The 57,671-nt window shown below is 71.6% G+C and carries 40 protein-coding genes, 3 tRNA genes and 3 pseudogenes (2 of these 46 cut by a window edge); 21 read left to right on the top strand and 25 right to left on the bottom strand.

The window, feature by feature from the left end:
* Positions 1 to 133 carry the 3' portion of a type II toxin-antitoxin system VapB family antitoxin gene (locus AQJ64_RS34080; RefSeq protein WP_055636454.1) on the top strand. Its footprint begins 131 nt before the window's first position, so only the last 133 of its 264 coding nucleotides appear in the window; its start codon lies off the left edge, out of view; its stop codon occupies positions 131 to 133.
* A complete protein-coding gene (locus tag AQJ64_RS34075) occupies positions 130 to 543 on the top strand; it encodes a PIN domain nuclease (protein ID WP_055636453.1) in 414 nt (137 codons plus the stop codon). Before AQJ64_RS34080 ends, AQJ64_RS34075 begins: the two co-directional genes overlap by 4 nt.
* A gap of 348 nt (positions 544 to 891) precedes the next feature.
* Here AQJ64_RS34075 and AQJ64_RS34070 read toward each other — a convergent pair.
* From AQJ64_RS34070 to AQJ64_RS34060, 3 genes are all read right to left on the bottom strand, one after another.
* Positions 892 to 965: transfer RNA gene (locus tag AQJ64_RS34070), tRNA-Ile, on the bottom strand.
* A 189-nt stretch (positions 966 to 1,154) separates the two neighbouring features.
* A tRNA-Asn gene (locus AQJ64_RS34065) sits at positions 1,155 to 1,227 on the bottom strand.
* A gap of 5 nt (positions 1,228 to 1,232) precedes the next feature.
* Positions 1,233 to 1,305, bottom strand: a tRNA-Asn gene (locus AQJ64_RS34060).
* A gap of 158 nt (positions 1,306 to 1,463) precedes the next feature.
* Between AQJ64_RS34060 and AQJ64_RS34055 the strand changes: the two genes are divergently transcribed.
* The 4 genes from AQJ64_RS34055 (at position 1,464) to AQJ64_RS34040 (ending at position 7,370) form a co-directional block, all read left to right on the top strand.
* Positions 1,464 to 1,769 carry a hypothetical protein gene (locus tag AQJ64_RS34055; RefSeq protein WP_055636452.1) on the top strand — a complete coding sequence of 102 codons (306 nt, stop codon included), beginning with the start codon at positions 1,464 to 1,466 and terminating at the stop codon, positions 1,767 to 1,769.
* A 141-nt stretch (positions 1,770 to 1,910) separates the two neighbouring features.
* On the top strand, positions 1,911 to 3,365 hold the full coding sequence (locus AQJ64_RS34050; RefSeq protein ID WP_055636451.1) for an FGGY family carbohydrate kinase: 1,455 nt from the start codon (positions 1,911 to 1,913) through the stop codon (positions 3,363 to 3,365).
* A 343-nt stretch (positions 3,366 to 3,708) separates the two neighbouring features.
* Positions 3,709 to 5,442, top strand: coding sequence for an ABC transporter ATP-binding protein (locus tag AQJ64_RS34045; protein WP_055637938.1), 1,734 nt, complete (start codon positions 3,709 to 3,711; stop codon positions 5,440 to 5,442).
* Positions 5,442 to 7,370, top strand: coding sequence for an ABC transporter ATP-binding protein (locus tag AQJ64_RS34040; protein WP_055637937.1), 1,929 nt, complete (start codon positions 5,442 to 5,444; stop codon positions 7,368 to 7,370). Before AQJ64_RS34045 ends, AQJ64_RS34040 begins: the two co-directional genes overlap by 1 nt.
* Before the next feature lie 66 nt (positions 7,371 to 7,436).
* Here the strand turns inward: AQJ64_RS34040 and AQJ64_RS34035 are convergent, their stop codons facing one another.
* The 5 genes from AQJ64_RS34035 to AQJ64_RS34015 form a co-directional block, all read right to left on the bottom strand.
* Positions 7,437 to 8,600, bottom strand: a complete 1,164-nt coding sequence (locus tag AQJ64_RS34035) for an RNA polymerase sigma factor (RefSeq protein ID WP_055637936.1) — start codon at positions 8,598 to 8,600, stop codon at positions 7,437 to 7,439.
* Between the two features lie 115 nt (positions 8,601 to 8,715).
* Positions 8,716 to 10,620: a DNA primase gene (dnaG, locus tag AQJ64_RS34030; RefSeq protein ID WP_059203262.1), complete on the bottom strand. Its 1,905-nt coding sequence runs from the start codon at positions 10,618 to 10,620 to the stop codon at positions 8,716 to 8,718.
* 43 nt (positions 10,621 to 10,663) lie between these two features.
* Positions 10,664 to 11,929 carry an NAD(P)/FAD-dependent oxidoreductase gene (locus tag AQJ64_RS34025; RefSeq protein WP_055638651.1) on the bottom strand — a complete coding sequence of 422 codons (1,266 nt, stop codon included), beginning with the start codon at positions 11,927 to 11,929 and terminating at the stop codon, positions 10,664 to 10,666.
* Positions 11,930 to 12,072: 143 nt separating this feature from the next.
* Positions 12,073 to 13,326, bottom strand: a complete 1,254-nt coding sequence (locus AQJ64_RS34020) for a deoxyguanosinetriphosphate triphosphohydrolase (protein WP_055638652.1) — start codon at positions 13,324 to 13,326, stop codon at positions 12,073 to 12,075.
* A 397-nt stretch (positions 13,327 to 13,723) separates the two neighbouring features.
* On the bottom strand, positions 13,724 to 14,503 hold the full coding sequence (locus AQJ64_RS34015) for a sirohydrochlorin chelatase (protein WP_055638653.1): 780 nt from the start codon (positions 14,501 to 14,503) through the stop codon (positions 13,724 to 13,726).
* A gap of 237 nt (positions 14,504 to 14,740) precedes the next feature.
* Between AQJ64_RS34015 and AQJ64_RS34010 the strand changes: the two genes are divergently transcribed.
* Positions 14,741 to 15,418: a SanA/YdcF family protein gene (locus AQJ64_RS34010; protein ID WP_055638654.1), complete on the top strand. Its 678-nt coding sequence runs from the start codon at positions 14,741 to 14,743 to the stop codon at positions 15,416 to 15,418.
* Between the two features lie 41 nt (positions 15,419 to 15,459).
* On the opposite strand, the gene AQJ64_RS34005 is transcribed toward AQJ64_RS34010, so the two are convergent.
* Genes AQJ64_RS34005 through AQJ64_RS33995 form a run of 3 tightly spaced genes read right to left on the bottom strand, consistent with a single transcriptional unit; the run spans position 15,460 to position 19,021 of the window.
* Positions 15,460 to 16,227 (bottom strand): enoyl-CoA hydratase-related protein, encoded by a 768-nt coding sequence (locus AQJ64_RS34005; protein ID WP_055638655.1) that lies wholly within the window; start codon positions 16,225 to 16,227, stop codon positions 15,460 to 15,462.
* Between the two features lie 14 nt (positions 16,228 to 16,241).
* A complete protein-coding gene (locus AQJ64_RS34000) occupies positions 16,242 to 17,489 on the bottom strand; it encodes a ferredoxin reductase domain-containing protein (RefSeq protein WP_055638656.1) in 1,248 nt (415 codons plus the stop codon).
* Positions 17,486 to 19,021: an amino acid adenylation domain-containing protein gene (locus AQJ64_RS33995; RefSeq protein WP_059203261.1), complete on the bottom strand. Its 1,536-nt coding sequence runs from the start codon at positions 19,019 to 19,021 to the stop codon at positions 17,486 to 17,488. Before AQJ64_RS33995 ends, AQJ64_RS34000 begins: the two co-directional genes overlap by 4 nt.
* A gap of 318 nt (positions 19,022 to 19,339) precedes the next feature.
* Between AQJ64_RS33995 and AQJ64_RS33990 the strand changes: the two genes are divergently transcribed.
* Positions 19,340 to 21,508, top strand: coding sequence for a molybdopterin oxidoreductase family protein (locus tag AQJ64_RS33990; RefSeq protein ID WP_055638313.1), 2,169 nt, complete (start codon positions 19,340 to 19,342; stop codon positions 21,506 to 21,508).
* 6 nt (positions 21,509 to 21,514) lie between these two features.
* Here the strand turns inward: AQJ64_RS33990 and AQJ64_RS33985 are convergent, their stop codons facing one another.
* Positions 21,515 to 22,252, bottom strand: a complete 738-nt coding sequence (locus AQJ64_RS33985) for a TetR/AcrR family transcriptional regulator C-terminal domain-containing protein (RefSeq protein ID WP_055638312.1) — start codon at positions 22,250 to 22,252, stop codon at positions 21,515 to 21,517.
* Positions 22,253 to 22,401: 149 nt separating this feature from the next.
* On the opposite strand from AQJ64_RS33985, the gene AQJ64_RS33980 reads away from it, so the two are divergent.
* A complete protein-coding gene (locus tag AQJ64_RS33980) occupies positions 22,402 to 23,940 on the top strand; it encodes an MFS transporter (RefSeq protein WP_059203260.1) in 1,539 nt (512 codons plus the stop codon).
* A gap of 60 nt (positions 23,941 to 24,000) precedes the next feature.
* Here the strand turns inward: AQJ64_RS33980 and AQJ64_RS48475 are convergent, their stop codons facing one another.
* Both AQJ64_RS48475 and AQJ64_RS33970 read right to left on the bottom strand, forming a co-directional pair.
* Complete coding sequence (locus tag AQJ64_RS48475; RefSeq protein ID WP_055638417.1) at positions 24,001 to 24,741, bottom strand: DUF6215 domain-containing protein; 741 nt, start codon at positions 24,739 to 24,741, stop codon at positions 24,001 to 24,003.
* Positions 24,742 to 24,902: 161 nt separating this feature from the next.
* Complete coding sequence (locus tag AQJ64_RS33970) at positions 24,903 to 26,549, bottom strand: M4 family metallopeptidase (protein WP_055638416.1); 1,647 nt, start codon at positions 26,547 to 26,549, stop codon at positions 24,903 to 24,905.
* Positions 26,550 to 26,841: 292 nt separating this feature from the next.
* Here AQJ64_RS33970 and AQJ64_RS33965 point away from each other — a divergent pair, with 292 nt between their 5' ends.
* The 3 genes from AQJ64_RS33965 (at position 26,842) to AQJ64_RS33955 (ending at position 28,811) form a co-directional block, all read left to right on the top strand.
* The gene (locus tag AQJ64_RS33965) at positions 26,842 to 27,276 is read left to right on the top strand and encodes a gamma-glutamylcyclotransferase family protein (RefSeq protein ID WP_244902703.1); all 435 of its coding nucleotides are present in this window, start codon (positions 26,842 to 26,844) and stop codon (positions 27,274 to 27,276) included.
* 228 nt (positions 27,277 to 27,504) lie between these two features.
* Positions 27,505 to 28,032 (top strand): hypothetical protein, encoded by a 528-nt coding sequence (locus AQJ64_RS33960; protein ID WP_059203259.1) that lies wholly within the window; start codon positions 27,505 to 27,507, stop codon positions 28,030 to 28,032.
* A 131-nt stretch (positions 28,033 to 28,163) separates the two neighbouring features.
* The gene (locus tag AQJ64_RS33955; RefSeq protein WP_059203258.1) at positions 28,164 to 28,811 is read left to right on the top strand and encodes a class F sortase; all 648 of its coding nucleotides are present in this window, start codon (positions 28,164 to 28,166) and stop codon (positions 28,809 to 28,811) included.
* Here the strand turns inward: AQJ64_RS33955 and AQJ64_RS33950 are convergent.
* A pseudogene (locus tag AQJ64_RS33950) lies at positions 28,808 to 29,579 on the bottom strand (sulfite exporter TauE/SafE family protein). The gene AQJ64_RS33955 and the pseudogene AQJ64_RS33950 overlap by 4 nt on opposite strands.
* Before the next feature lie 149 nt (positions 29,580 to 29,728).
* Between AQJ64_RS33950 and AQJ64_RS33945 the strand changes: the two are divergent.
* Genes AQJ64_RS33945 through nirD form a run of 3 tightly spaced genes read left to right on the top strand, consistent with a single transcriptional unit; the run spans position 29,729 to position 33,887 of the window.
* Positions 29,729 to 30,943 carry an NAD(P)/FAD-dependent oxidoreductase gene (locus tag AQJ64_RS33945; RefSeq protein ID WP_055636630.1) on the top strand — a complete coding sequence of 405 codons (1,215 nt, stop codon included), beginning with the start codon at positions 29,729 to 29,731 and terminating at the stop codon, positions 30,941 to 30,943.
* Positions 30,943 to 33,537 carry a nitrite reductase large subunit NirB gene (gene nirB / locus AQJ64_RS33940; protein WP_055636629.1) on the top strand — a complete coding sequence of 865 codons (2,595 nt, stop codon included), beginning with the start codon at positions 30,943 to 30,945 and terminating at the stop codon, positions 33,535 to 33,537. The genes AQJ64_RS33945 and nirB overlap by 1 nt, the downstream gene beginning before the upstream one ends.
* Positions 33,534 to 33,887, top strand: coding sequence for a nitrite reductase small subunit NirD (gene nirD / locus AQJ64_RS33935; RefSeq protein WP_055636628.1), 354 nt, complete (start codon positions 33,534 to 33,536; stop codon positions 33,885 to 33,887). Before nirB ends, nirD begins: the two co-directional genes overlap by 4 nt.
* 81 nt (positions 33,888 to 33,968) lie before the next feature.
* Here nirD and AQJ64_RS33930 read toward each other — a convergent pair whose 3' ends face one another.
* Together AQJ64_RS33930 and AQJ64_RS51845 are read right to left on the bottom strand one after the other, a co-directional pair.
* Complete coding sequence (locus AQJ64_RS33930; protein ID WP_059203257.1) at positions 33,969 to 35,474, bottom strand: sensor histidine kinase; 1,506 nt, start codon at positions 35,472 to 35,474, stop codon at positions 33,969 to 33,971.
* Positions 35,475 to 35,689: 215 nt separating this feature from the next.
* Positions 35,690 to 36,616, bottom strand: a pseudogene (locus AQJ64_RS51845) (response regulator transcription factor); the annotation flags it as partial.
* A 278-nt stretch (positions 36,617 to 36,894) separates the two neighbouring features.
* Between AQJ64_RS51845 and AQJ64_RS33920 the strand changes: the two are divergent.
* Positions 36,895 to 37,500: a carbonic anhydrase gene (locus tag AQJ64_RS33920; protein ID WP_055639076.1), complete on the top strand. Its 606-nt coding sequence runs from the start codon at positions 36,895 to 36,897 to the stop codon at positions 37,498 to 37,500.
* Positions 37,497 to 39,353: a SulP family inorganic anion transporter gene (locus AQJ64_RS33915; protein ID WP_059203256.1), complete on the top strand. Its 1,857-nt coding sequence runs from the start codon at positions 37,497 to 37,499 to the stop codon at positions 39,351 to 39,353. The genes AQJ64_RS33920 and AQJ64_RS33915 overlap by 4 nt, the downstream gene beginning before the upstream one ends.
* Positions 39,354 to 39,403: 50 nt before the next feature.
* On the opposite strand, the gene AQJ64_RS52490 is transcribed toward AQJ64_RS33915, so the two are convergent.
* The 7 genes and pseudogenes from AQJ64_RS52490 to AQJ64_RS33885 all read right to left on the bottom strand — a co-directional run bounded on the left by AQJ64_RS52490 (position 39,404) and on the right by AQJ64_RS33885 (position 49,965).
* Positions 39,404 to 39,892: an O-methyltransferase gene (locus tag AQJ64_RS52490; RefSeq protein WP_425315621.1), complete on the bottom strand. Its 489-nt coding sequence runs from the start codon at positions 39,890 to 39,892 to the stop codon at positions 39,404 to 39,406.
* A 256-nt stretch (positions 39,893 to 40,148) separates the two neighbouring features.
* Positions 40,149 to 42,179, bottom strand: coding sequence for an FtsX-like permease family protein (locus AQJ64_RS33910; RefSeq protein WP_240513006.1), 2,031 nt, complete (start codon positions 42,177 to 42,179; stop codon positions 40,149 to 40,151).
* Between the two features lie 260 nt (positions 42,180 to 42,439).
* Entirely contained in the window at positions 42,440 to 43,126 is a 687-nt protein-coding gene (locus tag AQJ64_RS46820; RefSeq protein WP_079062105.1) for an ABC transporter ATP-binding protein, read from the bottom strand.
* 63 nt (positions 43,127 to 43,189) lie between these two features.
* On the bottom strand, positions 43,190 to 43,609 hold the full coding sequence (locus tag AQJ64_RS33900) for a hypothetical protein (RefSeq protein ID WP_059203255.1): 420 nt from the start codon (positions 43,607 to 43,609) through the stop codon (positions 43,190 to 43,192).
* 133 nt (positions 43,610 to 43,742) lie between these two features.
* Positions 43,743 to 45,414: pseudogene (locus AQJ64_RS33895) on the bottom strand (ABC transporter ATP-binding protein); the annotation flags it as partial.
* Between the two features lie 173 nt (positions 45,415 to 45,587).
* Complete coding sequence (gene ppdK / locus AQJ64_RS33890) at positions 45,588 to 48,335, bottom strand: pyruvate, phosphate dikinase (RefSeq protein ID WP_055638589.1); 2,748 nt, start codon at positions 48,333 to 48,335, stop codon at positions 45,588 to 45,590.
* A gap of 409 nt (positions 48,336 to 48,744) precedes the next feature.
* A complete protein-coding gene (locus tag AQJ64_RS33885) occupies positions 48,745 to 49,965 on the bottom strand; it encodes an ROK family protein (protein ID WP_211286519.1) in 1,221 nt (406 codons plus the stop codon).
* Between the two features lie 123 nt (positions 49,966 to 50,088).
* On the opposite strand from AQJ64_RS33885, the gene AQJ64_RS33880 reads away from it, so the two are divergent.
* The 3 genes from AQJ64_RS33880 (at position 50,089) to AQJ64_RS33870 (ending at position 56,390) form a co-directional block, all read left to right on the top strand.
* Complete coding sequence (locus AQJ64_RS33880) at positions 50,089 to 51,543, top strand: MGH1-like glycoside hydrolase domain-containing protein (protein ID WP_055638985.1); 1,455 nt, start codon at positions 50,089 to 50,091, stop codon at positions 51,541 to 51,543.
* Complete coding sequence (locus tag AQJ64_RS33875; protein ID WP_055638986.1) at positions 51,540 to 53,480, top strand: amylo-alpha-1,6-glucosidase; 1,941 nt, start codon at positions 51,540 to 51,542, stop codon at positions 53,478 to 53,480. The genes AQJ64_RS33880 and AQJ64_RS33875 overlap by 4 nt, the downstream gene beginning before the upstream one ends.
* Before the next feature lie 1,083 nt (positions 53,481 to 54,563).
* A complete protein-coding gene (locus tag AQJ64_RS33870) occupies positions 54,564 to 56,390 on the top strand; it encodes an LTA synthase family protein (RefSeq protein ID WP_425315620.1) in 1,827 nt (608 codons plus the stop codon).
* Positions 56,391 to 56,421: 31 nt separating this feature from the next.
* Here AQJ64_RS33870 and dusB read toward each other — a convergent pair whose 3' ends face one another.
* A complete protein-coding gene (dusB, locus tag AQJ64_RS33865; protein WP_055631385.1) occupies positions 56,422 to 57,573 on the bottom strand; it encodes a tRNA dihydrouridine synthase DusB in 1,152 nt (383 codons plus the stop codon).
* Between the two features lie 65 nt (positions 57,574 to 57,638).
* On the opposite strand from dusB, the gene AQJ64_RS33860 reads away from it, so the two are divergent.
* Positions 57,639 to 57,671: the start of an MFS transporter gene (locus AQJ64_RS33860; protein ID WP_055631386.1), read on the top strand. It continues 1,422 nt past the right edge of the window; 33 of the gene's 1,455 nt are visible here — the first part of the coding sequence; its start codon is at positions 57,639 to 57,641; its stop codon lies off the right edge, out of view.

Here is a 57,671-nt window from a genome sequence, read left to right as displayed (position 1 = left end):
AGCACTCGACGAGGCCCGCGAACTGGTGGCCGAAGGCGCTCTGGACATCGACCTACTGCTGGACAAGAGCGCATACCGCCCCACGAGCGCGGGCGTGGCGGACGATGACCGCGACACCGGAGCACACGAGTGACAGTCGCCGACTACCTCATCGACACCTCCGCCCTTGCCCGCGTCCTGCTCCGCCAGAACACGGCCGAATGGGACGACAGGATCGCCGCCGGCCTCGTCGCGATCTGCGACCTCACCGAACTGGAAGTCCTCTACTCGGCCCGTTCGGCCACGGACCGCGCCCGCTTGAAGTCGGCACTCGACGCCCACTACGCCTGGTGCCCCATGCCCGACGGTGTCTACCGCCGCTCCCGCGTCATCCAGGAACAGTTGACCACCAAGGGAGAACACCGCAGCGCGGGCCCCGTGGACCTCCTGGTGGCCGCAGCCGCGGAAGAGGCGGGACTCACTCTGCTCCACTACGACCGCGACTTCGAAACCATCGCCCGCACGACAGGGCAGCCGGTCCGCACGATCGACCTCAGGCAGTAAAGCTCGCGCGGTGCCGACGGCCACCGAGCTTCCGACCGACCCGGCCGCCTGGCGATCAGTCCGCTGTGGCCTGGGCCGTCTCCCGGCACCCAGGGGTCACCGGGCGACACCACTACCGGATCCTCGCGTCCAGCCAGCGTCCAGAATCCGACGTCCAGACGCTCGCACACCCCACCCACGACACCGTCCTCCAGCCGTGGGCTGATACGTCTGCGCAGGTCAGAGTGATCCCAACGCCCACTGACGGCCACAGAGTTGAACTCACGAGCAGCGGATTCAACCCCGCAGCCCAAAGTCCTGCATCCGCACCCCAGATGAGACGTTTCCGCAGGTCAAAGCCCTACACAGTGGGGCGGGTGGGACTCGAACCCACGGCCGACGGATTATGAGTCCGCTGCTCTAACCGGCTGAGCTACCGCCCCATAGCGGCGTGTCGCGTACATGTGTACGCGCCGTGTGCCGCAGCATAGCCGCTCATACGATCTCACGCTTCGGCTGGTCGATCTTCCATGACCATGGAGACCACGCTGCGGCCTGCGCGGTTCCCGTCGGCGTGGGGCCGAGGGGAACCGACATGAAAAAGGACCCCACCGGGGTCCTCGTTCACGATGCTCCCCCGACTGGACTCGAACCAGTAACCTGCCGGTTAACAGCCGGCTGCTCTGCCAATTGAGCTACGGAGGACCGAGCTCCCCCGACTGGACTCGAACCAGTAACCTGCCGGTTAACAGCCGACTGCTCTGCCAATTGAGCTACGGAGGAATGCCTCGTTGCATCGAACGTACCCACCTGGGTATTCGCCAGGGGGCGGGTGCTCGCTGCGACACATACATTAGCGCAAGCAGGGGGGTGCTCCGCCAATCGGTTCCCCCCGGCACCGACGCCGCACCAGGGACCTACGCAAGGAGAGGGTGTCCGCCATGCGCTACAAGCTGACGTTCGTCGTCGGGCTCGCGGTCGGTTACGTGCTGGGCACGCGTGCCGGACGTGAGCGCTACGAGCAGCTGAAGAAGTCCGCGCGGCAGGTCGCGCAGAACCCGGCCGTCCGCAACACCGCCGAGACGGCCGCCCAGCAGGGCCGCCAGTACGCGGGCAAGGCGTACCACGTGGTCAGCGCCAAGGTCGGCGACCGTATGCCGGAGTCGGTCGCCGGCCGGGTCCGCTCGCTGCGCGAACGCAGTGCCCACAACGGCGCCGAGGACGACTGGGGTACGAGCAACACGTAATCGCGCCGGGTGCTCAATCACACCTGAGGGGCGCGGGGAACTGCGCGACCAGCCACGACGCGGCCCCACCCGGACACTCCACACGCGCCCCCGCGGTCTACGCGGCTCAACCTCGGCGGAGCGTGCGGCAGAATTTTCGGTATGGGGATAGTCGCCGGGCTGGACAGTTCGCCCGATTTCACTCGTATCGTCGTCTGCGACGCGGACACCGGAGCCGTGCTCAGGCAGGGATATGCGCCGCACCCGGTGGAGAGTCCGGACAGCGGGGGTCGGCTCAGCGACGTCGATCCCCAGGCCTGGCTGCTCTCCCTCGGGGAAGCGGCCGGCGGTGGGCTGCTCGAGGGCGTGCAGGCCATCGGCGTGTCCTCGCAGCAGAACGCGCTGGTCCCGCTGGACGCGCAGGGCAACACCGTGCGGCCGGCGATGGTCGGCGGCGACAAGCGCGCCCAGGTCGCGGCGGCCGATCTGATCGACGCGCTCGGGGGACGCGAGGCCTGGGCGCAGGCCGTGGGGTGCGTACCGCAGGCCGCCCAGCCGGTGACCAAGCTGAGGTGGCTGGCCAAGACCGAGCCCGAGGCCGCGCTGCGCACCGCCGTGCTGATGCAGGCCCATGACTGGCTGGTGTGGCAGCTGCTGGGCCGGCCGGTGAGAAGGACCACGGACCGGGGCGGGGCCTCCGGGACCGGGTACTGGTCCGCCGCGATGGGCGGATACCGGCCGGATCTGGTCGAGCTGGCGCTCGGTCACCAGGCCATGCTGCCCGAGGTGATCGGGCCGTCCGACGCGGCCGGTACGACACCGGAGGGGCTGCTGATCTCCGCCGGGACCGGCGAGACCATGGCGGCGGCGCTGGGGCTCGGTCTTGGCATGGGGGATGTGGTGGTGTCCCTGGGCGCCTCCGGGTCCGTCATGGCCGTGCATCCCGAGGCGCTGGTCGACCAGTCCGGGATGATCACCTCCCTCGCGGACGCGACGGGCATGCATCTGCCGGTGGTGACCACCCTGAACGCCGTACGGACCCTGCGCGGCACCGCCGAACTGCTCGGCGCGCCCGATCTGGAGGGGCTGTCCGAGCTGGCGATGAAGTCGACGCCGGGCTCGCACGGGCTGGTGATGCTGCCCTATCTGGAGGGCGAGCGGACGCCGAACCTGCCGCACACCGCCGGGACGCTGGCGGGGCTGCGCCGGGAGTCCATGAAGCCCGAGCACTTCGCGCGGGCCGCGTTCGAGGGCATGCTGTGCGGGCTCGCGGACGCGCTCGACGTGCTGCGCGGGCGGGGCGTGAGTGTGCAGCGGATCTTCCTGCTGGGCGCGGCGGCCGAGCTGCCGGCCGTGCAGGCGGCGGCGCCGGCGCTCTTCGGCGCGCAGGTCGTCGTACCGCAGCCGGCCGACTACGCGGCGATCGGCGCGGCCCGGCAGGCGGCCTGGGCGCTCGGGGCGAAGCAGGGCACCCTCGATCCGCGGACCCCGCCGGTGTGGCAGGGCGCGGCGGCGGTCGTCCTGGATCCGGGCGAGGATCTGGCGGTGGGGCAGGCGGTGCGCCAGCAGTACGTGTCGGTGCGCGAACAGACGCACCCCGGGGCGTTCCGGGCCTAGCCAGGGCCTGTCGTTTGGATCATGCCGCAGACGCGGGGGCTGGTACGCACTCCCCCAGATGGGGCCCCAGCGGCGCCTCCTGCGACCTGATCCAGACGGCAGGCCCCAGGGCCGGGCGCGCCGCCCACCGGCCTGCCAAGCGGCCCGCCAAGCGGCCCGCCAAGCGGCCCGCCCACCGGCCCGCCCACCGGCCCGCCCACCCGCCCTCCTGCCCGCCTCCGTACGCGGAAGGCGTATATCACGCAGCCCTCGGCTTAATCAGTTGAGGTAACGCGGGTGGAGTGTCCGACGATAGGGGCCAGGGGCAACCAATGCCCCTACCGCCGACTCCGAGAGACGTAGCGTGCTCATACGACTTCTGCGGACCTATCTCAGGCCCTACAAGAAACCCATCGCCCTGCTGGTGCTGCTGCAGTTCCTGCAGACCTGCGCCACCCTGTACCTGCCCACACTGAACGCGCACATCATCGACAACGGCGTCGTCGAGGGGGACACCGGTTACATCCTGTCCTACGGCGGCGTGATGATCGGCATCTCGCTGGCGCAGGTCGTGTGCAACATCGGTGCCGTCTACTACGGTGCCCGGACCGCCTCCGCGCTCGGCCGGGACGTCCGGGCGGGCGTCTTCAACCGGGTGCAGTCCTTCTCCTCCCGGGAGCTCGGCCAGTTCGGCGCCCCCTCGCTGATCACCCGGACCACCAACGACGTCCAGCAGATCCAGATGCTGGCCCTGATGGCGTTCACGCTGATGGCGTCGGCGCCGATCATGTGCGTGGGCGGCATCGTCATGGCGCTCGGCCTGGACGTCCCGCTGTCCGGGGTGCTGGTCGCCGTCGTCCCCGTGCTGGGCATCTGTGTGACGCTGATCGTGCGGCGGCTGCGGCCGCTGTTCCGGTCGATGCAGGTGCGGCTGGACACCGTGAACCGGGTGCTGCGCGAGCAGATCACCGGCAACCGGGTGATCCGCGCCTTCGTCCGCGACGAGTACGAGCAGCAGCGGTTCCGTAAGGCCAACACGGACCTCACGGACATCTCGCTGAAGACCGGCAACATGCTGGCGCTGATGTTCCCGGTGGTCATGACCACGGTGAACCTGTCCTCGATCGCGGTGGTCTGGTTCGGCGCCCACCGGATCGACAGCGGCCAGATGCAGATCGGTGATCTGACCGCGTTCCTCGCCTACCTCATGCAGATCGTCATGTCCGTGATGATGGCCACCTTCATGTTCATGCAGGTGCCGCGTGCGGAGGTGTGCGCCGAGCGCATCCAGGAGGTGCTCCAGACCTCGTCCTCCGTGGTTCCGCCGGTGGCGCCCGTCACCGAGCTGCGGCGGCACGGGCATCTGGAGATCCGGGCGGCCGGCTTCCGCTACCCGGGTGCCGAGGAACCCGTCCTCAAGGCGATCGACCTGGTGGCGCGGCCCGGCGAGGTCACCGCCGTCATCGGCTCCACCGGCAGCGGCAAGTCCACGCTGCTCGGTCTGGTCCCCCGGCTGTTCGACGCGACCGACGGGGAGGTGCTGGTCGACGGGGTGCCGGTGGCCGACGTCGACCCGGTCCTCCTCGCCCGGACCGTCGGGCTCGTCCCGCAGAAGCCGTACCTCTTCGCCGGGACCGTCGCGAGCAATCTGCGCTACGGCAACCCGGACGCCACGGACGAGGAGCTGTGGCACGCGCTGGAGGTGGCCCAGGCCAAGGACTTCGTGAGCAAGCTGGAGAACGGGCTGGACTCCCCCGTCGCCCAGGGCGGCACCAATGTCTCCGGCGGTCAGCGGCAGCGGCTCGCGATCGCCCGGACGCTCGTGCAGCGGCCGGAGATCTATCTCTTCGACGACTCCTTCTCCGCGCTCGACTACGCCACCGACGCGGCCCTGCGTGCCGCGCTCGGCCGGGAGACGGCCGAGGCGACGGTGGTGATCGTCGCCCAGCGGGTGGCGACCATCCGGGACGCCGACCGGATCATCGTCCTCGACGAGGGCCGGGTCGTCGGCACCGGCACCCACCGTGAGCTGATGACGGACAACGAGACCTACCGGGAGATCGTGCTCTCCCAGCTGACGGAAGCGGAGGCTGCCTGATGGCCGGGCCCATGGGGCGCATGATGGCCGGCACCGGTCCCGACAGCCGCTCGCTGGACTTCAAGGTGTCCGGCAGGCGGCTGCTCGCCCAGTTCAAGCCGGAGCGGCTGACGCTCTACGTGATGCTCCTCTGCGTGGTGGTCAGCGTCGGGCTGAACGTGGTCGGCCCGAAGATCCTCGGCAAGGCGACGGACCTGGTGTTCTCGGGCATCATCGGCCGGCGGATGCCGGACGGCGCGAGCAAGGAACAGGTGCTCGACTCGATGCGCGAGCGCGGCGAGGGTCAGGTCGCCGACATGCTCAGGAGCACCGACTTCACGCCCGGCAAGGGCATCGACTTCGACCAGGTCGGTGAGGTCCTGCTGTTCGCGGTCGGGGTGTTCCTGGTCGCCGGTCTGCTGATGGCGGGGGCGACGCGCCTGGTCAACCGGGCCGTCAACCGCACGATGTTCCGGATGCGCGAGGACGTGCAGACGAAGCTGTCGCGGCTGCCGCTGTCGTACTTCGACAAGCGTCAGCGCGGCGAGGTGCTCTCCCGCGCCACGAACGACATCGACAACATCCAGCAGACCCTCCAGCAGTCGATGGGCCAGCTCATCAACTCGCTGCTGACCATCATCGGCGTGCTGGCGATGATGTTCTGGGTCTCCTGGCTGCTCGCGCTGGTCGCGCTGGTGACCGTGCCGCTGTCGGCGGTCGTCGCCGCGAAGATCGGCAAGCGGTCGCAGCCGCACTTCGTGCAGCAGTGGCGCTCCACCGGCAAGCTGAACGCGCACATCGAGGAGATGTACACCGGCCACACGCTGGTGAAGGTGTTCGGCCGCCAGGAGGAGTCGGCGCAGCAGTTCGCCGAGCAGAACGACGCGTTGTACGAGGCCGGGTTCAAGGCGCAGTTCAACAGCGGGATCATGCAGCCGCTGATGTTCTTCGTGTCGAACCTCAACTATGTGCTGGTGGCGGTGGTCGGCGGTCTGCGGGTCGCGTCGGGTGCCCTCTCCATCGGTGATGTGCAGGCCTTCATCCAGTACTCCCGCCAGTTCTCGATGCCGCTGACGCAGGTCGCGTCGATGGCGAACCTGGTGCAGTCGGGTGTGGCCTCCGCCGAGCGGATCTTCGAGCTGCTCGACGCGGAGGAGCAGCAGGCCGACCCGGCGGCGGGCGCCAAGCCGGAGGAGCTGCGCGGGCGGGTCGCGCTGGAGCACGTCTCGTTCCGCTACGACCCGGAGAAGCCGCTCATCGAGGACCTCTCGCTGGCGGTGGAACCGGGCCACACGGTCGCGATCGTCGGCCCGACGGGCGCCGGCAAGACGACCCTGGTCAACCTGCTGATGCGGTTCTACGACGTCTCCGGCGGCCGGATCACCCTGGACGGGGTGGACATCGCGCGGATGTCGCGGGACGAACTGCGCGCCGGGATCGGCATGGTGCTCCAGGACACCTGGCTGTTCGGGGGCACGATCGCGGAGAACATCGCGTACGGCGCCTCGCGCGAGGTCACCCGGGGCGAGATCGAGGAGGCGGCGCGGGCGGCCCACGCGGACCGGTTCGTGCGGACCCTGCCCGAGGGGTACGACACCGTGATCGACGACGAGGGCAGCGGGGTGAGCGCCGGTGAGAAGCAGCTGATCACCATCGCGCGGGCGTTCCTGTCCGACCCGGTGATCCTGGTGCTGGACGAGGCGACCTCCTCGGTCGACACCCGTACCGAGGTGCTGATCCAGAAGGCGATGGCGAAGCTGGCGCACGGGCGGACGTCGTTCGTCATCGCGCACCGGCTGTCGACCATCCGGGACGCGGACACGATCCTCGTGATGGAGAACGGGTCGATCGTGGAGCAGGGCGCCCATGCGGAACTGCTGGAGGCGGGCGGGGCGTACGCCCGCCTGTACAAGGCGCAGTTCGCGCAGGCGGTGGCGGAGCTCGACTAGTCCACGACCGGTCCGGGTCCAGGGGTCGCCCACCTCCGGGTGGGCGGCCCTCGGTCCCGCGGTCCCTCAGTCCAGGTAGCCCCTCAGCTGGTCCGCGAAGGCGTGGTCGCGGAGCTTGTTCAGGGTCTTGGACTCGATCTGGCGGATCCGCTCCCGCGTCACGCCGAAGATGCGGCCGATCTCCTCCAGGGTGCGGGGGCGGCCGTCGGCGAGGCCGTAACGGAGCTGGACGACCTTGCGTTCGCGTTCGCCGAGGGTGGAGAGGACCGCCTCCAGGTGCTCGCGCAGCAGCAGGAAGGCCGCCGACTCGACCGGGCTGGTGGCGTCGCCGTCCTCGATGAGGTCGCCGAGGGCCACGTCGTCCTCCTCGCCCACCGGGGCGTGCAGGGAGACCGGTTCCTGGGCCAGGCGCAGCACCTCGCCGACCCGTTCGGGGGCGAGGTCGAGCTGGCCGGCGACCTCGTCGGCGGTCGGCTCGTAGCCGCGTTCCTGGAGCATCCGCCGCTGTACGCGCACCACCCGGTTGATCAGCTCGACGACATGGACCGGGACGCGGATGGTGCGGGCCTGGTCGGCGAGGGCGCGGGACATGGCCTGGCGGATCCACCAGGTGGCGTACGTGGAGAACTTGTAGCCGCGGGCGTAGTCGAACTTCTCCACCGCGCGGATGAGCCCGAGGTTGCCCTCCTGGACGAGGTCGAGCATGGTCAGGCCGCGTCCGACGTACCGCTTGGCGACGGAGACGACGAGCCGCAGGTTGGCCTCGATGAGGCGGCGCTTGGCCATGCGGCCCATGACGACCAGCCGGTCGAGGTCGAGGGCGAGGTCGCTGTCCAGGTCGGGGGTGTTGCTCAGTTTCTCCTCGGCGAACAGCCCGGCCTCGACCCGGCGGGCGAGTTCGACCTCCTCGGCCGCGGTGAGCAGTGGGATGCGCCCGATCTCCCGCAGGTACTGGCGGAACAGGTCGGAGGAGGGCCCGCTGGTGTCGGCGGACGCCCGGGCGGGGGGCGCCTCGGCGGGCTCGGGGGCCTCTTCCAGGGCTTCCGGGGGCGGTTCCGGCGGTTCCGTCTCCGGGTGGTGCGCGGCACGGTTCTGCGGCGGGACCGCGACCAGCACGTCGGTCTCGGCGTCCGGTTCCGTGTCGTCCGTAGTGCTGTTCTGCGTCCGGGTCTGGGTCTGGGTCTGCACGGGGGCGACCTCCAGGATGATCGCTGCTGAGGTGAGCGGCAGCGGTACTGCGGAGGCCGCTCCGAGGACTCAGGCACCGGACCCAGTGTGGAGTACGACACATCCCCGCCACGAGGGGCGTGCGGTGACTTTTTGAGTCCGGCCCGTAACCAGCTGTTCAGAGAGCCGCGGCGCCGTGCTCCCGCAGCGCCTGGTCGTACTGCTGAAGGACCCACAGTTCGTTCTGTACGGCGGCCAGTTGGGCCTGGTCGCCGCCGGCGCCGAGGCGGGTCAGCTGGGACTGGACGTCACGGACCCGGCGTTCCACGGCGCGGCGGCGGACCTGGACGAGGACCGTGCCGGCGTAGACCTCGTCGACCGTGCGGCGCATGATCGGCTCGACGGCGAGTTCGGTGACCATGGCGCGGACGGTGTCGTCGGGGGCGGCCTCGCGGACGCGGATCAGGTACTCCTGGGCGTCCTGGAGTCCCCACTCGGCGCCGCCCGCGTCCATGACGGCCTGGCGTACGGCGGCGTAGGGGGCGGCGGTGAACTCGTCGACGCCGTACGCGTCGAAGGCCGGGGAGACCAGCTCGGGGCGCTGGAGGGCGAGTTTGAGCAGCTCGCGCTCGGTGGCGTAGACGGGGTTGCGCAGGGTGAGGGCGGGGCCGGAGGCGGCGGGGCGGGGGGCGGCCTCGTAGGGCTGCTGGGGGCCGCGGCCGGCCGGCGCGGGGCCCTTGCCGCCGCGGTCGCGGGCCCAGCGGGCCAGCTGGGCGACGCGTTTGACGACGAACTGGGTGTCGAGGATGCCGAGCATGCCGGCGAGCTGGACGGCGACCTCGTGCTGGGCGCCGCTGTTCTTGATGCGGGCGACGATGGGCGCGGCCTCGTCGAGGGCGGCGGCCCGGCCGCCGGGGGTGTCGAGGTCGTACCGCACGACGATCTGGCGCAGGGCGAACTCGAAGAGGGGGGTGCGGGGTTCGACCAGGTCGGCGACCGCCTCGTCGCCCTTGATCAGCCTGAGGTCGCAGGGGTCCATGCCGTCGGGGGCGATGGCGATGTAGGTCTCGGCGGCGAACTTCTGGTCGTCCTCGAAGGCGCGCAGGGCCGCCTTCTGGCCGGCGGCGTCGCCGTCGAAGGTGAAGATCACGCGGGCGCTGCCGTTGTCCATCAGCAGCCGGCGGAGGATCTTGATGTGCTCGCCGCCGAAGGCCGTGCCGCAGGTGGCGATGGCGGTGGTGACGCCGGCGAGGTGGCAGGCCATGACGTCGGTGTAGCCCTCGACGACGACCGCGCGGCTGGCCTTGGCGATGTCCTTCTTCGCCAGGTCGATGCCGTACAGCACCTGGGACTTCTTGTAGATCGCCGTCTCGGGCGTGTTGAGGTACTTGGGGCCGTTGTCCGCCTCGTAGAGCTTTCTGGCGCCGAAGCCGACGACCTCGCCGCCGATGTCGCGGATGGGCCACATCAGACGGCCGCGGAAGCGGTCGATGGGGCCGCGGCGGCCCTCCTGGGAGAGGCCGGAGAGCAGCAGCTCCTTGTCGGTGAAGCCCTTGCCGCGCAGGAAGCGGGTGAGGTGGTCCCAGCCCTGGGGGCTGTAGCCGACGGAGAAGTGCTGGGCGGCGGCCTGGTCGAAGCCGCGCTCGGCGAGGAACTGGCGGCCGGCGTCGGCCTCCGGGCTGGTGGCGAGCTGTTCGGTGTACCAGTCGGCGGCGATCTTGTGGGCCTCGACCAGGCGGATGCGTTCGCCGCGCTGGTGGGAGGGGTTGTAGCCGCCCTCCTCGTAGCGCAGGGTGATGCCGGCCTGGGCGGCGAGCCGCTCGACGGCCTCGGAGAAGGTCAGGTGGTCGACCTTCATCACGAAGGTGAGGGTGTCGCCGCCCTCCTGGCAGCCGAAGCAGTGGAAGAGCCCCTTGCTCGGGCTGACCTGGAAGGAGGGCGACTTCTCGTCGTGGAACGGGCACAGTCCCTTGAGGTTGCCGCCGCCCGCGTTGCGCAGCTGGAGGTACTCGGACACGACGGCGTCGATCGGGACCGCGTCCCGTACCGCCTTCACGTCCTCGTCGTTGATCCGTCCTGCCACGCGTGAATTCTACGGGGGCGCACGGACAGCTACGGGAGGAGAGCTACGGAAGGAGACCGTCGAGGGGGGTGTGGGGGTCCGCCAGCGCCTCCGTGTTCACCGGGGTTCCGGCGGCGATGAGCTTCTGAACGGCCTCTGTGACGTCCCACACGTTCACGTTCATCCCGGCGAGGACCCGGCCCTCCTTCACCCAGAACGCGATGAACTCCCGCTTCCCCGCGTCACCGCGGATCACGACCTCGTCGTACGACCCCGGCGGCGCCCATCCGCTGTACTCCATGCCCAGGTCGTACTGGTCGGTGAAGAAGTAGGGCACGCGGTCGTAGGTGACGTCCTTGCCGAGCATCGCGCGGGCGGCCGCCGGTCCGCCGTGCAGGGCGTTGGCCCAGTGCTCGACCCGCAGCCGGGTGTCGAACAGGCCGTGCGGGAAGGAGGCGACGTCCCCGGCGGCGTGGACGTCCGGGTCGGAGGTGCGCAGCCGGGCGTCCACGGCGATGCCGCCGCCGTGGGCGCGGTCGGCCAGCGTCAGTCCGGCCGCCTCCGCGAGCGCGGTGCGCGGGGCCGCGCCGATCGCGGCGAGGACGTCGTGCGCCGGGTGCTCCTCGCCGTCGTCGGTGCGCACGGCGAGGACCATGCCGTCCTGGCCGACGATCTCGGTCAGTCTGACGCCGAAGCGGAAGCGGACGCCGTGCTCGCGGTGCAGCTCGGCGAAGACATTGCCCAGCTCGGGGCCGAGGACGCCGTGCAGCGGGGTCGGGGCCGGCTCGATGACGGTGACCTCGGCTCCGTACTCGCGGGCCGCCGCCGCCACCTCCAGGCCGATCCAGCCGGCGCCCGCGACCACCAGATGCCCGTTGTCACGGCCGAGGGCGGTCAGGACGCCCTTGAGCCGCTCGGCGTGCGCGAGCCGGCGCAGATGGTGGACGCCCGCGAGGTCGGTGCCGGGGATGTCCAGGCGGCGCGGCTCGGCGCCGGTGGCCAGCAGCAGCTTGTCGTAGTGGACGAGGGTGCCGTCGTCGCCGAAGCGGACCGTCTTCGCCGTGCGGTCGATCGCGTCGACGCTCTGGCCGAGGTGCAGTTCGATGTCGTTCTGCGCGTACCAGGCGGGCTCGTGCACGAAGACGCTCTCGCGGCTGTCCTTGCCGAGCAGGAAGCCCTTGGACAGCGGCGGCCGCTCGTAGGGGTGGTCGCGTTCGTCGCAGATCAGTATCACGCGGCCGGTGAAGCCCTCCGCCCGCAGCGTCTCGGCCGCCTTCGCGCCGGCCAGGCCCCCTCCGACGATGACGAATGTCTGATCCGCGTCGACCACGTGATGCCTCCTCGTAAGAGAACCGCCACATGCGAGCGTCCCGCACGGAGCGTGATGGGGGAAGGGGACGTGGCCCGATCAGGCCACGCTGGGTCACGTTCGGGTCCGTTTGGGTGCACTTGCGTTCACTCGTGCCCCTGGTGTCACGGGTGCCCGGTCAGACGGGAGTGGAGCGAGCGGGCGGCGGCGTCGGTGAGGGAGGCGATCTGGTCGACGATCACGCGTTTGCGGGCGCGGTCGTCGGGGGCCTGTGCGAACAGGGCGCGGAACTGGGGGTCGAGTCCCTCGGGCGCGCGGGCGGTGAGCGCCTCGGCCAGCTCGGTGATCACGATGCGCTGGTCGGCGCGGAGCCGCTCCTGCTCGGCGCGCTGCATGACGTACCGGTCGGCGACGGCCTTGAGGACCGCGCACTCCAGGCGCGTCTCGTACGGTACGACGAGTGCGGCACCGTAGCGGGTGAGGGGCCCGGAGCCGTACCTCTCGCGGGTGGCGCCCTCCGCGGCGAGGCAGAAGCGGCCGATGAGCTGGCTGGTGGCGTCCTTGAGGCGGGCCTGGGCGACCGCCGAGCCGTCGTAGCCGTGCGGCCACCACTCCTGGCCCTGGAGGCGGTCGAGGGCGGCGGCCAGTTCGGCCGGGTCGGTGTCCGCGGGGACGTAACGGCCGACGGCGACCCGGAAGACCTCGGCGCGCTCCGGCTCGGCGCGCAGCCGGCCGGGGTCGATGTGGCCGGCGTGCAGACCGTCCTCCACGTCGTGCACCGAGTAGGCCACGTCGTCGGACCAGTCCATGATCTGCGCCTCGAAGCAGGTGCGGGTGCCGGGGGCCTCCTTGCGGGCCCAGTCGAAGACGGGTCGGTCGTCCTCGTAGACGCCGAACTTGGGGGACGCCGGGTCCGTGGGGTGGTCGCCCCTCGGCCAGGGGTACTTGGTGGCGGCGTCGAGGGTGGCGCGGGTGAGGTTGAGGCCGACGGAGCCCTCGGCGGTGAAGCGCTTGGGTTCGATGCGGGTGAGCAGGCGCAGCGACTGGGCGTTGCCCTCGAAGCCGCCGCAGTCCTGGGCGAAGTCGTTGAGTGCCTGTTCGCCGTTGTGGCCGAACGGGGGGTGGCCCAGGTCGTGCGCGAGGCAGGCCGCTTCGACGAGGTCGGGATCGCAGCCGAGGGCGGCGCCCAGCTCGCGGCCGACCTGGGCGCACTCCAGGGAGTGGGTGAGGCGGGTGCGGGGGGTGGCGTCCCACTCCTGGCTGTGCTCCCCCGGGGTGACGACCTGGGTCTTTCCCGCGAGCCTTCTCAGCGCCGAGGAGTGCAGGATGCGTGCGCGGTCGCGCTGGAAGGCGGTGCGACCGGGGCGCTTGTCCGGTTCGGGGGCAAAGCGTTCGGCTGACGGCAGGTCATAGGGCATGTTTCGACAGTAAGCGGCGGTAGTGACAATTGGGTGGCTACCGGGGTACCGGGTTCTGTGCGCCCACGGGGACGGCCCGGAAGACCGCGCCCTTCGACCGCCGTCAGCCGCCGAAGGACCAGGGGCCGAAGCGGCCCCACGCGATGAAGGCGGCGAGCACGAGGTGGACCGCGTTCACCAGGACCGGTCCGGACTGGCCGTCGCGCGGACCTTCCACGAGATCCTCTCGCTGGTCGCCTCCGGGCGCTGCGTCCACCCGCTGGGCGAGACCGCCGCGCGCTACGCCCCCCCCGGCGTCGTCTTCCCGCCCCTGAGCGACGCTTCCGCCCCGGAGTTCGCGCTCAGCCCGTCACCCGGTAGGACGGGGACGGCGGACAGCGGCCGGGGGCACGAGGCGTCAGGCGGCGTTGCTGCTGCCGCCCGTCTCCAGCGCCCGGTCGTAGCGGTGGAGCAGCAGGTCGGCCATCGCGGGGTGGGTGCCCAGGGGGGCCGAGGCGATCCAGGGAGCCTGCTCGGCGCACTCCCTGGCGAAGCGGCCCGGCGCGGTGAAGTACGAGGCCACCGCCACCCGGTCCCGGCCCCTCGCCGCCAGCGCGCGCAGGGCCGTCTCCACCGTGGGGGTCGCCGTCGACGCGTACGCCGGGACCACCGGGACGCCCAGGCGCTCGGCCAGCAGGTGGGCGGTACGGCGGGTGTCCGTCGCCGAGTCGGGGTCGCGGGAGCCCGCCGCCGCGAGGACCACGGCGCTGGTGCGGCGGTCCTCGGCCGTCATCGCCGGGGGCCAGCCCGCCTCCAGGAGGCGGGTGTGCAGGGTGTCGACCAGGAGGGGGTGCGGGCCGAGCGGGGTCGCCACGCGCGTGCGTACCCGGGCCGTCGCCGCCATCTCCGGGATGTCGCGCTTGACGTGGTAGCCGCGGGCGAGGAGGAGGGGGACCAGGACGGCGTCCGTGGTGCCGCGGGCGTCCAGGGCGGCCAGCGTGTCGGTGAGCAGGGGCTCGTTCAGCTCGATGTGGCCGAGGTGCACCGGGAGGCCGGGGCGCCGGTCGCGGACCCGGTCGAGCAGGGTGCGTACGGTGCTCAGGGCGCGCGGGTCCCGGCTGCCGTGGGCGACGACCACCAGCGCGGGCGGGGCCGGGCGCCGACGGGCGTCGAGCTGGACGAGGCTTGGCTGGCTCATGCCCCGATCGTCGCCGGGCGAGGTTGCACCCCCGTTGCCTGACCGTCACGAGTATTTTCCGGGCGTTCACGGCGGGCCCCGGGTCGCTGTGAGGTCCGGGCCCGACGGGTCCCCGGCGCGGTCCCCGAAAGCGGGCCCCGGCACCGGCCCCCGGTGAGCTGGCGAACCGGATCACCGTACGCTGCGTCTTTCCGGGTCGAACGGGATTTCGACCCAGATGCACGCAGGGGGCACCTCATGAAGATCCGTCGACCGCGGCTGCCGCGCACCCGTGCCGGGCGGCGCCGGCTGGTGCAGACGGTGATGGCCGGGTGTGTGCTCGCGCTGCTGCCGGCCACCTGGCTGTTCGTGTCCACGGGCGACCGGATCGGTACGACGGCGGGGGCGCCGCGCCGGGAGGTCGCCGTGGTCTTCGGGGCTGGGCTGTGGGACGGCGAGCCGTCGCCGTATCTGGCGCACCGGCTCGACGCGGCGGCGAAGCTGTACCGGGAGGGCCGGATCGAGGTCGTCCTCGTCACCGGCGACAACAGCCGCGAGGACTACGACGAGCCGGACGCCATGCGCGCCTATCTGACCGGGCACGGGGTGCCGGACGGGCGGATCGTCAGTGACTACGCCGGCTTCGACACCTGGGACTCCTGTGTGCGCGCCAGGAAGATCTTCGGCGTGGACCGGGCGGTGCTGATCAGCCAGGGCTTCCACATCCGGCGGGCGGTCGCCCTGTGCGAGGCGGCGGGCGTGGACTCCTACGGCGTCGGCGTCGACGCCAAGCACGACGTGACCTGGTACTACGGGGGCACCCGGGAGATCTTCGCGGCGGGCAAGGCGGCCCTGGACGCGGTGTTCGAGCCGGATCCGCGGTTCCTCGGCCCGAAGGAGAAGGGTGTGGCGCGGGCGCTGGCGGCACGGAAGTGACCGGGGGCGGGAGAGGAGGCCGCCGCTCCCGCCCCCGGTCGTCAGTGGCCCCGGAACACCGGCGGGCGCTTCTCCAGGAACGCCGTCATTCCCTCCTTCTGGTCCTGTGTCGCGAACAGGGCGTGGAAGACGCGCCGTTCGTGGCGGATGCCGTCACGCAGGCCGGTCTCCAGGGCCCGGTCCACGCACTCCCGGGCCGCGCGGACCGCGAGACGGCCGTACGAGGCGATCGTCGCCGCCGCCCGAAGGGCCTCGGGCAGGACCCGCCCGTCCGGGACGACGCGGGAGACCAGACCCGCGCGTTCGGCCTCGGCGGCGTCCATGGTGCGGCCGGTCAGGACCAGGTCCATCGCCTTGGCGCGGCCGACCAGGCGGGTCAGCCGCTGCGTGCCGCCGATGCCGGGGATCACCCCGAGCGTGATCTCCGGCTGGCCGAACACCGCGGACTCCCCCGCGATCACCAGGTCGCACATCATCGCCAGCTCGCAGCCGCCGCCCAGGGCGTAGCCGCCCACCGCCGCGATCTTCGGGACGCGCAGGTCGGCGAACTCCTCCCAGCCGCCGAACCAGTCCGCGTCCCTCATCTCGACGGCCGTCCGGTCCGCCATCTCCCTGATGTCGGCGCCCGCGGCGAACACCCGCTCGGAGCCGGTGAGGACCACACAGCCGACGGTGGGGTCCGCCTCCAACGGCCTCAGGGCGTCCATGAGTTCGGCCAGCAGTGCCGAGTCCAGGGCGTTGCGGACATGCGGGCGGTGCAGTGTCACGGTCACCACCGCGCCCTCGCGGTCCAGCTTCAGGTTCGTCATCCCCGCCGCTCCTCTCACGAGTCCCAGATCGCGCCGTAGGCCGGAATCCCGCGCCGTTCCAGCCCGTGCACGACCTGCCAGGTCAGCTTCTTGTTGGAGATGCAGATCACCGCCTCCGCCCCGAAGTCCCGGTAGGCGGCGTACGCGAGGGCCACCATGTCGGGCTTGCCGTCGCGGGAGGTGTCCCAGACGACGGCGTGCGGCTGGACGGCGAGGATCTCGTCGACGAGGGCGTCGCCGTAGGTCGTCCGGGGGTCGCGGGTCGCCCAGACCAGTCGGGAGGGGACCTCGGCGGCGAGCAGATGGGGCAGGCAGGGGCCGATGCCGCTGCCGGTCGCCACGTACACCACCTTGCGGAAGAGGACCTCGATGTTGGCGACGCCGGCCGTGGTGATGCCCTTCGTCCAGACCTTCGCGGGCAGGTCGTCGATGAAGGAGCCGGTCCAGTCGCCGGCCCGGGAGATGGTGAGCCGGAAGCCGGACTCGCCGGGGGCCGGGACGTTGGCGAAGGAGTGCCACTCCGTGAGCGGGCTGCGGCTGATCGCGGTGGAGGAGCCGGCGAACGGGGTCTCGCCGTAGTCGAAGCGGGCCAACGCCACGTGCGGGGAGGGGCGTTCGGTGTACACGTCGACCTTGCGCAGCCGCAGCCAGGGCAGCGCGACGCTGAAGGTGACGAGCGCCAGCACCGCCACCGGCACCGGGCCGGGGGCCGACATCAGGGTGTGCGTCCAGAACAGGGCGAGGGCGGTCCAGCCGCCGAAGCGGTGGATCTTCTCGAAGGTGTCGTGGTGACGCGAGCGGAAGGGCGGCAGGGCGGTCGTCACGATCAGCGCGAGGAGGGCCACCAGGGTCCAGCCGACCGCCAGCAGAGGTCCGTTGCGGGTCCGCAGGGTGAGCGCCAGGAACCAGGCGGCCCCCGCCAGCGCCCCGCCCACGTGCAGTCCGCCGAAGTGGTAGACCTTGCCGAGCGTCCAGCGCAGCCGCAGCGGCCAGTGGGTCGGGGCCGAGGTCGCCAGCCGGAAGAGGAGGTTGACGACGTACTGCTGGCGGACGAGGACGGCGAGGGCGAGGTTCGCGAGGGCCGCGTGGCCGAGGGAGCGGTCCGGCAGGGGCCAACGGAGCCAGACGTAGGCCGCGTTGACGGCGAGCACCAGTGCCGCGAGGCGGTTGTAGTGCATCAGGCGGGGGTGTTTGAGCAGACGGCGGGGCGCGGACAGGAGCGGGGGCGGTCCGACGGACGTGCGGTCCAGGGAGGTCGTCACCGGGTCACCGCCACCCGGTCCGGGGACACCGCCGTCCGCTCCCGCGCCAGCCGCAGCAGCGCCGGTTTGTCGATCTTGCCGCGGTCGGTCTCCGGCAATGATGTCAGGGGCATGACATCAACAGGGACGCAGTAGTAGGGCAGCGCGTCGGCGACGGCGCGGCGGGCCGCCTCCGGGTCGACGTCCGCCGGGCAGACGAAGGAGACCAGGCTGCGGGCGTCACGCCGGAGGGTCACCGCCCGGGTGCAGCCGGGGAGCCGCTCCAGGACCGAGGAGACCGAATCCAGCTCCACCCGGAAGCCGCGCACCTTGACCTGGTCGTCGGTGCGGCCGAGGTGTTCCAGCCGGCCGTCGGGGGTCCAGCGGCCCAGGTCGCGGGTGCGGAACATCGGGCGGCCGCCGCCGAGGAAGGGGTCGGGGGCGTACCGCTCGGCGTTCAGCGCCTCGTCGCCGAGGTACCCCGCCGAGACGCAGTCGCCGCCCGCCCACATCTCGCCGACCTCGCCGATGGGCAGCGGACGACGGTCGGCGTCGAGGACGTAGACCGTGTTGTTGGGCGTGGGGCGGCCGATGGTGAGGAGCGGGTCGGCCGGGTCGTGACGGCTCATCGTGTTGACGATGGTGGTCTCGGTGGGGCCGCAGCAGTTGAAGAAGGCCGCGCGGCGGGCCCAGCCGTCGGCGAGCGGGCGGGGGCACGGCTCCCCGGCGACGGCCACCGCGCGCACCCGGGGGCAGGCCGCCGGGTCGATGCCGGACAGCACGGTCGGGGTGGCGATCAGCACCGTGGCGGTGCGCGCGGCCGCCGCGATGTCCTTGCCGCGGATGACGAGGGTGGCGCCGTGCGCGAGACAGCCGAGGATCTCCCAGGCGGCCATGTCGAAGGCCACGTTGAGGAGTTGGGCGACCCGGTCGCCGGGACGGATGCCGAGGGCACCGGGCTGGGTGAGCAGGATGTTGGCGACGTTGCGGTGGGTGACCCGCACGCCGTTGGGGCGGCCGGTGGTGCCGGAGGTGAACAGGACGTAGCAGCCGTCGTCGGGGGCGATCCGGGGGCGGGGCGCCGGGGCCGGTTCGAGGGGGTCGTCCAGGGCGATCACCCGGGGGCCGGCCGGTACCCGCGCGAGGTGCTCGCGCTGGGTGAGGACGACGGCGGTCGCGGCGGTGCGCACCACATGGTCGAGCTGGGCCCTCGGCGCGAGGCCGATGTCCTGCGGGACGTAGGCCGCGCCCGCCTTCAGGATGCCGAGCAGGCCGACGAGCAGGGGGATCGAGCGGCGGACGAAGAGCCCGACGTGATCGCCGGGGCGGACGCCCTCGCGGGCCAGCCGGGCGGCGACGGCGTCGGCGTAACGGTCCAGTTCGCCGTAGGTGAGGGTCGCGCCCTGGTGTTCGGCGGCGATCGCGTGGGGCCGGGCGGCGGCCTGCCGTTCGACGGCCCGGTGGATCAGGGGATCCGGGACGGGGACGGCGGGACCTCGGCCGTACCGGCGGAAGAGGTACTGGTCATGGGGGGTGAGGTGGCGCAGAGGCATGTCGGGAGGACCTCCAGGCTGGTTCGAGTGTCGGGTGACATGTCCGGGGCGGCGGCATGCCCGGGGTTTCGAACGCCGTGCGGTCGTGCGATGCCGTGCGGGGTCGTGCGCGTTCTCGACTCTAGTAGCGGCCCTTCAACTCTCAACCATGTGTGACCGGCCAACCACGGTACGAAATGAGTCACATGAGGCGCCTCTCATCACTCCCGCTCCTCGCGCAACCCTCACGTCGCCGCCCCCGTGCAGGGGAGGGCACGACCACACCGCCGTAACAGGAGACCGCACGGGGCGTAACACGGGCGAAGCACGCTGAACCGCATGCGGACCACCTCGACGCCCACCCACTGCCCGTACTGCGCCCTGCAGTGCGGGATGGCCCTGTCGCCCCTGCCCACGGGGGGCGTCGAGGTGGTCGAGCGCCCGGACTTCCCGGTGAACCGGGGCGCGCTGTGCGGCAAGGGCCGCACCGCGCCGGCGGTGCTGGCCCCGGGCGTCCGGCTGACCTCGCCGCTGGTGCGCTCCGGGGACGCGCTCGTGCCGGCCTCCTGGGAGGAGGCGCTGGACCGGATCGCCCGCGAGCTGACCCGCGTACGGTCCACGTACGGCGCCGACGCGCTCGGGGTGTTCGGCGGGGGCGGGCTGACGAACGAGAAGGCCTACGCGCTCGGCAAGTTCGCGCGCGTCGTGCTCGGCACCTCGCAGATCGACTACAACGGCCGCTTCTGCATGTCGTCGGCGGCGGCGGGCGGCATCAAGGCGTTCGGCCTGGACCGGGGGCTGCCGTTCCCGATGGAGGACATCCCGCGCACGGGATGCGTGATCCTCGTCGGGTCGAACCTCGCCGAGACCATGCCGCCCTCCCTGCGCTTCTTCCACGAACTGCGGGAGAACGGCGGCACGCTGATCGTCGTCGACCCGCGCCGTACGAGGACCGCCGAGCAGGCCGACCTGCATCTGGCGCCGAGGCCCGGGACCGACCTCGCGCTGGCGCTCGGACTGCTGCACCTCGTCGTCGCCGAGGGGCGGGTCGACGAGGAGTACGTCGCCGCGCGCACCACGGGCTGGGAGGACGCCCGCGCCGCCGCCATGGCGCACTGGCCGGAGTACGTGGAGCGGATCACGGGGGTGTCCGTTCCCGAGCTCCGCGAGGTCGTACGGCTGTTCTGCGAGCCGGAGAACGCGATGGTGCTCACCGCGCGCGGACCCGAGCAGCAGTCCAAGGGCACCGACACGGTCGGCGCCTGGATCAACCTCTGCCTGGCCACGGGCCGCGCGGGCCGGCCGCTGTCCGGCTACGGCTGCCTCACCGGCCAGGGCAACGGGCAGGGCGGACGCGAGCACGGTCAGAAGGCCGACCAGCTGCCCGGCTACCGCAAGCTGGACGATCCCGCGGCGCGGCGGCACGTGGCCGAGGTGTGGGGCGTGGACCCCGACACACTGCCCGGACCGGGACGCAGCGCGTACGAACTGCTGGACGCGCTCGGTACGGACGTGAAGTCCCTGCTGCTGATGGGGTCGAACCCGATCGTGTCGGCGCCGCGGGCCGCGCATGTCGAGGAGCGGATCGGATCCCTCGACTTCCTCGCCGTCTGCGATGTGGTGTTGTCGGAGACGGCGGCCCTCGCGGACGTGGTCCTGCCGGTCACCCAGTGGGCGGAGGAGACGGGCACGACGACCAGCCTCGAAGGCCGGGTGCTGCTGCGCCGGCAGGCGCTCACCCCGCCCGACGGCGTCCGCAGCGATCTGGAGGTCCTGCACGAGCTGGCGGCCCGGCTGGGCGTGGAGAAGGGGTTCCCGACCGACCCCGAGGAGGTCTTCGAGGAGCTGCGCCGGGCCAGCGCGGGCGGCATCGCGGACTACTCCGGGATCACCTACCGGCGGCTGGCGGAGGAGAACGGCGTGTTCTGGCCGTGCCCGACGCCGGCCCCGGCATCCGCTTCTCCGGCATCCGCTTCTCCGGCATCCGCTTCTCCGGCATCCACGTCCGCGGCATCCACGTCCGCGGCATCCACGTCCGCGGTGCACCCCGGCACCCCCCGCCTCTTCCTCGACCGTTTCGCGACCCCCGACGGCCGGGCGCGGTTCGTGCCCGTCTCGCACCGGCCGGCCGCCGAGGAGCCGGACGAGGAATACCCGGTGCTCCTCACCACCGGCCGGGTCGTCTCGCAGTACCAGTCCGGTGCGCAGACCCGCCGGGTCGACGAGCTGAACGCCGCCGCGCCCGGTCCGTTCGTGGAGCTGCACCCCCGGCTCGCGGCGCGGCTCGGGGCGGCCGAGGGCGATCCGGTGGCCGTGGTGTCCCGGCGCGGCCGGGCCGTGGCCCCCGCCCGCATCACCACCGGGATCCGCCCGGACACGGTCTTCATGCCGTTCCACTGGCCGGGTGAGGGCCGCGCCAACACCCTGACCAACCCGGCGCTGGACCCGACCTCGCGCATGCCGGAGTTCAAGGTGTGCGCGGTGCGGGTGGAGATCGCGACCCCGTAGCGCGGGCTACTTCGGCAGCCGCAGGGCGAGGCCGTCGAGGACGGTCTCCAGGCCGTAGCGGAACTTCTCCTCGCGCAGGGCGGCGGGGTCGGCGGTCGCGACGGCGGCCTGCGCATAGCCGTCGGCGAGGTGGGCGTGGCCCGCGGCGGCCTCGCGGGCGGCGGGCATCAGACGGGCGATGAAGTCGGCCTCGCTCTCGCCGGACCGGGCGACGGTGGTGAGCCAGGCGGCCTCGGTGGTGCTCATGCCGATGACGTACGACAGCACGGTGTCGATCGCACGGGCCGGCTCGGGGAACCCGGCGGCCGTGAACAGGGCGGCGAGGCGCTCGGAGAAGGTCATCAGGTTGGGGCCGAGGTAGGCGAGGCCCGCCTGCCCCAGGACCGAGGACAGCCAGGGGTGCCGCAGGGCCGTGGCCCGGAAGGAGGCGGCGGCCCCCGCGGCGGCCGTACGCCAGTCGGCGCCCTCGATCGCCGGAACGTGCACCTCGGCCGCGACCTCGTCCACCGCCAGCTCCATCAGCTCGTCCTTGGTGGCCACGTGCCGGTACAGGGAGGTCGCGCCCGCGCCCAGCCGGGCGCCGAGCTTGCGCATGCTCAGCGCCTCGATCCCCTCGGCGTCCAGCATCGCGACGGCCTCGCGGACGATCGCGCCCCGGCTCAGCGAGGGCTGGTCGGGTTCACGCTTGTGCCGGGTCCAGACGGAGGGCACGGGGTTCGGGTTCTTCGTCCTGGCGGCGGCCATGGGTCCCCTCCGGGGTCGGTCGGCTGGCGTACGTCGTGCGCCTCCAGCGTACAGAGTTCAAGGATTGCGCACACCGTTCCGCTGTGCGTACAGTGTTCGCATCGCACGGAACGCTGTACGCATCTCCGACGGGAAGGGACCCGACGTCCATGGAAAGCCGCAATCCACGCCGCTGGTGGATCCTCGTCGTGCTGTGCCTGAGCACGCTGGTCCTGACGATCGACAGCATGGCGCTGACCGTCGCGGTGCCCTCGATGACCGAGGACCTCGGGGCGAGCGCCCAGGACACCCAGTGGATCCTCGACTCCTACATCCTGGTCTTCGCGGGCCTCCTGCTCACCTCGGGCAGCCTCGGCGACCGGTTCGGCCGTCGGCGGGTGATGCTGATCGGCCTGGTGCTCTTCGGGGCCGCCTCCCTGGCGGCGACGGTCGGCACCAGCCCCGGCGAGGTGATCGCCGTCCGCACCGCGATGGGGGTGGGCGGCGCGCTGATCATGCCGTCCACGCTCTCGATCCTCATCACCGTCTTCGACGAGGAGGAGCGGGGCAGGGCCATGGCGGCCTGGGGTTCGGTGTCGATGCTCGGTCTGGTCGGCAGTCCGGTGCTGGGCGGCGTCCTGATCGACCACTTCTCCTGGCACTCGATCTTCTTCCTGAACGTCCCGGTCGTCGCCCTGGCCCTCGTCGCCGGTGTGGTCCTGATGCCGGAGTCGCGGGCGCCGTGGCAGAAGCCGGACCCGCTGGGTGCCGTGCTCTCCGCGGCCGGGATGACCTCACTGGTCTGGTGGATCATCGAGATCCCGCAGCACGGGGCCTTCGGCGGCCGCTCCGCCCTCAGCCTCGCCGTGGCCGTCCTCACCCTGGCCGGCTTCGTGATCTGGGAGAACGTCACGAAGACACCCATGGTCCCGCTGGTCCTGTTCAAGCACCGCGACTTCAGCGGCGGTTCGCTGTCGCTGGCGCTCGTCCAGATCGGCAACGGCGGCCTGCTGCTGGTCCTCACCCAGTATCTGCAGTTCGTCCTCGGCTACTCCCCCGTCAGGGCGGGCCTCGCCTTCCTGCCCCTCGCCGTCGCCGCGCTGGTCGGCAACGGACTGGGCGTGAAGCTGGCGGTGAAGATCGGCAACCGGTTCGTCGTCCTCGCCGGCCTGCTGGTGATGGTCGCCTGCTTCGCCCTGCTGACCACGGTCGACGCCGGCTCGGGCTTCACCGTCCCCGCCGTCGCCCTGGGCCTGCTCGGCTTCGGCGCGGGCATGGCGATGCCGGCCGCGGTGGGCGCGCTGATGGGCACCATCCCCGAGGACAAGGCGGGCGTCGGCTCGGCCCTGAACGACACCGTCCAGCAGGCCGGCACCGCCCTCGGCATCGCGATCCTCGGCTCCCTCCTCGCCGGCGGCTACACCGAGCGGATGCCGGCCGGCACCCCCGAGACCGCCCGGCACTCGATCGCCGGCGCCATGGCGACGGCGAACGGCGACCCGGAGCTGGTCCGCGCGGCCCGTGAGGCCTTCACCGCGTCGATGAGCACGACCTTCACGGTCAGCGCGATCGGCGCCCTGGCGGCCGCGGTCCTGGCGGCGCTGGTGATGCGGGACCCCGGGCGGGGACAGCGGGAACAGCCGGAGGCGCCCGCGCCGCGGGAGCGGGAGGGGGCGGCCGCGCCGCGGGAGCGGGAGGGGGCGGCCTGAGCACCGCCACCGGGAGGGCCGGCACCCGCACGGGGTGCCGGCCCTCCCGGCCTGGGTGCGTCAGGAACCGGAGCCGCCCCACCCCGGAAGGGTCGGCAGGATCCGCGCGGCGAGCCGGAGGAGCACCGCGTCGTCCGGGCGCTCGGAGTCCTGGCGCCACAGGGCGATGTCGTAGGAGCCGCCGCCGTCCTTCGGGTCCCGGGCGACGACGAGTCTGCGGGTGGGGTGGCTGGGCGCGCTGGAGGCACTGCCCTCGGCGGGACGGATACCGAAGAAGAAGGCGTACGTCCGGTCCGAGTACAGCACCGCCGGGCGCCCGAGGAAGGTCCGCTCGTGGGCGTCGCCGCCCAGCAGGTCGGCCATGTCCTTGACCGCGAAGTGATCGAAGGACGCCGAGAGCTGGACGGAGTACGTCGGCAGCGTGACGTTCATCTCGGGGGCGGGGACGTCACTGCCGCCCAGGGTGACGGAGTCGTCGTCGCCGCCGTACGACAGCGCCCGCTCCCCCGGGGTGCCGAGCAGTGCGGCCAGGTCGGGGCGGTTCAGCGCCTGGCAGAGCCGGTTGGCGGAGACGTACCTCACGCCCGCCCGCACCATCGTCGGCACCCCCGTGGGCGTCGCCGACGAGCAGGAGATCGGTCCGGCGGGCACGGCGGCGCCGCTCCCCTGCGTGCCGTTGTCCTTCTGGTACTTCCACAGGCCCCCCGCCAGCGCCGCCACCACCACGAACGCCGAGATGACCTGCACCCAGGCGTTCGGGCCCCGCTCAGCCGCCGTGACTCTTCCGGCTTCCTCGGTCATGTCCCTGTTACCCCCGGTTCCCCCTGGTCGCGCCGGTCGTGCGCGCAGGGAGCCTAACCGGGCGGGCGGTGTGCGGGAAAGCGAGTGGCTTTCACGCCCTCTTCACGCGCTGCACGCGCCTCCCGCACACCGGACCCGACCGAACGGCCGTGTCCCTGTGCTCAGTTCACGTTCACCGCGGTCCAGGCGGCGGCGACCGCGTTGTACTCCGTGCTGCCGGAGCCGTAGAGGTCACGGGCGGCGTTGAGGGTCGCCGTCCGGGCGCCCGCGTAGTTCGTGGACGAGGTCATGTAGACCGTCAGCGCCCGGTACCAGATGGCGCCCAGCTTGTCCCGGCCGATCCCGGTGACCGTGGAGCCGTTGTACGTCGGGGAGTTGTAGGTGACGCCGTTGATGGTCTTGGAGCCGCTGCCCTCCGCCAGCAGATAGGCGAAGTGGTTGGCGACGCCGGAGGAGTAGTGGACGTCGAGGTTGCCGACCGAGCTGCTCCAGTAGTCGGCGGAGCTGCCGTCCTTGCTCGGCTTGTCCATGTAGCGCAGGGCGTCCCGGCCGAAGCCGGAGCGGACGATCTTCTCGCCGATCAGATAGTCGCCGGCGTCGGAGGAGTTGTTGGCGTAGAACTCGACCAGGCTGCCGAAGATGTCGGAGGTGGCCTCGTTCAGGCCGCCGGACTCGCCGGAGTAGGTCAGGTTGGCGGACTTCGACGTCACGCCGTGGGACATCTCGTGGCCCGCCACGTCCAGCCCGACCAGCGGGCCGAGCTGGGTGCCGTCGCCGTCGCCGTAGGTCATGCAGAAGCAGCTGTCGTCCCAGAAGGCGTTGTTGTAGCTGTTGCCGTAGTGGACGCGGTTGTAGGAGCCCTTGCCGTCGTTGCCGATGCCGTTGCGGCCGTGGACGTTCTTGTAGTAGTCCCAGGTCACGTTGGTGCCGTACTGCGCGTCGACCGCGGCCGTGGAGCGGTCGGACGTGGTGCCCGTGCCCCAGTGGTTGTCGGTGTCGGTGAACAGCGTCGCCGGGGCACGGCTGATGCAGATGCCGAAGATGCACAGGTCGGTCTTGTTCGCCGCGTCACCGGTGTACGTGTTCCCGCGGTTCGGGTCCTTGAGCTGGTACGTCGATCCCGAGAGCGTCGTCTCCAGCGGAACCGTGCCGCCGTACAGGGACCGGCCGTCGCCCGTCACCGTCTCGATGGAGTCCCAGGCGTCGATCCGGGCGCCGGTGCGCGCGTCGGTCAGCACCGTGCGGGCGACGGGGTTGCCGAGGGAGTCCAGGCCGACGGCGTCGGTGCGCCAGGCCAGCTTCGGGGTGCCGTGCAGGGCGTCGACGACGAGCTGCGGCTTGGCCTTGACCTGCTTGAGGGTCTCGCCGAGGTTGGCCGCGCGCAGGGCGTTCACGGCGGCGTCGGCGGCCCTGGACGCGGAGAGCTTCGGGGTGATGGTCGACAGCGAGATCGCCGCCCGTGTCGCCCGGTTCGCACTGCGGTAGGTGCCGTCGGGCGCCAAGTGGACGACGAAGTCACCGCCCAGGACGGGGAGTTCGCGGTAAGTGCGGTCGTAGCGGACGTGCTGGGTGCCGTCCTTGTCGATGACGACGTCCCGGACGGCGGTGTCCTGGGTGGCGGTCAGCCCCAGGCTCGCGGCGTGCTCGGCGAGGGCGGCCGCGGCGTGGTCGAGCGCGGTGGCGCGGGTGGGCCTGCCGGCCGCGTCGGCGGCCGGGGAGAGTACGGCGGCCAGCAGGGTCGCCGTGGTGACGGCGATGCCGGCGGTGGCGAGACGGGAACCTCGGACGTGCTGCCGTATCCGACTCATCAGTCTGCTCGGTCTCCTCGGAAGGGCGCCGTGGGGGCGCGTGTGGGGGTGCGCAGAGGTGGTGCCTGAGGGGCGTGCCTGAGGTCGTGCCTGAGGTCGTGCCTGAGGTCGTGCCTGAGGTCGTGCCTGAAAGCGGTGCCTGAGGTCGTGCCTGAAAGCGGTGCCTGAGGCTGTGCTGTGCCTGATGCCGTCCTGAGATTTAAGGGGGCATGACAAGTCATGTCCATAGCGCCTTCGCGCCGAAGCCGTGAGAAGGCGACGAAGGGGGCACGCACGGGAGACAATCGTCGCCGTGCGCAACCCGACCGCCCCGACCGGGCCCCAGCTGCCGTTCTTCGTCTACGGCACCCTGCGCCCCGGCGAGGTCAACCACGGCCTCTTCCTGCGCGGCCGCACCCTGCGCGAGCAACCGGCCCGGCTGACGGACGCGGTGCTCTACGACGGCCCCGGCTACCCCTACGCGGTCGAGGAACCCGGCGGGACCGTCACCGGCGACCTCGTCACCGCCCGCCCCGAGACCTACGAGCGGCTGCTCGCCGAACTGGACCGGCTGGAGGAGTACACACCGGGCGATCCGCGCAGCCTGTACGAACGGGTGGTCCGCGAGGTGACGACGGGCGAGGGCCCGGTGCGGGCCTGGGTCTACGTGGCGGCCCCGGCGGTGGCCGCCCGGCTGCGGGCGCGGGGCGAACGTCTGGCGGGCGGCGACTGGCCGGCCCGCCGCTGACCGGTCACCCGTTCACACCCCCTCGCGGCACCTTTTCCGCCGCCCTCCTCCCACCCGCCGCACCCACCCCGGTGACCTGCCGAAACGGCCGCCCGCCCGACCCGCTCCCGGTGCGCCCCGACACCCGTTCATCCCATTCCTGACGCCCCTTCAGGGGGCGCGCCCGCCGTGCGGGGACTTACCTCGGAAGGACAGGGACGCGATCCGAGGCGCTGCGAGGGAGCACCGATGCGACGTACCACCCGTCTGGTGACCGGCACCGCGCTCGCCGTCGCCGCCGCGGGCGGGATCGCCGTTCCGGCGTACGGCGCGCGGGACGCGGGCACGAACCTGGAGATCCACCCCGTCGGGGTCGTCCCCGGCGACCCGGTCACGGTGAACACCTCGGCGTGCGGGGCGGACGGGACGGCGGCGGGCGACGCGGGCGCGGTGGGCGCCGGGCGGTTCACCCTTGTGCCGGGCGCACAGCGGGGCAAGGCGACCGGGGAGTTCCGGGTGCCGCCGAGCGCGCAGCCCGGGACGTACGAGATCGTCGCGCAGTGCGCGCGGGGCGGCCGGCGGCTCACCGGGGACCTGGTGGTGACACTGGCCTCGGCGCGGCGGCCGGTGGCCCCGCACGGAAGTGTGAAGACGGGGGTCGGCGGCGCACTCGGCCCCGACCCCGTGCAGACCGCGGCCGGCGTGACGGCACTCGCCGTCGCCGCCGCGGGCGGTACCTGGCTCCTGCATCGCCGGGCGAGAGGCGACGGGATCTGACGGACACCCTCCGCTGTCCGTCCACCGGTACCGCATGTCCCCTCCCCCTCCGGGTCCGACGCCCCTCGCGGCCCGGAGGGGGGCACGGGGCGCCCCGCAGGGCCAGGAACCCCTTGAGGAGAAGGGTCGAGATGCGCAGGGTCGGCAACACCCTCATAGCCGCCGTCACCGTGACCGCCCTGGGCGCGGGCGCGTGGCTGCTGCACAACGGCGCCGGGACACACGCCCCGCCCCAGCCCACGGCCGCACAGGCGCACTCGGGCGGCGACGCGGGCAGGGGCACGGGCAGCGGTACGGCGATACGTTCCGCCCCGGCGCTGCCTCCGTCCCCGCCCACCCGGATCCGTATCCCCGCCCTCCACGTCGACGCCCCGCTGACCGGCCTCCCCCTGACCCCGGCCGGGAGCCTGGCCGCCCCGCCCGCCGGGCGCAAGAACCTGGCCGGCTGGTACGAGGCCGGGACCACCCCCGGCGAACGGGGCACCGCGATCGTCGCGGGCCATGTCGACAACGCCGACGGCCCCGCCGTCTTCTACGACCTCGGCGCCCTGCGCAAGCACAGCACCGTCGAGGTGGACCGCCTCGACGGCACGGTCGCCGTCTTCACCGTGGACGCGGTGGAGGTCTACGACGCCCACCGCTTCCCCGACGCCAGGGTCTACGGCGCCGCCGCCCGCCCCGAGCTACGGGTGATCACCTGCGGCGGCACCTACGCGAAGGCCACCGGCTACCAGGGGAACGTAGTGGTGTTCGCCCATCTCACGGGGAGCCGCGGCTAGGCGGCCCACTGCTGCCAGGCCAGATTCCCCACCAGTGCGCACACCACCGTCAGCAGCACCACCCGGACGAACCCGCTGCCCTTCCTCAGGGCCGTGCGGGCGCCCGGGGTGCCGCCCGCGGGGTTGCACAGGGCCATCAGGGCGGCGAGCTGCCACCGCACGCTGCCCTGCCAGGCGAAGGTGGCGAGGGCGCCCGCGTCGGTGCAGCAGTTGACGATCTTCGCGGTGGCCGAGGCGGTGACCAGGTCGAGGTGGAGGGTCGCGGTGAGCGCGAGGACCAGGAACGTACCGGTGCCGGGGCCGGTCAGACCGTCGTAGAAGCCGATGCCGAGGCCCGCGAGACCGATCGCGGTGAGGATCTGGCGGCGGGTGGCGGGCCCGGGGCCGGGGCGGTGCACGACCATGATCAGCGGCTTCAGCACGTCGGTGCTCATCCCGGCCGCGAAGAACGCCCCCGCCGAGGACCCCGCGAGCGCCGCGAGGCCGATCCGTACGGCGGTGCGCACATCCACCGGCGCCCGGCGGGCGGAGTCCCCCCGCTGCCCGAAGGGCGTGGGAGGTGCCCCCATCCGCCGCGCCGGAGGTGCCGACGATCGCCACCGCCTTGTTGGTGCCGAGCACGGACACGGCCGGCGCCCCGGCGGGCAGACCGAGCAGCGGCACCGGCAGGAGCAGCAGCCCTCCCCCCGCCCACCACCGCGTCGATCCAGCCGGCCGCGAGCGCGGCGAGGCAGAGCAGGGCGATCACGGCGAGGGGATATCGGGCAGGGTCATGACCCTACGGCCGGTATGAATACACAGGCCACGCACCCCACGGAAACCCTCACACCCCCACCCGGCCCCCGCTGAGGGCAGCGTTCCTCGCGGGAAACAACCGTGATGCGACCGGGTAACCTCCGCACCGCACGCTCAAGGGCATGACCTCGAATTCGCGTGTGGTGGTGATCGGCGCCGGCCTCGCGGGCGTACGACTCGCCCGCCGGCTCGGTGAGCTGGGCGTGCCCGCGCTGCTCGTCGGCGACGAGGAGCACCGCCCGTACAACCGGGTCCTGCTGGCCGAGGTGCTGGCCGGCCGGTACGCCCCCGAGGTGATCGCGCTGCCCGCGCCCGCCGGACTGGTCCGGGCCAAGGTCACCGGCATCGACCGCACCCGACGCACCGTCACCTGCGCGGACGGCTCGGAGATCGCATACGACACGCTGGTCCTCGCCACCGGCTCCAACCCCGTACTGCCGCCCCTGCGCGGTCTGTTCACCCCCGACCACGTGCTCCCCGAGGGCGTCCACGCGTTCCGCACCCTGGACGACTGCCTGGGCCTGTCGAAGGCCGTACGGCCGGGGGTGCGGGCGGTCGTCATCGGCGGCGGGCTCCTCGGGGTCTCCGCGGCCCGGGCCCTCGCGACGCGCGGCGCCCAGGTCGTCCTCGCCCAGCAGTCCGAGCGCCTCATGGAGCGTCAGCTCGACCCCGCCGCCTCGAAACTGGTGCGCCGGCACCTCACCGACCTCGGCGTCGAGATCCACACCGAGTGCCGGGTCCGCGACGTGCGCTGCGTCGGCGGCGCGGTCCGCTCCGTCGAGATGTCCGACGGCTACACCCTCGACGCCGACCTGGTGGTACTGGCCTGCGGGGTCTCCCCGCGCGCCGGACTCGCCAAGGAGGCGGGGCTCGCCGTCCACAAGGGCATCCTCGTCGACGACACGCTGCGCACCTCCGACCCGCACATCCGCGCGATCGGCGACTGCGCCCAGCACGACGGGACCGTGTACGGCCTCGCCGCCCCGGCGCTCGAACAGGCCGACGCCCTCGCCGAGTCGCTCGCCGGCGACCCGGCCGCCCGCTACGGCGGCACCCGCGCCCTCACCCGGCTCACCCTCTCCGGGAACGGCGTCCTCGACCTCGCCGCGTTCGGCGAGACCGAGCCGCGCCCCGGCGACGACGTCGTCCAGCTCGCCGACGCCACCCGAGGGACCTACCGCAAGGTCGTCGTCCGCGACGACCGCCTGGTCGGCGGGGTCCTCGTCGGCGAACTCGGCACCGTCGGCGCGCTGGCGCGCGCCTGGGAGGGAGCAGAGCCGCTCCCGTCCGACGGCGGCCCCCTGCTCCACCTGCTCACCAACGACGGAGGCTCCTGATGACCGCCACCCCGGGGGCCACCCCCACGATCGTGCTCGTCGGCCACGGCATGGTCGGCCAGCGCTTCCTCGAGGCGCTCGCCGAACGCGGCCTGACCGCCACGCACCGCGTGGTCGTGCTCTGCGAGGAGCCCCGCCCCGCGTACGACCGCGTGGCGCTCACCTCGTACTTCTCGGGCAAGACCCCCGAGGACCTCTCCATGACGGACCTGGAGTTCATCGCGGCGCACGGCATCGAGCTGTACGTCGGCGACCCGGCCGTCACGGTCGACCGTACGGCCCGCGAGGTCACCGCGAGGTCCGGTCAGGTCTTCGCCTACGACACCCTCGTCCTCGCCACCGGCTCGTTCCCCTTCGTGCCGCCGGTCCCGAACAAGGACGCCGACGGCTGCTTCGTCTACCGCACCATCGAGGACCTCCTCGCGATCGAGGAGTACGCCAAGACCGCGACGACGGGTGCCGTGGTCGGCGGCGGTCTGCTCGGCCTGGAAGCGGCCGGCGCGCTCAAGGGCCTCGGACTCACCTCCCACATCGTGGAGTTCGCGCCCCGGCTGATGCCCGTCCAGGTCGACGAAGGCGGCGGCGCCGCGCTCCTGCGCACCATCGAGGAGATGGGCCTGAGCGTCCACACGGGCGTGGGCACGCAGGAGATCGTCGTCGACGACTCCGGCGCGGTCACCGGGATGAAGCTGTCCGACGGCTCCGAACTCGCCACCGACCTGGTGGTGTTCAGCGCCGGCGTCCGGCCGCGGGACCAGCTCGCCCGGGACTGCGGCCTCACCGTCGGCGAGCGCGGCGGCATCGCGGTCGACGAGCAGTGCCGTACGGTGAACGACCCGCACGTGTTCGCGATCGGCGAGTGCGCGCTGGCGTCGGACGGCCGGGTCTACGGCCTGGTCGCACCGGGTTACGAGCAGGCCGAGACGGCCGCGGCGACCATCGCGGCCGACGAGGCCGCCTTCACCGGCGCCGACCTGTCCACCAAGCTGAAGCTGCTCGGCGTGGACGTGGCCTCCTTCGGCGACGCGCACGGCACCACCGCCGACTGCCTCGACGTCGTCTACTCCGACTCCCGCGCGGGCCTGTACAAGAAGCTGGTCATCGGCCGCGACGGCACCCTGCTCGGCGGCATCCTGGTCGGCGACGCCGAGGCGTACGGCACGCTGAAGGCCTTCACCGGGTCCGTCCCGCCGGTCTCCCCCGAGTCGCTGGTCCTGCCGGCCGGCGCGAGCGGCGGCGCCCAGCTCGGCCCGTCCGCCCTCCCCGACGACGCGATCATCTGCTCCTGCCACAACGTCAGCAAGGGTGCGATCCGCGGCGCGGTGACCGAGCACTCCTGCACCACCGTGCCCGAGGTCAAGAAGTGCACCAAGGCCGGTACCGGCTGCGGCAGTTGCGTCAAGGTCCTCGGCCAGCTCGTCACCGCCGAGCTGGAGGCGTCCGGCGTCGAGGTCGACAAGGGCCTGTGCGGCTGCTTCTCCCAGACCCGCGAGGCGCTGTACGAGATCGTCCTCGCCCTGCGCATCAACACCTACCAGGGCCTGCTGGACCGGTACGGCCGCGAGGAGGCCCGGGGCGGCGACGGCTGCGAGATCTGCAAGCCGGCCATCGCCTCGATCATCGCCTCGCTGGCCCCCACGATCGGCGCCAGCGGCTATGTCCTGGAGGGCGAGCAGGCGGCGCTCCAGGACAGCAACGACCACTTCCTCGCCAACCTCCAGAAGAACGGCTCGTACTCCGTCGTCCCGCGCATCCCCGGCGGTGAGATCACCCCCGAGGGCCTGATCGTGATCGGCGAGATCGCCCGCGACTTCGGCCTCTACACGAAGATCACCGGCGGTCAGCGGATCGACATGTTCGGCGCCCGCGTCGAACAGCTCCCGCTGATCTGGACCCGGTTGGTGGACGCCGGCTTCGAGTCCGGGCACGCCTACGGAAAGTCGCTGCGGACCGTCAAGTCCTGCGTGGGCCAGACCTGGTGCCGCTACGGCGTCCAGGACTCCGTCCGCATGGCGATCGACCTGGAGCTGCGCTACCGGGGGCTCAGGTCCCCCCACAAGCTCAAGTCCGCCGTCTCGGGGTGCGCCCGCGAGTGCGCGGAGGCCCAGTCGAAGGACTTCGGCGTCATCGCCACCTCCAACGGCTGGAACCTGTACGTCGGCGGCAACGGCGGCGCCACCCCGCGCCACGCGGACCTGCTCGCCCAGGACCTCTCCGACGCCGAGCTGATCCGTCTGATCGACCGCTTCCTGATGTTCTACATCCGCACCGCGGACCGACTGGAGCGCACCTCCACCTGGCTGGAGCGGATCCCCGGCGGCCTGGACCACGTCCGTGACGTGGTCGTGGAGGACTCCCTCGGCATCTGCGAGGAGCTGGAGTCCCTGATGGCGGACCACGTGGCGCACTACGCCGACGAGTGGGCCACCACCATCAACGACCCCGAGAAGCTCGCCCGGTTCGTGTCCTTCGTCAACGCGCCGGACACCCCCGACCCGGTCGTCGGCTTCGTCCCCGAGCGCGACCAGATCAAGCCCGACCTGCCGCTGCTGACCATCGGCCACCGTCCCCTGGAAGGGAGCGCCCAGCGATGACCCTGGCACCCGAGACGACCGACCTGAAGATCCAACTCCTGCTGGACGAGGACTGGTTCACCGTCTGCGACCTGACCGCGCTGACCCCGGGCCGCGGCGTGGCCGCGCTGCTGCCCGACGGCCGCCAGGTCGCCCTCTTCCGCGACCGCGCGGGCGAGCTGTACGCCGTCGACAACCGCGACCCGTTCGGCGGCGCGGCGGTCCTCTCCCGCGGCCTGACCGGCACCCACCGGGGCCGCCCGTTCGTCGCCTCGCCGCTGCTCAAGCAGCGCTTCGACCTCGTGTCAGGGGAGTGCCTGGACGACGAGACGGTACGCATCGCGACGTACGAGGTGCGCGCGGCGGCCTGAGCGGCCTCGCGCCCGCTCGCGAAGCCCCACGGTGACCCGGGTCAGCGTCGACCCGGGTCACCGTCGGTCTTCCGTACGCCGTCAGCGTCCGCCGGGGGCGGCCGTCTGGAGGGGTCGTCCCGGGCGCTGCGACGGGAGCGCCGGACCACCACCGGCCCGGCCCGGTGCCACCGGCAGCCGGACCACCGCGTCCAGGCCGCCGAGCGGCGCCCGCCGCAGCACCGCCTCACCCCCGCTCGCATGGGCCAGCCGCTGCACCAGGGCCAGCCCCAGCCCCGTCCCGCCCTTCGGGGCGTCCGGGGCCCGCCAGAAACGGTCGAAGGCCCGGCGGCGCTGCTCCTCGGTCATCCCGGGCCCCTCGTCCATGACATGCAGCTCGACCCGGCCGGGCCCCGCCGGGCGGTGCGGATGCCGGTGCGGGAAGCGCCGCTCGGGAACCACCGGCAGGCGCGGATCGATCGAGACCGTGGACCCCGGGGGCGACACCCGCAGGGCGTTGGAGAGCAGATTGTCGAGGATCTGCTCCACCGCCCCCGGCAGGGCGAGCACCTCGCCGGTGTACTCCCCGGCCAGCGCCAGCCACACCCCGTGCCGCTCGTACAGCGGGGTCCACGCGCGATGGCGTTCCGCGCACACCTGCCCGAGGTCCACCCGCTCCGGTTCGCTCGCGCTCTCGTCGAGCCGGGCCATCGCCAGCAGCCCCTCCACCATCCGGGCCAGCCGGTCGGTCTCGGTGAGCGCGGCGGTCAGCGAGCCCCGGGCGTTCAGGGCGATGTCGTTCTCCAGGTTCTCCAGCCGCAGCCGCAGCGCCGCGAGCGGGGTCTTCAGCTGGTGCGAGGCCTCACCCGCGAAGGCCCGCTGGGAGGCCAGCAGGTGCTCCAGGCGGGCGGCGGTGCGGTTGAAGGTGGCGGCCAGACTGCGCACCTCCGGCGGCCCGTTGGTGATCGCCACCGGTACGGCGGTGCCACCGACCGCCAACTCACGCGTGGCGTGCTCCAGTTCACGGATGGGCCGGCCGGTCCAGCGGGCGATGCCGAAGCCGACCACGACGACCGCGGTGAGCGCGGCGAGCCCGCCGAGGCCCAGCAGCAGCCAGACGTGATGCACCCGGTCGGCCACCATCCTCGTCGGCACGGTGATCCGGACGGCACCCTGCTCCTCGGCGCCGTGCCGTACCGGCGTGGCCACCGCCAGATACTCCACCCCGCCGATGGTGGAGGTGCGCATGTCCGCCGTCGCGGTGCCGCGCAGCGCCGCCGCGATCCCCGGCCAGCCGGCGAGGCCGGCCTCCTCGGCCGCGCTCAGCGGATGCGAGGTGGCCAGCAGCGCACCGCCCCGGTCGACGATCAGCACCTTGCCGCCGATGCGCTCGGCACAGTGGGCGGCCCGCTCGGGCAGGTCCTGCGCGGCCCGGCCCGCCGAGACGGACAGCGAGGCGAACGCCGACACCGACTCCGCCTCGTCCTTCGCCGCGTTGATCACCCGCTCGCGCTCGGCGCGTGAGTAGACGAAGCCGAGCGGGATCTCCAGGGCGAGCAGGAGCAGCGCGGCGAGCGTGAGGTAGCTGAGCAGCAGCCGCCGGGTCATCAGTAGGCCGCCGAGGGGTGGGGGGTGGGGAGGGGGCGGGTGAAGGGGCGGGGGTGGTCGTACGCGGACTGTTCGTGGGTGGCCTGCCGGTGGGCGGACTGCCGGTAGGTGGGCTGTTCGTAGGCGGGCTGTTCGTAGGCGGGGTACTCGTACGGGGGCGGGTCCTGGTAGCCGGAGGACTCGTACCCGGAGGACGGATACGGCCGCGCGTCGTCGGGGACGGGCGGCCGGGTGCGCACCGCCAGCCGGAAGCCGACTCCGCGCAGGGTCTGGATCCAGGCGGTGTTGCCCAGCTTCCGCCGCAGCGTGGCGACATGGACGTCCAGCGTCTTGGTCGGCCCCTCATAATGCGGGTCCCAGACCCGGTCGAGGATCTGCTGCCGGGAGTACACCGCGCCCGGGTCCTCGGTGAGCAGGGCGAGCAGCTCGAACTCCTTGGGCGTCAGCGTCACCGCCCGCTCCCCCACCCACACCTGCCGCGTCCGCCGGTCGACGACCAGGGGGCCCGCGGCACCGGCCACGGCTTCGAAGGGCTGGGGCTGGGGCTGGGGCTGGGGCTGGGGCTGGGGTGGCGGCGGGGGTGCGGGGTCATACGGCGGGGACGAGGGTACGGCGGCGCCGAAGGGCGGGGACGAGGGTACGGCGGCGCCGAAGGGCGGGGACGAGGGTACGGCGGCGCCGAAGGGCGGGGACGAGGGTACGGCGGCGCCGAAGGGCGGGGGCGAGGGTACGGCGGCGCCGAAGGCTTCGCCGCCGGCCGGCTCCCCGCCCGGTTCCGCCAGCCCCCGGTGGGTCCGCCGGGTCACCGCCCGCACCCGGGCCACCAGCTCCCGCATGCTGAACGGCTTCGCGAGATAGTCGTCGGCGCCCAGTTCGAGGCCCAGCACCCGGTCGGCCTCCTCACCCCGCGCGCTGAGGATGATGATGGGCACGTCGGAGGTCTGCCGGATACCGCGGCAGACGTCGATGCCGTCCACGTCGGGCAACCCCAGGTCGAGCAGGACGACATCGCCGTACGGCCCTCTCAACCCCGCACCGCCGGTGCTGACGTGATGCACCGTCAGCCCGAAGTGCCCGAGGCCCTCGACGAGCGGTTCGGCGATCGTGTGGTCGTCCTCGATGAGCAGGACTCGTACGCCCATGCGTTCCCGTCTCTCCCGTGAACCGAATTCGCGTGTTCCGTGGACAGGTCACGCTACAAGAGCGACCGATAAAACGCCGTATCCATCCGGAGAATGTGAGCAGCGGCTCAGTCGGGAACTGCGCGGGACGAAATCTGTCCCATTCTTGTCGGCGGTTTAGTGTTCCTCTAACCTTCGCCTGGCACAGGCCCCTCTACGGTGGTGGAGACCTGGTCGTACCCCCATGACGACCAGCTCCGAACTGGCTCTCACCTGGGACGGAAGCACCGGAGGGAATCATGAAGGCACTGCTGGACCGCGCCCGCTCGTTCCAACGGCGGGTCGACTTCGAAAGCGGCGAATACCGGCGGCTGGCCGAAGGTCAATACCCCGAGGCATTGTTCATCACCTGCTCCGACTCACGGGTAATTCCAGCCCTGATAACGGGCGCGCGACCCGGTGAGATATTCGAGCTGCGAAACGCGGGAAACATCGTTCCGCCGCACGGCGGGAAGGGCGCCTCGGGCGAGGCCGCCACCATCGAGTACGCGCTGGAGGTGCTCGGCGTTCAGGACATCGTGGTGTGCGGCCACTCCCACTGCGGTGCGATGGGCGCGATCAAGTCGGGCGACGACCTGTCCGCGCTGCCGGGTGTGGACGCCTGGCTGCAACTGGCCCGCCCCCGGCTGGCCCCCGCCCTGGACGGCGTCACGGAGGATCCGCGGCTGCCGGACGTGGCGAAGCTGAACGTCGTCAACCAGCTCGCCGCACTGCGGAGTTACCCGGCAGCGCGCCGACGGCTGGACCGTGGCCGGCTGCGGCTGCACGGCTGGTACTACGAGGTGGACACCGGCCGGGTGCACGAGCTGGACGAGGACGGTCTGTTCCGGGTGCACGCGGCATGAGCGGCGCGCACGCCACGAGGACGCGGGGGGCGAGGGACCGGGACACCCGGGCCCTCGCCCCGAGGGACCGTACGGCGGACACGGCGCGGGCGCCGTCGGCGGCGAAGGACCCGAAACCCGACCTGGCCAAGGGCCCGAAACCCGACCTGGCCACGGAGATCACCGCGTCCCTGGTCGTCTTCCTGGTCGCGCTCCCCCTCTGCATCGGGGTGGCCGTGGCCTCCGGGGTCCCCGCCGAGCTGGGCATCATCTCGGGTGTCATCGGCGGTCTGGTGGTGGGCGCGGCACGCGGCAGCACGCTCCAGGTGAGCGGACCGGCCGCCGGTCTCGCGGCACTGGTCGCGGAGACGGTGCTGGAGCACGGCGTGGCGATGCTGGGCGTGATCGTCCTCTTCTCCGGCCTCCTCCAGATCGTCCTGGGCCTGGTGAAACTGGGCCGCTTCTTCCAGGCGATCTCGCTGGCGGTGGTGCAGGGCATGCTGGCCGGCATCGGTCTGCCGCTGATGTTCAGCCAGGCCTACCCGGCGATGGACGCGAAGGCGCCCGGCACACCCATCGAGAACATGGCCGGGATCCCCGGGCTGCTGGCGGACACGTTCGCCGACCCGCAGGCGCTGATCGCGGCGGGCCTGGGCGTGGTCACCGTCGTCCTGAGCATCCTGTGGAAGAAGGCACCCGGCCCGGTCAAGAGGATTCCGGCGGCCCTGGTGGCCGTAGGCATCGGCATCGCGGTCGCCGCGATCCCCGGCGTCGGGATCAGGACACTCCAGGTCGGCAACCTGCTGGCCTCGGTGGACGTACCGGGCCCCGAGCAGTTCGCGGGGCTCGCGGACGCCGGGATCATCACGGCGATCCTCACCTTCACGGTGATCGCCTCCGCCGAGTCCCTGTTCACGGCCGCCGCGGTGGACCGTATGCACGACGGCCCGCGCACCCGCTACAACCCCGAGCTGATCGCCCAGGGCGCCGGCAACACCGTCGCGGGCCTCCTCGGCGCCCTCCCCGTCACAGCGGTGGTCGCCCGCAGCTCGGCGAACGTCCAGGCGGGCGCGAAGACCCGCCTCTCGCGCACCCTCCACGGCCTGTGGCTGCTGGCCTTCGCCCTCCTCCTCCCCCAGGTCCTGGCCCTGATCCCGATCTCGGTCCTGGCCGGCGTCCTCATCCACAGCGGCTGGAAGCTCTTCGCGCCCGAGGAGTTCCCGAAGATGTGGCGGCAGGACCGGGGCGAGTTCGCGGTCATGACGGTCACCACAGTGGTGATCGTGGCGACGGCCCTCCTCGAAGGCGTCCTGATCGGCCTGGCGGCGGGCATCGTCCTGGCGGCGATCCGTATGTCGCAGACAGTCATCCGCCAGCACCTGGAGGAGGACACGGCGAAGGTGGTCATGGCCGGCAACGCGACCTTTCTGCGCCTCCCCCAGGTCATCGAGGCCCTGGAGTCCGCCGCCCAGTCCGGCAGACCCCGTATCCGCCTCGACCTGACCGGCGTCACCCACCTCGACCACGCCTGCCGCAGCCAGGTGGAACAGTTCACCACCCAGCAGCGGGGCAAGGGCCTGCGCGTGGAACTCCTGCTGCCGGGCACGACGTCTCCCCCACCCCCGGCACCCGACCTCGCCCCACCGCCCCGACACCCGCACCCGGACCCCGATCGGCCGCTGCCACCCGAACAGGACTGGCGCCCACCCCCACCGGAAACCGCCCGCGCCACACCCCCCGACCCCGGCCGCCCGCCCACCACCCCCACCCCCGGCCCCACCGCCGAGTGGTTCTACCTGGACACCACCCCCATGCCGGACGACTTCGCCCAGCGCTACGCCGAGGAGTACGCCCCGGGCCACGCGGGAAGGTGACACCCTGGTCCGGCACCCCGACGGCGCCGGACCCACCACAGAAGCGCCCCTCAGCCCACCCGCCGCACCCCTTCACCCCCACCATCTGCAACGCGGTCGCCTCCAGCCGCTCGTCCCGAGCGATGCCGTCGAGCACGTCCGCACGCCCGCACCCACTCATCGGCGCTCCCGGCACCGACGACGGCCCCATCGCGCACGACATTGTCGATGATGATCACACTCCCGACCCGGGTGAGCGCGAGGGAGGCCTTCAGATACTCGGGATTGCCGGGTTTGTCAGCATCGATGAACACGAAGTCGTACGGCTGCTCCCCCCCTCCTCGACGAACCGCCACGCCGACTCCGCCGCGGGCCCCACGACGACATCGCCCCACGCTCCGACCCCGGCCCTCTCCAGATTGCCCCGGGCGATACCGGCGTTGCGCTCCTCGATCTCGAAAGAAGTCACCCGCCCCCGCCCCCCCCAAGGCCCGGGCCGGCCAGACGGTGCCGTGCCCGGCCAACACCCCGAACTCCAACACCCGCCGCGCCCCGACCATCCCAGACAACATCGCTGGCAACAGCCCCCGACTGGGACCCACTTCAGCCTGCGCCATCGAACTCCCCCGCCCCGCCTCCCGAGCCCCCACCAACACCGCGTCCTCGGTGCCGAGCGTCTCCACAAAGTACGCTTCCCGGTCGGTTGACTCCGCGACAGCGTAAACCGGCGACCCGCACGAGCCCTTGGACCCCACACGCAGGAAGGGGCGGCACTCCCCGGAGCGCCGCCCCTCCGCCTTCCGGCACCTTCCTCTGTCAGTCCCGTCGGATCAGCTCAGGGTCGATACGCCGGCCAATCAGCGGCAGGGACCCGAGGGCGGCAATCACCACGGCCCCGAGAGCACAAGCCAACAGCAATGGCACGCCTGCTGCGTCCCAGAAAATCGCGCCCCCACCAGAAACGAGATAGCTCGATTCGGCCGCTTTGCCAGCCAGCACGGCAAGCACAAGCCCGACCGTCAACGGCACCACAACCTGAACCACTTGGACAGCCCGCAAGGTTCGTGTCCGAGCGCCGAGCAGGGCGAGGGCCGTGACCTGCGGTCGACGCTCGACTGCCCGGTCAGCAGCGGCAACGACGTAAGCGGCCACACCGATGACCAGACCAAGGATCATCCCCATGGCAAGGATCGTCTTGACCACGGTGATCTGCTGGAGGGCGGTCACCACAACGCCAGGCGTGTCGACCTTGGCAGTCGGATCGACCCCGCCGATACCGTCCAGAACCGATCGGACGGAATCGGGAGCTGAACTGCCGGCCAGAATGAGAGTGGCTCCTTCAGGTCGGAACCCTTCAGGCAGGAAGGTCGGAGGAACAACCACATCGCCGCTACTCAGTGGCGAAATTCCCGCTTCATCACGGAAGCCAACCTGCTCCTTCGGTACCCGCACGGTTCTCACGAGCAGTTCGCCGGCCGCGTTTCTCAAGTGGAACGGAAAGTCTGCACCGGGTCTGCTGTCCTGGTTGTACGTCTCCCGAGGGTTCGTCACTCGGAAAGGCCGCCCTTCCGGGCAACGTCCGATATCGGGAACGATCCCGCGAAGCTGACTACATGTGGCAACCATCGCGTAGATCACGGGCGGAAATTCGACTTCGGAGTTCGACCAAGAGTGCGCGTACATCCCGTGCCCGCGGACACCTTCCACCGCCTCGAAGGCCTTCTGCCGCTCCTGAGTGATGCCGTCCAAAGGCAGCCCATACGACTGAACTGGCGAGGTGTTCTTGGAAACCTGATCCAGCTCGATCAGTACACCCTGCGCCAGCGACGCCGCGTAGACCAATAGCACCAGTCCCGTTGCAACCCGCAGGACTCCACCCGGCTCTACCTCGTTGCGCCTCATGGCGAGCCCGACGGGCAGCGAGCGGCTGGTGTGTGCCACACTCCGGGCCAGGCTCCGGGAAAGAATCGGGAGCGACAACACGAGGCCGATTCCCACCAGCACGACCGCAAGGGGCATCAAGATCGATGAAAGTGGCGTGTCCCGGGGCGCATGCCCTGTCGCACCCGCCACGCAGTACCCGGTGACGATGCCCAGCCCTGGGAGGAGCGGTAGAAGGCCCCACTTGACTGGCGGCTTCTCCACCCCAGTGCGCCTCACGGCCAGTGGGTTCGATGCAGCCTTTCTGGCCCCGAACGCACCCGCGAACCAAGCAAGTGCTGGGCAACCGATCAGGCAGACCAGGGTGGCGGAAACGGCCAACGACCCGTCGGACGGATACCACCGGAAACCTGGAAGGCCGATACGGGAGATGAGTTGGTTGGCCGATGCATAGCTCCCGAGGCCAACTAGTGCTCCAAGCAGGGCCGCGGCAACCGTCTCGGCCGCATTGACGCGCTGGACACCCTTTTTACTCAACCCGACGAGCCGCAGGGCGGCGAGTCGGCGGGCTCGCGAGGCAGCTGACAACCGTGCGCACACGGACAGATAGACAGCCAACGGAAGCAGCACAACGCCCGCAAGGGTGAATCGGACGATGTCCAGCGTCGAGGGCTCAACCGTTTCGTCGTCTGTGTAGGGCCTCCCGTATGACGTGACGGGACGCCCACCCTTGAGCTGGTCCCGCGCCACACCGATGTAGGCATACAGCTCGTCGGGGTGAGCCAACCCATGAGCACGGATGAGCCCCCGTTCCCGGCCCGGCACGAGCTGAGCGAGGCCCGGTTCCTTCTTCAGCGCCTCATGCAGTTTTGGCGACACAAACATCTCGCCAGGCGAAGGAAGTTGTTTCAATCCGGGCGGCGGATCGATGGGGGTGGTGCCCGGCGCGTGGAAAACGCGGGTCATGGGCCGGGAACCATACGGATCCGTCAGCTCAAGTTCAAGAGGGGCTCTCTCGGCTCCCACACATACTCGCTGAGCGTTGAGGAGGCAATCCGCCTCACGTGCAGCCTTGCGTCCATCCTGTGCCGCCAGGATCCCGGGAATCGCCAGCACCATGGCAAGGCAACACACCCCGACCGCACTCCCCCCTGCCATGAGGAAGAAGCGCACTCGGCTACCCCGTCCACCACCCCACAACAGCCGGAGGCCCAGCAGAAGTTCCTTCACGGCGACTCCCCTGGCACGGCCGAGAGGATACCGTCACGCATCGCGTACTGGCTGTCAGCACGGGCTGCTACTTGAGCATCGTGCGTGACAAGCACCACCGCCGTTCCTTGGGAGCGCGCCAGGGACAGAAATTCCTCAAGTACGGCAGTGGCGTTGACGCTGTCGAGCGATCCTGTTGGCTCATCGGCAAAAACCACCGCTGGCTGATGAACCAACGCCCTTGCGACCGCCACGCGTTGGTTTTGTCCTCCGGACACTTGGGAGGGGCGGCGCTGCCGCAGGTCGGCGAGACCCAGCCGACCCAGCACCTCCCCCGCGGCAGTCAGTGCCTCCGCTTTTCGCTGCCCAGCCAGGCGGAGCGGCAGGGCAGCGTTCTCTTCAACGGTCAGCTCAGGAAGCAGCTCGCCGTACTGGAAGACAAACCCAAAGCGTTCACGACGCAGCGCGCTGAGCTCGTCATCGTCAAGGACACCGAGGGCGCGCCCCTCGAAGCGGACTTCACCGCGCGCCACAGGAAGGACACCTGCAAGGCAGTAGAGCAAGGAGGACTTTCCAGATCCGCTCTGCCCGGTGATCGCCGCAACTTCGCCACGACGCAACGTGATTTGGGCGTTCCTGACGGCAGGCGTCTCACCGTAGAAAAGATCAACGCCCTGGGCGGACAAGACTTCTGACGTGTTGATGATGGCTCCCCTATGACGAGAAGGAGCCCAGATGCGGGCATCTGGGCTCTGGGCGCAGACTGCTTACTGATCAGCCAGGAACTTGGCGTTTCGGGAGCAATTGTCAGGATGCAGGCTTCCGCGATCACGACAAGCCCTGATCTCCGCCTTGGTGGCGTAGCGCTGGGCTCCGTCCCAGTTCGAATGGTGCAGGGAAACCGTCTTCCGCTGCTTGCCGTTGTAGCGCACCCAGGCATGCCCTTCGACGCGGACCTGCAGATAGACGTTGTGGCCGTCCTCTGTGTCAGCGTCCTTCAGCTTGCCCTTCCACTCGAAGGCCCCGTGATTCCGGCCTGCCGGATTGAAGCGGTGCTCGCCTTCGAGGAAGCGAACACCTCCGGACTTCAACACAGGGACGCCTGACCAGCCCACCGCCCCCCAGGCCGTTCCCGCCCCCGCCAAGAACGCCGTCGCCGCCATCACGCCGGCCAATACCTTCTTCATGCCTCACCCTCCTGCAGCCGAAAGTCCGACGACCTCCGGGAATCACAGAAGGTAATGGATCAATCACAAGGCGAAACCTTCAGTCACCAATCTCCACCAGATCAGGTGATCGACTTCCAGCCACCCTCGTAGCTCAGGCCACCGGCCCCGCCCAGTACTCGCTCCAGCCATACGCCCCACCCTCGACCTGCCCCGCATACGCGTACGCCTCCGGAGGGCCGCCGAGACCGGCCTCGGCCGTCATGTCCGGGTTCTGGGAGCCGTAAAGCCGTGTGTACACGCCGCCCAGGGCCAGGAGGTCGTGGTGACGGCCCGATTCCGTGATGTGGCCCTGGTCGATGACCAGGACGCGGTCGGCATCCGGGGTGAGGGTGAGGTCATGGGTGATCATGATGGTGGTGCGGCCGGTCATCAGGCGGCGGAGGGGTTCGATGATGCGGCGGATGGCGATGGCGTCGAGGCCGGTGGTGGGTTCGTCCAGGACCAGGACCGGGGCGTCGCGCAGGACGGCGCGGGCGATGGCGAGGCGTTGGAGCTGACCGCCGGAGAGCCGGGCCGTGTCCGGGTCGATCTTCGTGTCGTAGCCCTCGGGCAACGCGGTGATGAAGTCGTGGGCGTCGGCCGCCCTGGCCGCGTCGACGATCGCCCGTTCGCTGGCGCCCGGCCGGCCGCAGGCGATGTTCGCGCGGACCGTGTCGTGCAGGACCAGGGTCTCCTGCGGGAGGAGGGCGATGTATTCGCGGAGGCGATCCAGGGGGAAGTCGCGCAGGGGGACGCCGTCCAAGGCGATCGCACCCGAGCCGGGGTCGTAGAAGCGGAGGAGGAGTTTGGAGATCGTCGACTTGCCGGCGCCGCTCGGGCCGGTGATGACCACCAGCTCGCCGGGGTTCGCCGTGAAGGAGAGGTTCTCCAGGGCCGGGCGGTCCGTGCCGGGATAGCGGAAGGAGACGTCCGCCAGGGTGATCACGCCGTCGGGACGGCCGGTGGAGTGGTTCGCCGGTCCCTCGGGGTCGGCCACGGCGGGGCGGGTGTCGAGGATTTCCACGAGGCGTTCCGCGCCGGCCGTGGCCGCGGTGATCAGCAGGCCCAGCTGGGCGAGGCTGCGGATGGGCGGGTAGAGATAGCTGAGGAGGGCGGCGAACGCCAGGAGCCGGCCCAGTGTCATCTGGCCCTCCGAGATCTCCCGGACCCCGATGCCGATCACGGCCAGGACGCAGACCGTCTCGATGACCTGCACCAGCTGGCCGTACGCCTGGTTGAGGCGGGCCGAGCGGACCGCCTCCCGGAACCATGCCGTCGCCTCCTGGCTGAGCCGGCGTCGCTCGGCGTCCTGACGGCCGTACGCCTGGGTGAGGACGAGGTTGCCGAGGGACTCCTCCACCACTGAGGTGACCGCGCCGTCGGCCACCCGGCCCTCGCGGGCGACCGCCCCGACTCCCGCGGAGAACTTCTTGGCCGCCAGCCGGAACAGCGGGGCCAGCACGAAGGTCGCCGCCGCCAGGTCCCAGCGCAGCCAGAACGCGGCCGCCGCGTAGAAGACGGCGCTGAAGAGGGCGGAGGCCGTGCCGATCAGGCCGGAGACGGCCATCTGTTCGATGGCCTCGACGTCCCCTGTCAGCCGGGAGAGCAGATCGCCCTGGCGGTGGCGCTGGAAGAAGTGCGAGGGGGGGGAGCTTCTGCACATGGTCGAAGACGTGCTGGCGGAGCCGCATCACGAAGCGCTCCGAGACCCAGACCGCGAGGGAGCCTCCCGCGTAGCCGATGACCGCGCCCGCCACGGCGATGAGGAGCCGTGAAAACCTTGGGATTTCCTTGGCGTCGAATGGGAGATGCCAGCTGACCAGCGGTGTCGGCAACCCAAGAGGGCGGCACCCCCGCACAGGATGCCGCCCTCCTCTTGCGTGCCGGAGCCGCCGCCGATCGGTACTGAGGGTCGGGGACCGACGGCGGCTCCGGGGCTCACAGGCCCCTCAGGGGCTCAGCGGTGGTCGCTGCCCTCCGACTGCGTGGCCGCGCGCCCGGCCTCCAGGCGGGCCACCGGGATGCGGAAGGGGGAGCAGGAGACGTAGTCGAGCCCCACCTCGTGGAAGAAGTGCACCGACTCGGGGTCGCCGCCGTGCTCGCCGCAGACGCCGAGCTTGAGGTCGGGGCGGGTCTCGCGGCCCGCCTTCGCCGCCGCCTTGACCAGGGAGCCGACGCCGTCCTTGTCGATCGTCTCGAAGGGGCTGACTCCGAAGATGCCCTTTTCCAGGTACGCGGTGAAGAAGCTCGCCTCGACGTCGTCGCGGCTGAAGCCCCACACCGTCTGGGTGAGGTCGTTGGTGCCGAAGGAGAAGAACTCGGCGGCCTCGGCGATCTGGGCGGCCGTCAGCGCGGCGCGCGGCAGCTCGATCATCGTGCCGATCGACAGCTTCAGCGCCACACCCGTCGCCGCCTCGACCTCGGCGACGACCTGGTCGGCCTCCTCGCGGACGATCTCCAGCTCCTGGACGGTGCCGACGAGCGGGATCATGATCTCGGCGCGCGGGTCGCCCTTGGCGTTCTTGCGTTCGGCGGCCGCCTCGGCGATGGCGCGGACCTGCATGGTGAACAGGCCGGGGATGACCAGGCCGAGCCGTACGCCGCGCAGACCCAGCATCGGGTTCTGCTCGTGGAGGCGGTGGACGGCCTGGAGCAGGCGCAGTTCGTTCTCGTGCGGCTCCTGGCGGGACTCGGCGAGCGCCACGCGCACCGACAGCTCGGTGATGTCGGGCAGGAACTCGTGCAGCGGCGGGTCGAGGAGGCGGATGGTGACGGGCAGGCCGTCCATCGCCTCGAACAGCTCGACGAAGTCCTTCTTCTGGAGCGGCAGGAGCTGCTTGAGGGACTCCTCGCGCTCGGCCTCGGTGTCCGCGAGGATCAGGCGCTCGACCAGCTCGCGCCGGTCGCCGAGGAACATGTGCTCGGTGCGGCACAGGCCGATGCCCTGGGCGCCGAAGCGGCGGGCGCGCAGCGCGTCCTCGGCGTTGTCGGCGTTGGCGCGCACGCGCAGCCGGCGCTTGCGGTCGGCGAAGGCCATGATCCGGTGGACGGCCTCGACCAGTTCGTCGGCGTCGTCGGCGCCGGCGTGCATCCGGCCCTCGAAGTACTCCACGACCGGGGAGGGGACCACGGGGACCTCGCCCAGGTAGACCTTGCCGGAGGAGCCGTCGATGGAGATGACGTCGCCCTCCTCCACCACGTGGCCGCCGGGGACGGTCATACGGCGGCGCTTGGTGTCGACCTCGAGCTCCTCGGCGCCGCAGACACAGGTCTTGCCCATGCCGCGGGCGACGACGGCCGCGTGGGAGGTCTTGCCGCCGCGCGAGGTCAGGATGCCCTCGGCCGCGATCATGCCGTCGAGGTCGTCGGGGTTGGTCTCACGGCGGACCAGGATGACCTTCTCGCCCGAGCGGGACCACTTCACGGCGGTGTACGAGTCGAAGACCGCCTTGCCGACGGCCGCGCCCGGGGAGGCCGCGATGCCCCGGCCGACCTGCTGGGTCTTGGCCTCCTCGTCGAAGCGGGGGAACATCAGCTGGGCGAGCTGGGCGCCGTTGACGCGCTGGAGCGCCTCGGTCTCGTCGATCAGTCCCTGGTCGACGAGCTGGGTGGCGATGCGGAAGGCGGCGCCGGCGGTGCGCTTGCCGACCCGGGTCTGGAGCATCCACAGCTGGCCGCGCTCGATGGTGAACTCGATGTCGCAGAGGTCCTTGTAGTGGTTCTCCAGCGTCTCCATGATGCCGAGGAGCTGGTCGTAGGACTTCTTGTCGATCTGCTCCAGCTCGGCGAGCGGGACCGTGTTGCGGATGCCCGCGACGACGTCCTCGCCCTGGGCGTTCTGGAGGTAGTCGCCGTAGACGCCCTGGTGGCCGGAGGCGGGGTCGCGGGTGAAGGCGACACCGGTGCCGGAGTCGGGGCCGAGGTTGCCGAAGACCATGGAGCAGACGTTGACGGCGGTGCCGAGGTCGCCGGGGATGCGCTCCTGGCGGCGGTAGAGCTTGGCCCGGTCGCCGTTCCAGGAGTCGAAGACGGCCTTGATGGCGAGGTCCATCTGCTCGCGCGGGTCCTGCGGGAAGTCCCGGCCGGCCTCGGTCCTGACGATCTTCTTGAACTTGGTGACGAGCTTCTTCAGGTCCGCCGCTTCCAGCTCGGTGTCGACGGTGACCTTCTTGGCGGCCTTCGCCGCGTCGAGGGCCTCCTCGAAGAGCTCGCCGTCGACGCCGAGGACCGTCTTGCCGAACATCTGAATGAGGCGGCGGTAGGAGTCCCAGGCGAAGCGGTCGTCGCCGGCCTGCTGGGCGAGACCCTGGACCGACTTGTCGGAGAGGCCGATGTTCAGGACCGTGTCCATCATCCCTGGCATGGAGAACTTGGCGCCCGAGCGGACCGAGACGAGCAGCGGGTCGTCGGCCTGGCCGAGCTTCTTGCCCATCCGCTCCTCGAGGGCGACGAGGTGCGCACTCACCTCGTCACGCAGTGCCGCCGGCTCCTCGCCGCTCTCCAGGTAGACCTTGCAGGCCTCGGTGGTGATGGTGAAGCCGGGCGGGACGGGGAGGCCCAGGTTGGTCATCTCGGCGAGGTTGGCGCCCTTGCCACCCAGGAGGTCCTTGAGGTCCTTGTTGCCCTCGGTGAAGTCGTAGACGAACTTCACGCCCTCAACGCTCGCGGCCTGCTCGGTTACCGGGAGATCTTTGTTTTCCGACACGGGTCTCGACTCCTCGAGGACGCGGTGGCTGCCCTGACGGCGAGGAACATACCCAGATCAAAGGCGTCTGGGTACGTCCACTTGTGCGTCATGCGCCTGTAACCCGTCGTCATCCAGTGGATTGAAAGTCAAAGCTTGGCAAGCGCAAGGCGGCTCATGTTTTCACTTCTTGAACGCGAAAGCCTCCACAGGTGCGGCCAGACGCTCAGATGAGCAGGCGCTCCGCACGTCTGATTTCGATCGATGAACGATCAAGGGGTGGCACCCAGTGCCACCCCTTGGAGAAGTGCATTCGATCCATGATCCGCTCATCTGAGCATCACACCCCTCAAGGGTGGCGAGAATCACGCTGCCCCGGGAGCGGATTTCACCATGCGGACTCACTCCGGACTCACTCCACGAGCGTCCCTCACACCCCCAGGGCCAGCAACCGCTCCTCCACCCGCTCGGGTGCGTAGAGGTGCTCCACGACCAGCGCACCCGCTCCCACCAGCCCCGCCCGCTCCCCCAGCCGCGAGGTCACCACGTCCAGATGGGCGGTGGAGCGCGGCAGCGCCCGCTGGTAGAGCAGCTCGCGCACCCCGGTGAGGAAGGCCGTGCCCGCCAGGTCCCCGGCGATCATCAGCACCCCGGGGTTCAGCAGGGTCACGACCGTCGCCAGGACGTCCCCCACCTGCCGCCCCGCCTCCCGCGCCAGCGCCGCCGCCCCCGGATGCCCGGCCGCCAGCAGGTCCCGTACGTCCGAGCCGGAGGCCGCCGGCACCCCGGTCTCCGCCAGTCTGCGGGCCACGGCACCACCGCTGGCCACGGCGGCGAGACAGCCGTGGGAACCGCACCGGCACAGCGCCTCGGCGCCCACCCGGATGTGCCCGATGTCCCCCGCGCCCCCGTCGATCCCCCGGAAGACCGAGCCGTTCACCACGACCCCCGCGCCTATGCCCGTCGAGACCTTGACCAGGACGAACGCCGAGCAGTCGGGGTGGCCGGTGCGCTGTTCGCCGTACGCCATCAGGTTCGCGTCGTTGTCGACGAGGACGGGCACCGCCGGGGCGCCGGTGCGCTCGGTGAACGCCCTGGCGAGGCGGCCTCTTATGTCGTAGCCGTCCCAGCCGGGCATCATCGGCGGCTGCACCACCCGGCCCGTGTCGCTGTCCACCGGACCGGGCACGGCGAGGCCGATGCCGCAGACCTCCTGCGCCCGGTGGCCCGCCTTCTCCAGCAACTCGGCGAACCAGCCGCCCAGTTCACCGAGGACGGGGTCCGGGCCGTCCTCGACGGCCAGCGTGCCGGAGTGCTCCGCGAGTATCTCGCCGGTCAGGGACAGCACGGCCGCGCGGGCGTGCCGGGTGTCCAGGTCGGCGGCGAGCACCACCGCGTGGTCGTCGTCGAACTCCAGCGTGATCGAGGGGCGGCCGCCCAGCGGTGAGCCGACCGGCCCGCCGCCGCCCTCGCGCAGCCAGCCCGCCCGGAACAGCCGGTCCAGACGCTGTCCGACCGTCGCACGGGAGAGGCCCGTCGCCTGTTGCAGGGCGCCGCGTGTCGTCGCTCGCCCACTGCGCACCAGTTCGAGCAGTTCTCCGGCGCTGGCCTGACCACCCGCCCTGCCGGTCCGTCCCGGACGCCCAGTCATGCGCACCCCCTTGTGTTTCTCAAGCTTGCATTACATATTGAGTTTTGCGTGTTAAATAGACGTAACCCTACGGTAGCCCCCGCCGAACCAGGGGGCCTTGATGTCTCTTTCGGGGAGCCCCGAGTGGATCGCACCGCCCAGCTCATCGCCCGCCCGGCGGAGGACACCGCCGTATACGATCCGGCGGCCCCGCCGGGTCCGCCGCACCTCAGAGCGGTGCACGACGGCGCGGTGGAGGTACTGGAGAGCAACTGGACGGGCACCTCGACGGTGCCCTCGCGCCGGCTGTACCCGCACCAGTGGTCCTGGGACTCGGCGTTCGTCGCGATCGGCCTGAGGCATGTCTCGCCGCTGCGGGCGCAGACCGAGCTGGAGACCCTGCTGGCCGCCCAGTGGGGCGACGGGCGCGTCCCGCACATCGTCTTCAACCCCTCCGTGCCGCTCGACGCCTACTTCCCGAGCCCCGACTTCTGGCGCTCCTCGACCGCCGGGCGCGCTGCGGGCGCCCCGCGCACCGTACAGACCTCGGGCATCGTGCAGCCACCGGTGCACGCGCTCGCGGCCTGGCTGGTGCACCGCGCCGACCCGGGGCTGTCCCGGGCACGGGGCTTCCTGGCCCGGGTCTACCCACAGCTGGCCGCCTGGCACCGCTATCTGCTGCACCGGCGCGATCACGGCGGGGCCGGGCTCGTCTCCGTCGTCCACCCCTGGGAGCAGGGGATGGACAACGCGCCGAGCTGGGACGCCCCGCTCGCCCGGGTCGCCCCGGCCCCGGCCCGCTCCTTCCGGCGCGCCGACCTCGACCACGGGGCGGCCGAGGACCGGCCGACGGACCTCGACTACGGGCGGTACGTCCGGCTGGCGACGGACTACCGGGACTCCGGGTACGCCGACGCGAGGGGCGACTTCGCGGTGGAGGATCCTTCCTTCAACGCGCTGCTCATCGCCTCCGAGCACGCCCTCGCCCGGATCGCGCGGGAGCTGGGGGCGACGGCGACCGCCCGGCACGCGCGCGCCGAGCGGCTCACGGCGGCGCTCGTGGAGCGGCTGTGGGACCCGGCGGAGGGCATGTTCTTCTGCCGGGACGTGCACGGCTCCGGCGGCCCGGTCCGCGAGCACGCGGTCTCCGGGCTGGTCCACGGGGGCGGCCTGATCCGCGAGCGCGGGGTCTCCGGGCTGGTCCCGCTGCTCCTGCCGGACCTGCCGCGCGAGGTGGCGGCGGCCGTCGTCCGCACGCTCAGGGGCCCGCACTTCGGGTGCGGTACGACGACCCGTCTCGTCCCCAGCTACGACCTGCTCGGCGAGGCCTTCGACCCGCACCGCTACTGGCGCGGCCCGGCCTGGTTCAACACGGCCTGGCTCCTGGAGCGCGGACTGCGGCTGCACGGCCACCTCGCGGACGCGGACGCCCTGCGCCGGGCCGCCCTGGACACCGCGCTCACCTCGGACTTCGCCGAGTACGTCGATCCGTACACCGGCGAGGCGTGCGGCGCGACCGGCTTCAGCTGGACCGCCGCGCTCACGCTCGACCTGCTCCACCAGCACACCGCGACCGACAAGGGAGGGGACCAGGGATGACGGACCGGCATCATCTGCTCGTGTACGGCGGGACGTTCGCCGCCGTCGGCGAGCGCGGGGACATCAGCGGGGTACGGGGCGCCGGCTCCGCCCCGCAGGGGCTGTTCGTCCGGGACGCCCGGCACCTCAGCCGCTGGCAGCTGACGGTGGACGGCGCGGTACCGGAGGAACTCGCGCCGATCGCGGGCGGGGACACCACCCGCTGTGTGCTCGTCCCACGCGGCGGGCGGGACGAGCCGCCGTCCTGCACGCTCTTCCGTGAACAGGCTGTCGGGGACTGCTCGTTCGTGGAGTCGGTGCGGGTGGTCGGCAACCGACCGGTCCCGACCACGGTCCGGCTCGCGCTGACCGTGGACGCGGACTTCGCGGACCAGTTCGAGCTGCGCTCCGACCACCGTACGTACGCGAAGACGGGCGCCGTCCGCCGCCGCGAGGTCCTCGACGACGGCGTGGAGTTCGGCTACCGGCGCGGGGAGTGGCGGTCCTGCACGACGGTGACCGCCGAACCCGCCCCGGACGCCGTCGAGGAGACCGGCACCGGCGCCCGCCGGCTGGTGTGGACGCTGGAGCTTCAGGCGCACGGCAGCGCCGAGCTGATCCTGCGGGTGATGGCGCGGCCGCATGGCGAGAAACGTGCGCTGCGGGTTCCCCGCTCCCCCTCGGCGATGGCTGAAAAGCTTCTTGCGTATGAGGGCGAGTTCATGGAAGGTGTCGCTTTTCCCACGGAATGGCCCGAACTGGCGACCGCCTGTGTTCGAGGGCTCGCCGATCTCGCCACGCTCCAGGTCCAGGCGACCGGTCCGGACGGCGAGGAGCTGCGCGTGCCGGCCGCCGGAGCGCCCTGGTTCCTCGCCCTCCTCGGTCGCGACGCCCTCCTCACCTCCCTCTTCGCGCTCCCCTACCGTCCGCAGCTGGCCGCCGCCACGCTCCCGGCACTCGCCGCCGCCCAGGCCACCGAGTCCCACGCGCCGTCGGTGTCCCAGCCCGGCAAGATCGTCCACGAGGTGCGGCACGGCGAGCTGGCCCACTTCGGGCAGGTCCCGTACGGCCGCTACTACGGCTCGGTCGACGCGACCCCGCTCTTCCTCGTCGTCCTCGGCGCGTACGTCGAACACACCGGCGACACCGCGCTGGCCCGCCGACTGGAGCCGCACGCCCGCGCGGCGGTCGCCTGGATGCTCGACCACGGCGGACTGACCTCCCGCGGCTATCTGATCTACCGCGCCGACCAGGGCGGCCTCGCCAACCAGAACTGGAAGGACTCCCCCGGCTCCATCTGCTCCGCCGACGGCACCCGCGCCACCGGGGCGGTCATGGCGGCGGGGGCGCAGGGATACGCGTACGACGCGCTGCGCCGCACGGCGTGGGTGGCGCGCACGGTGTGGGACGACACCACGTACGCCGCCCTCCTCGAACAGGCGGCCGCCGATCTGCGGGACCGCTTCCAGCGGGACTTCTGGATGCCGGAGCGCTCCTTCCCGGCGCTCGCGCTGGACGGGACGGGCCGCCAGGTCGACGCGCTGGCCTCCGACGCCGGGCATCTGCTGTGGTCGGGGCTGCTGGACAAGGAGTACGGCGAGGTCGTCGGCCGGCGGTTGCTGGAACCCGACTTCTTCTCGGGCTGGGGCGTACGCACCCTCGCCGCGGGGCAGGCGGCGTACCACCCGCTCTCCTACCACCGCGGTTCGGTCTGGCCGCACGACAACGCGCTGATCACGCTCGGGCTCGCGCGGTACGGCCTGCACGACGAGGCCCGTACGGTCGCCCGCGCGCTGGTCGACGCGGCGACGGCGACCGGGCACCGGCTCCCCGAGGTGCTCGCCGGCTACGGCCGCGACACGCACTCCGAACCGGTTCCCTACCCGCACGCGTGCGTACGGGAGTCCCGCGCGGCGGCGGCCCCGTTGGCGCTGCTCACGGCGGTCGGCGGGGCGTAACGGCGACCGGGCGGGGTGCTTGGCGTGACGTTTGCACGGTGTTTGCCGACCGCTGGCCGAGGGGGCTGAACACGGGCCGGGGGCAGGCCGTACGAAACTGAGGCGGATCCGGCCTTCCCGCGCCGGGTCCGCCGAACACCGGGCTTCGTACGGAAGGACCCTCGGGTGCCTGTCTCCACTCGCTCAACCCAGCCAACGGCTTCGAAAGAACCCGAAGACACCACAGCGCCCTCCCGCACGCCCGAGGAACGCCCGGCCGCAGACGAATTGACGAACACTCAGGAACGGGCACGGGCTGGGGAGCCGACGGAGGTTGGGGAACCGGTTGAGACCGGGGAACCGGCAGGGGCTGAGGAACCGGCGGGGGCTGAGGAACCGGCGGGGGCTGAGGAACCGGCGGGCCCCGGACAGCAGGCCAAGGCCGGAAACCTGGCTGAGGCCGGGGAACCGGCGGGGGCCGAGGAACCGGCGGGCTCCGGAAAGTCGGTGGAGGCAGAGGCGGCAGCGGGCTCCGAAAAGCCGGCGAGGGCCGGGAACCCGGCTGAGGCCGAGGAACCGGCGGGGGCCGAGGCACTGGCAGGGGCCGAAGTACTGGCAGGGGCTGGGGAACTGGCTGACGCTGAGGTACCAACGGGCTCCGAAGAGCCGGCGAGGGCCGGGAACCCGGCCGAGGCCGAGAAACCGGCAGGGGCCGAGAAACCGGCAGGGGCCGAGGAACCGGCGAACCCCGGACAGCAGGCCAAGGCCGGGGAACCGGCCGAGGCCGGGGAACCGGTGGGGGCCGGGGAACCGGTGGGGGCCGGGGAACCGGTGGGGGCCGGGGAACCGGTGGGGGCCGGGGAACCGGTGGGGGCCGGGGAACCGGTGGGGGCCGGGGAACCGGTGGGGGCCGGGGAACCGGTGGGGGCTGAAGGGGCAGCGGGCGCCGAAGGGGCGGAGGGGCGTGAGCCGGTCGGTGCCGAGGAGACGGCGACGGCGGCGGCTGCGGAGCCGGTGGGCGCCGAAGAGGCCGGGGTCCCTGAGAAGAGCGCGGGCGACGGGGAAACGGCAGCCGGTGAGGAACCGGCGGAGTCGGCGCCTGGCGTGGGTTCCGTGAAGGAGGTCCCGGAGAGCCCCGCGGCCGCGGACACTCCGGTCCCCGAGACCGAGGGCGCTGTGGAGCGGTCCGCCGCGGATTCCCCTTCGGAGCAGCCCGGGCACGCCGATGACGAGTCCCCCGAGCACCCCTCTCTCAAGGCCCGCGTGGCGTACGTGCGTGCCTGGCGTGGGCGTCATCCCGGGGTCGCCCGGGGGGTGTGGTGGGCGGTGACCCTGTTGTCGCTCGTGCTGGTGATCGGGGCGCTGCTGCTGCCGAACCGGATGGCCGCGTTGCAGGTGAACCGGTTCGTCAGGCTGCCCGGTGAGGCGATCATCGGGGCTGCGGTGATGCTCGCGCTGCCGCGCCGGCCGCGGATCGCGCTGGCGGCGCTCGGCGGGGCGGTGCTCGGTGCGCTGACCGTGCTGAACCTGCTCGACATCGGTTTCATGGAGTACCTGGGCCGGGACTTCAACCTGGTCCTGGACTGGGGCCTGCTGAACGACGCGCAGTCGTATCTCGCGGACACCCTGGGCGGCACCACCGCCGTCGCGGCGGCGATCGGTGTCGTCCTGCTCGTCGTCCTCGTGATCACGGTGACGGCGCTGGCGACGGTCCGGCTGAGCAACATCCTGGTCCGCGACACCCGCATGGCCACCCGCGGCACCCTGATCGCGGGCACCGCCTGGATCACCTGCTCGGTGCTGGGCTTCCAGTACGCCGGTATCCCGGTCGCCTCCGACCGGGTGGCGAACCGGCTCCAGTCCGAGGCAAGGCAGGTGCGGGACACGATCCGGGACGAGGCCGCGTTCGGCAAGGAGACCCGCAGCGACACCTTCGGCAACACCCCCGCCGACCAGCTCGTGCCCGATCTGCGCGGCAAGGACATGATCTTCACGTTCATCGAGAGCTACGGCCGCAGCGCCATCGAGGACCCGATCATGGCACCCGGCGTCGACGCCACCCTCCAGGCCCGCACCGAGGCCCTCGCGAAGGCCGGCTTCCACGCGAAGAGCGGCTGGCTGACCTCGGCGACGTACGGCGGCAGCAGCTGGCTCGGCCACTCCACCACCCTGTCCGGGCTGTGGGTCGACAACCAGCAGCGCTACCGCACGGTGATGGCCAGCGACCACCTCTCCCTCACCAAGGTGTTCAAGAAGACGGGCGCCTGGGACACCGTCGGTGTCATGCCGGGCGTGCAGAAGGGCTGGCCGGAGGCGAAGTACTACGGCCTGGACAAGGTGTACAACGCCTTCCAGATGGGCTACCAGGGACCGAAGTTCAGCTGGTCGACCATGCCGGACCAGTACGCGCTGGAGGCGTTCCAGCAGCTGGAGCACTCCAAGGAGCGTGACAAGCCGCTGATGTCGGAGATCATCCTGACCTCCAGCCACCAGCCCTGGGCGCCGATCCCGAAGATGGTCGGCTGGGACGAGCTGGGCGACGGCTCGATCTTCGACGGCATCGAGGCGGCCGGCAACAAGGCGTCCGACGTCATCGCCGACTCCACCAAGTCCAAGGAGGAGTACGGCAAGTCGATCCAGTACTCGGTGACCGCGCTCACCGAGTGGCTGGAGCGCTACGGCAGCGACGACACGGTCCTGGTCTTCCTCGGCGACCACCAGCCGATCTCCCGGGTCAGCGGCCAGAACGCCAGCCGGGACGTGCCGATCTCGATCGTGGCCAAGGACCCGAAGGTCCTCGACAAGATCGCGAGCTGGAACTGGACCGACGGTCTGCGGCCCGCCCACAACGCCCCGGTGTGGAAGATGAGTTCCTTCCGCGACCGCTTCCTGACGGCCTACGGCTCCACCAAGCACCCCAAGAAGGGCTGACCGCCCCGAGAACGGCTGACGGCCGGGGAGTTCAGCCGCCGGAGGTGTCCAGCTCCGCGTCCTCGCTCACGCCCGCGCAGTCGTACGGGTCCTTCAGCCAGCCGTCCGGCAGCACCACCCGGTTGTTGCCGGACGTCCGGCCGCGGGGCCCGTCGGCGCCGGCGGGCCAGGGCTGGTCGAGGTCCAACTCGTCCAGCCCGGACCGGAGTTCCTCCAGGGAGGAGGTGATGGCGAGGCGCTTGCGCATCTCGCTGCCCACCGCGAAACCCTTGAGGTACCAGGCGACGTGCTTGCGGAAGTCGATGACACCGCGCGACTCGTCGCCGATCCACTCGCCGAGCAGCGTGGCGTGCCGCACCATGACGTCGGCGACCTCGCGCAGGGACGGGCGGGCAAAGGCCGTACGTCCTTCGAAGGCGGCCACCAGGTCCGCGAACAGCCACGGCCGTCCCAGGCACCCGCGTCCGACGACCACTCCGTCGCAGCCGGTCTCGCGGACCATCCGCAGCGCGTCCTCGGCGGACCAGATGTCGCCGTTGCCGAGCACCGGGATCTCCGGGACGTGCTCCTTCAGGCGGGCGATGGCGTCCCAGTCGGCGGTGCCGCCGTAGTGCTGGGCGGCGGTGCGGCCGTGCAGCGCGATGGCGGTGACGCCCTCCTCCACGGCGATCCGGCCGGCGTCGAGGTAGGTGATGTGGTCGTCGTCGATGCCCTTGCGCATCTTCATCGTCACCGGGAGGTCCCCGGCGCCCGACACCGCCTCGCGCAGGATCGCGCGGAGCAGGTGGCGCTTGTACGGGAGGGCCGAGCCGCCGCCCTTCCTGGTGACCTTCGGGACCGGGCAGCCGAAGTTCAGGTCGATGTGGTCGGCGAGGTCCTCCTCCGCGATCATGCGGACGGCCTTGCCGACGGTCGCCGGGTCGACGCCGTACAGCTGGATCGAGCGCGGCTTCTCGGTCGCGTCGAAGTGGATCAGCTGCATGGTCTTCTCGTTGCGCTCGACCAGCGCCCGGGTGGTGATCATCTCGCTCACGAACAGGCCCTTGCCGCCGCTGAACTCCCGGCACAGGGTGCGGAAGGGCGCGTTGGTGATGCCGGCCATGGGGGCCAGGACTACGGGCGGCTGGACGGTGTGCGGGCCGATCCGCAGGGTCGTGTTCGGCGTGGACGCGGTCGTGGACATTTCCCCATTCTCACGTACGGCACGCCCTGCGAGCCATATTCATTAGTTAGGCGTACTATTCACGCATGCCCGAGCTCAGCCCCCGCCGCCGTCGGCTC

The sequence above is a fragment of the Streptomyces griseoruber genome (assembly GCF_001514205.1).
Lineage (GTDB): Bacteria > Actinomycetota > Actinomycetes > Streptomycetales > Streptomycetaceae > Streptomyces > Streptomyces griseoruber.
Note: the sequence above shows the minus strand (reverse complement) of the source record. Positions and strands in the feature narration are given on the sequence as shown.

Coding starts and splice junctions, on each gene's coding strand:
- nirD (WP_055636628.1), top strand. CDS start 33,534: ATGACCCTGGCACCCGAGACGACCGACCTGAAGATCCAACTCCTGCTG.
- AQJ64_RS34020 (WP_055638652.1), bottom strand. CDS start 13,326: ATGCCCTATGACCTGCCGTCAGCCGAACGCTTTGCCCCCGAACCGGAC.
- dusB (WP_055631385.1), bottom strand. CDS start 57,573: ATGTCCACGACCGCGTCCACGCCGAACACGACCCTGCGGATCGGCCCG.
- AQJ64_RS33945 (WP_055636630.1), top strand. CDS start 29,729: ATGACCTCGAATTCGCGTGTGGTGGTGATCGGCGCCGGCCTCGCGGGC.
- nirB (WP_055636629.1), top strand. CDS start 30,943: ATGACCGCCACCCCGGGGGCCACCCCCACGATCGTGCTCGTCGGCCAC.
- AQJ64_RS33955 (WP_059203258.1), top strand. CDS start 28,164: ATGCGCAGGGTCGGCAACACCCTCATAGCCGCCGTCACCGTGACCGCC.
- AQJ64_RS34055 (WP_055636452.1), top strand. CDS start 1,464: ATGCGCTACAAGCTGACGTTCGTCGTCGGGCTCGCGGTCGGTTACGTG.
- AQJ64_RS34050 (WP_055636451.1), top strand. CDS start 1,911: ATGGGGATAGTCGCCGGGCTGGACAGTTCGCCCGATTTCACTCGTATC.
- AQJ64_RS33985 (WP_055638312.1), bottom strand. CDS start 22,252: ATGGCCGCCGCCAGGACGAAGAACCCGAACCCCGTGCCCTCCGTCTGG.
- AQJ64_RS33875 (WP_055638986.1), top strand. CDS start 51,540: ATGACGGACCGGCATCATCTGCTCGTGTACGGCGGGACGTTCGCCGCC.
- AQJ64_RS33970 (WP_055638416.1), bottom strand. CDS start 26,549: ATGAGTCGGATACGGCAGCACGTCCGAGGTTCCCGTCTCGCCACCGCC.
- AQJ64_RS33885 (WP_211286519.1), bottom strand. CDS start 49,965: ATGACTGGGCGTCCGGGACGGACCGGCAGGGCGGGTGGTCAGGCCAGC.
- AQJ64_RS48475 (WP_055638417.1), bottom strand. CDS start 24,741: ATGACCGAGGAAGCCGGAAGAGTCACGGCGGCTGAGCGGGGCCCGAAC.
- AQJ64_RS33980 (WP_059203260.1), top strand. CDS start 22,402: ATGGAAAGCCGCAATCCACGCCGCTGGTGGATCCTCGTCGTGCTGTGC.
- AQJ64_RS34005 (WP_055638655.1), bottom strand. CDS start 16,227: ATGACGAACCTGAAGCTGGACCGCGAGGGCGCGGTGGTGACCGTGACA.
- AQJ64_RS33915 (WP_059203256.1), top strand. CDS start 37,497: ATGAGCGGCGCGCACGCCACGAGGACGCGGGGGGCGAGGGACCGGGAC.
- AQJ64_RS52490 (WP_425315621.1), bottom strand. CDS start 39,892: ATGGTCGGGGCGCGGCGGGTGTTGGAGTTCGGGGTGTTGGCCGGGCAC.
- AQJ64_RS34015 (WP_055638653.1), bottom strand. CDS start 14,503: ATGAGCCAGCCAAGCCTCGTCCAGCTCGACGCCCGTCGGCGCCCGGCC.
- AQJ64_RS33960 (WP_059203259.1), top strand. CDS start 27,505: ATGCGACGTACCACCCGTCTGGTGACCGGCACCGCGCTCGCCGTCGCC.
- AQJ64_RS33930 (WP_059203257.1), bottom strand. CDS start 35,474: ATGACCCGGCGGCTGCTGCTCAGCTACCTCACGCTCGCCGCGCTGCTC.
- AQJ64_RS33995 (WP_059203261.1), bottom strand. CDS start 19,021: ATGCCTCTGCGCCACCTCACCCCCCATGACCAGTACCTCTTCCGCCGG.
- AQJ64_RS33920 (WP_055639076.1), top strand. CDS start 36,895: ATGAAGGCACTGCTGGACCGCGCCCGCTCGTTCCAACGGCGGGTCGAC.
- AQJ64_RS33900 (WP_059203255.1), bottom strand. CDS start 43,609: ATGAAGAAGGTATTGGCCGGCGTGATGGCGGCGACGGCGTTCTTGGCG.
- AQJ64_RS33910 (WP_240513006.1), bottom strand. CDS start 42,179: ATGACCCGCGTTTTCCACGCGCCGGGCACCACCCCCATCGATCCGCCG.
- AQJ64_RS34040 (WP_055637937.1), top strand. CDS start 5,442: ATGGCCGGGCCCATGGGGCGCATGATGGCCGGCACCGGTCCCGACAGC.
- AQJ64_RS33990 (WP_055638313.1), top strand. CDS start 19,340: ATGCGGACCACCTCGACGCCCACCCACTGCCCGTACTGCGCCCTGCAG.
- AQJ64_RS34010 (WP_055638654.1), top strand. CDS start 14,741: ATGAAGATCCGTCGACCGCGGCTGCCGCGCACCCGTGCCGGGCGGCGC.